Raw genomic sequence first — 55,181 nt, 5'->3', positions numbered from 1 at the left:
TGCTGCTCTACAGCGACGGGGTGGTCGAGCGCCGGCGACAGAGCCTCACCGCCGGCCTGGCCGGGTTGGCGGCGGCGGTGGCCGGGGCCGCCAGCGGTGACCCCCGGGCGCTGTGTGCGGTCGCCACCGGCGCGGTCCCCGGCGCCACCGAGGACGACGTGGCGGTGCTCGCGGTCGAGCACGCGCTCAAGCCGAGCCGGTCGGCGGGGATGGAGATGCCCGCCGAGCCGACCGCGCCCAGCCGGGTACGCCACTGGATGACCGCGCAGCTGGCCGAGTGGCAGGTGCCCGAGGCGGTGATCGGTGCGGCGGTGCTGTGCACCAGCGAGCTGACCACCAACGCGTTGCTGCACGCCGGCACCGCCGCCCGGGTGGAGATCGACCTCAGCCCGGAACGACTGCTGGTGTCGGTGGCCGACTCCGGCACCCGGGGCACGGTGACCCGCGCCCAGACCGACACGCTGAGCAGCCGGGGCCGGGGCCTCGGGCTGATCGAACAGCTCTCCGACGCCTGGGGCACCGACCCGACGGTACGGGGCTCGACGGTCTGGTTCGAGATCCTCCTGCCCACCGGCTGACCGGGATTGCCCACCAGCGGTCCGGTCGGTCCCCGGCTGCGGACCAAGCCCTCGCCGTCGGCTCGAACCCGTCTGCGATCCTGACCCCATGAAGCCCAACCTGCACCGGATCTCAGGAAGGCAGGACCACCTGGCGGCAGCGATCCTCAAGCGCGTACCAGGTCGTATGGATCAACAGTTCGTCGATTCCCTTGATCCGGCCGTTGCGCTGGCGCTGGGCCGGTACGGCGTCCGTTCCGCCACGCGGGCACTCCGGCAGCACGATCCCGACCTGCTACGCCGTTCCCTGCTCGCCACCGGGCTCGCCGGCTGTCTGGAGGACGACGACGCCCGGGACCTCATGGTGGGACTGGCCCTGCCCTGGTACGTGGCCCGGCAGCTCCACGTGCCGCCGGAGGCGATGTTCACCGACGTCGCCGACCGTCTTCCGGACGGCACGGTCGCCGAGGTGTTCCGGACCTTCGGCACCCGGACCGACATCACCCTGGAGGCATTCGGTTGGCAACTGGTCACCACACCCGACGGCCCCGACTTCTGTCCGGTGTGATGAACGCTGACCGCTTCGACACGCGGGAGTGGCCGTCGGGGTCGGCCATCGGCGGCCACTGATCGACCGCCCGTGCCGGGACAAGCCGGACACCCAGGCTTAGCCCGGCCGGTCACGGGGCACAGTCCCACCCCCGCCCACGCTCGTGGCCGGGGGTGAGAGGCGGTCGGGGTGGAACTGGTCGATGTCGAGTTCGCGCTGGTGGGCGTGGGTGCCCTGCTGGCCGGGGTGCTCCCCCGCCTGCTGGAGCGTCGTCCGCTGTCGATGCCGATAGCGTTCCTCGGCCTCGGGATGCTGGTCTTCGCCCTGCCGATCGGGCTGCCCGCGCCGGACCCGTTGCGGTACCCGCAGGTCGCCACCCACCTGACCGAGATCGGCGTGATCGTGGCGTTGATGGGTGCCGGCCTCAAGATCGACAGACCGTTGAGCTGGCGGAAATGGTCGTCCACCTGGCGGTTGCTGGCGATCGCGATGCCGCTGTGCATCGCGGCGGTGGCGCTGCTCGGCTGGTGGTGGGCGGGACTGGTGCCGGCCGCCGCGTTGCTGCTGGGCGCGGCCCTCGCCCCCACCGATCCGGTGCTCGCCTCGGACGTCCAGGTGGGCGAACCCACTGACGCCGAGGACTCCGAGGACGAGGTGCGCTTCGCGCTGACCTCCGAGGCCGGCCTCAACGACGGCCTGGCCTTCCCGTTCGTCTACGCGGCCATCGCGATCGCCACCGCCGGGCTGGCCCCGTCGGGCTGGTTCGCCGAGTGGTTCACCGTCGACGTGCTCTACAAGCTGGCCGTCGGGATCGGCGGCGGCCTGCTGATCGGCTGGCTGCTCGGCAAGCTGTTCTTCCGCGCCCCGAGCGAGCTGCGGCTGGCCCGGCACGCCGAGGGCTTCCTCGCGCTGGCCGCCACCTTCCTGGCGTACGGGCTGGTGGAGGTGGTCGGCGGGTACGGCTTCCTGGCCGTGTTCGTCGCCGCGCGGGCGATCCGGGCGGCCGAGCGGACCCACGAGTTCCACGCCGTGCTGCACGACTTCGCCGAGCAGACCGAACGGCTGCTGACCGTCCTGCTGCTGCTCCTGTTCGGTGGCGCGGTGATCACCGGTCTGCTCGCCCCGCTCACCTGGCAGGCGGCGACGGTCGGGCTGGCGCTGGTGTTCGTCATCCGGCCGCTGTTCGGGTGGCTGTCGCTGCGCGGCGCACCGGGTCGCCCCGCGGAGCACTGGGTGATCGCGTCGTTCGGCATCCGCGGCGTCGGCTCGTTCTACTACCTGGCGTACGCCACCACCAAGGCGGACTTCGCCCAGGCGGACCTGATCTGGGCGACGGTCGGCCTGGTGGTGGTCGTCTCGGTGGTGGTGCACGGGATCGCCGCGACCCCGGTGATGCAGTTGCTGGACCGGGCCGGTGAACGCACCGCCGACCCGTCGGAGCGGGGTCGGCGCGACGAACCGGCCCTGGACGCCGCCCGGAGCTGACCGGGCACCGGACCGGGCCGGCCGCACGGTCAGGTGAGCCGGCGGGCCAGTTCCCGGCCCAGGTCCCGGCCGGAGCGCCAGGCGCTCTGCACCCGGGGCCTGCCGAAGGCGTCCCCGGCCAACCCGACCAGGTCGTCGTCGAGGAAGAACGTCCCGTCATGGTCCGGCTCGACCGGCCGGGCGTACGTCCACCGGTGCACGTGGGTCAGCTCGGCCGGGTCCGGCAGGCCGAGCAGGTCGCGGACGGCCTCCTCGATCGCCGGGCCGGCACCCCCGGGCTGGGCCAGGTGCCCGGCGGCGAACTCCGGCGTGGTGTGGGCGACCAGCACCGGGGCGGCGTCGCCGCGCCGGTCGCCGTCGTCGCAGACCAGGGCGAGCACCGGGTGGTCGTTGACGAACGCGCCCCGGAAGTCGGCCCACCGCCGGCCGGGGAAGCGCAGCACCGCCGCGAGCACCGGCGACCACCGCTGCCGTACGGCGGCCCGGGTGGCCCCGCTCAGCGCCGGGTCGAGCAGCAGGGCGGCCTGCGGACCCGGGGTGCACAGCGCCACGGCGGCGGCGGGCTCCCCGTCCACCAGCGGGCCCGGCGCGACGCCCGACACGAGCCGGTCGACGGTCACCGGCAACTCCCGGGCCAGCTCCTCGACCAGGGAACGCAGGCCACGCGGGGCGGCCCAGCGGACCGGTCCGGGCACCTCCCGCCGGCCGTCCGGGCCGTACGCGACGAAGGTGTCGGTCCACTCCCGTACCAGCCCGGCGGCCTGCCAGCGCCGGACGACCTCGACGAAGTCCGGGTCGTCGGCGGTGAGGTACGCCGCCCCCAGGTCGGCGGGGCGGCCGTCGAAGCGTCGGCTGGCCATCCGGCCCCCGGCCACCCGACCGCGTTCCCGGACCTGTACCGGCACACCTGCCCGCGCCAGTTCCCCGGCGCACGCCACCCCGGCGATGCCGGCACCCACCACGATCACATCCGTGTCCACCGGATGATCGTAGGCACCGCGACCGGCATGACCTGGCGGCCGGCGGGGTATTGGCACGGCTGTTCGAGGAGAGGTGAACGTGATGACCGACAACGACCAGCTGCCCGACCCGCGTGGGGCGATCAAGGATCCGGACGAGTGGGTGACCGGGGACGAGCCGCCGACCGCCGCCCAGGAGTCGTACCTGCACACCCTCGCCCGGGAGGCGGGCGAGGAGGTGCCGGACGACCTGACCAAGGCAGAGGCGTCCCGGCGGATCGACGAGTTGCAGGAGGAGACCGGCCGGGGCCGGTGACCTCAGCGGGGTGGCAGGCGGTGCAGCACGACCCGGTCGAGCTGTCCCGCCGCCACCTCGGCGGTCAGGTACGTGGCGTACGGCTGGGCCCGCCGGTCGGTGGGTGAGCCCGGGTTGAGCAGCCGCAGGCCGCCCGGTGCGACGCTGTCCCACGGGATGTGCGAGTGGCCGAAGACGAGCAGGTCGCGGTCGGGGAACCGGGCCGCGCAGCGCTGTTCCCGGCCGGTCTTCGGACCCGTCTCGTGCACCACCGCCACCCGCAGGCCGGCCAGCTCCACCTCGGCCACCTCGGGCAGCCGGGCCCGCAGGTCGGGGCCGTCGTTGTTGCCGTACACGCCGACCAGCCGACGGGCCCGGTCGGCCAGCCGGTCGAGCAGCCCCACCTCGACCCAGTCACCGGCGTGCAGCACCACGTCGGCGGCGTCCACCGCCGCCCACACCTCGTCCGGCAGGTCCCGGGCGCGTCGGGGCAGGTGGGTGTCGGCGATCATGAGCAGCCGCATCAGGCGGGCCTTCCGGGCGGGGGCCGGGCGCGGCCGGCCGGCTCAGGCGCCCTGGCCCTGATTCTGCATCAGGCCGCCGTCCATGAAGTACGTCGACCCGGTCACGTAGTCGGCGTCGTCGCTGGCCAGGAAGACGGCCAGTTTGGCGATCTCGGCCGGTTCGGCGGCCCGCTTCCACGGGATGCTCTGCACCTGCTCTTCCAGGTACTTCGGGTCGTCGATGGCCTCCTGGTTGAACGGGGTGAGCACCATCCCGGGTCCGATGTTGTTGACGTTCATCCGCATCGGGGCGACCTCCAGGGCGAGGCTCTTGGCCAGTTCGAGCATGCCGCCCTTGCTGGAGTCGTAGTCCGCCCCGCCGGCCCGGGCGACCTCCTGGTGGATCGAGGTGATGTTGATGATCTTCCCGCCGCCGCCCTGGTCGCGGCGGTGCCGGACGAACCGCCGGCAGCAGAAGAACATCCCGTACAGGTTGGTGCGGATGCACCGGTCCCAGGTCGCGGTGTCCAGGTCGGCCACGCCGATGCCGGAGGCGTCCACCCCGGCGTCGTTCATCAGCACGTCCACCGTGCCGAACGCCGCCAGCGCCTCGTCGAACATCGCCTCGACCTGATGCTCGACGCTGATGTCGCCCTGCACCACCACCGCCCGTCGGCCGGCCTTCTCGATCTCGGCCCGGGTGTGGTCCGCGCCGGCGTGATCGTGCAGGTAGTGCACCACCACGTCCGCACCCTCCCGGCCGAACTCGATCGCGGTGGCCTGCCCGATGCCCGAGTCCGAGCCGGTGATCAGGGCGGTGCGGCCGGTCAGTCGTCCACTCATCAGCGTGTTCCCTCCGTCGGTCCCGTGCCGGTCGGCACGGCTCAGGTCGACGTCGCCACGACGTCGGTGCCGGTCGTCACGAAATGCGGCCGGTCGGTGGCGAGGTCGCGCCGTCGTTCGGCGATGTCGGTGAGCAGGCCGGCCGCGTTGATCAGGCCGATGTGCGAGAACGCCTGCGGGAAGTTGCCCACCTGTTCGCCGGTGGCCTGGTCGATCTGCTCGGCGTAGAGGCCGAGGTCGTTGACCCGGCCGGCGAGTTGCTCGAACAGCCGGGTGGCCCGCTCCTGCTCGCCGGCCAGGGCCAGGCAGCTGGCCAGCCAGAACGAGCAGATCACGAAACCGGCCGGGTCACCGTCCCAGCGGCGCAGCAGCCCGTCGCGGGACAGCCGCCGCTCCACCACGTCGATGGTGGAGCGCATCCTCGGGTCGGCGGCGGGCAGGAACCCGACGAGCGGCATGAGCAGCACCGAGGCGTCCAACCGGTCGGAGTCGAAGGCCCCGGTGTACGCGCCCAGCCGGTCGTTCCACCCCCGCCGCAGCACCGCCGCGCGGACCTCGTCGCGGGCCCCCGCCCACCGCCGGATGTCGGCCGGGTCGCCGAGCCGGGGGCCGAACCGCACCGCCCGGTCCAACGCCGTCCAGCACTGCACCTTCGACGACACGTAGTGCCGTTCGGCGTCGCGGGCCTCCCACATGCCGGAGTCCGGCAGACGCCAGCTGTGGACCGCCTGGTCGGCCAGCGCCCGCAGCAGGTGCCGCACGTCCGGCGACATCGGGTCCAGGTAGTGCCGCATCAGCCAGGCGGCGTCGAGGATCTCGCCGAGCACGTCGTTCTGCCGCTGGGTCCAGGCGTCGTTGCCGACCAGCACCGGTCGGCTGTCGGCGTAGCCGCGCAGGTGGTCGAGGGCGTGTTCGGTGAGGTCCCGCTCGCCCTCGACGCCGTACATGATCGGCACCCGGCCGTCGTCGATGCGGCCCATCGCCCGCGCCACCCAGGAGAACTGCCGGTCGGCCTCGTCCGGGCAGGCCGAGCGCCACAGCGCCTGGAGGGTGAGGCTGAAGTCGCGGACCCAGACGTAGCGGTAGTCGTAGTTGCGGTCACCACCCACCTGTTCGGGCAGCGAGGTGGTGGCCGCCGCGACGATCGCGCCACTGGGCTGGTAGGTCATGCCCTGCACCACCATCGCGCCGAGTCGTACCTGGTCGCGGTAGAGACCCTGGTAGTCGTGCAGGTCGGCCCAGGAGCGCCAGCCGGTCACCGCGTCGGCCACCACCCGGTCGGCGGCGGGCAGCGCCGGTTCGCCGCCGTCGTAGGTCGGGGCGTACCCGAGGGTGAGCCGCAGGGTGTCCCCGGCCCGGACGGTCGCCCGGCCGACGGCATCGCCGTGCCGGCAGGCCAACGGTACGTCGGAGCGCAGGCTGAGCCGGCACGCGCCGGCCCGCGCGTCGATCACCCCGGCGGCGTGGGTCAGGTACGCGGTGACCCGGCCGTACTCGAACCGGGGAGCGAACTCGACGCGTACCGGCACCTCGCCGGAGAGCCCCTCGACCAGCCGGGCGAGGACCCGGGGCGAGCGCAGGCCGATGTCGTGCCCGCGCGCCTCCGGTTCCAGGGCCAGCGCGTCGGTGACCGCCACCGAGCCGGTGCCGGTGTGGAAGACGGTACGCAGCACCAGCGAATCGTCCAGATAGGAGCGGGACACCCGGACGTCGTCGCCCTCCGGGGTGATCGACCAGTGCCCGGCCCGGTCGTCGAGGAGCCGGCCGAAGACCGACGGGCTGTCGAACCGGGCCGGGCACCACCAGTTGACCGAGCCGTGCCGGTCCACCAGCGCGGCGCTGCGCCCGTCGGCGAGGAACCCGTGCTCGCTGATCCGTCCGCTGTCCACGGGGCGGGTTACCCGGGCTCCTCGGCGCGCATTCCTCGACCACACCGTCTTCTGTCCGCCCGTGACCCTCGCTCCGGCGGCCCCAGCCTCCCGGCGTCATCCAGGTCGGGCCCGGATTACCGGACCTGCCGGCGTTACCTCGACGGGCCCACGGGAACGCCGGTCGTTGACGAAGGAGGAGGCCATGACCAGAGCAGCGAACCCGACCGCCACCTGGCGACCCGGGATGCCGGGCGGCGACAACCTCCCGTCCGGTCCGGCCGGCCGGCCGGCGACCCCGCCGGGGGACGGACACGGCCCGCAGGGCGGCCCGCCCACGGTGACGATCGGCGCGTACCCGGACTACCCGTCCGCGCAGCGCGTGGTGGACTACCTGGCCGACAACCGGTTCCCGGTGGAGCACACCGCGATCGTCGGGACCAACCTCACCCTGGTGGAGACGGTGCTCGGCCGGCTCACCACGGGACGCGCCGCCCTGCTGGGTGCCGGCACCGGCGCGTGGTTCGGGTTGTTCATCGGCCTGTTGTTCGGCATCTTCACGGTCGGCAACTGGCTCGCGGTGATCCTGGTCGGCCTGGTGATCGGCGCGATCTGGGGTGCCGTGTTCGGCGCGGTGGCGCACGCCATGTCCGGCGGCCAGCGCGACTTCACCTCGGCCAGTTCGCTACGCGCCGGCCAGTACGCGGTGACCGTCGACGCCGCCCTGGCCGACCAGGCGCGGCAGATGCTCGGCCGGATGCACCTGACCCCGACCGGGGCCACCGCCCGCTGACCCGTCCGACCCCGCCGCCGTCCCGACGCGCCCAGCGTCGGGGCGGCGGTCGCGTCGTCGGCCCCTCACCGGGGCGGGCGGCCCGGCCATGACACGCCGGGAGCACCCGTCACCCGGGCAGCGAGGAATGCCCCGGCCGACGGGGGCACTGGGATTTCTGGCTAGCGGGACGCCCTCGCGAAGTCCACGAACCCCCGCCACGCACCCGGCGCGAACGCCAGCGTCCCACCCGCACGGTCCTTCGTGTCCCGCACCAGGACGACGCCGGGCAGGTTGTCGGCGACCTCGACGCAATTCCCGCCGTTGCTGCCGCTCCTCGTGCTCTTACGCCACCGCGCGCCGGTCATGTCCATGTCGCTGCCACTCTCCTGATGAGATCGAGAGATTGCGTCCGGGGTAGGGCCTCGCCGACTATGCGAGCCCAGCTACGTTCAAGGCTAGCGATTTCTGCCGCGTCGTCGGTGATGTGCGCCCTGGCCGGACCGTCCTGATGCGCCAGCCGCGCACCGTCCGGCAGCTCGGCCAGCACGAACGGACCGCCCATGCCCAGATAGATCGGCGTGTCGAGCGGCACGACGTGCACCTGCATGCACGGCAGTTCGGCGCAGGCCGCGATGTGCTCACACTGCTCGCGCATCAGCTTGCCGTCGCGTCCTGCGCGCCGCCGGAGGGCCGCTTCATCGATCACCGCGACGACGAGCGGAGGCTCTGGCCGGTGGAGGATCGCCTGCCGCTGCATCCGCGCCGTCACCAGCTCGTCCACCTCCTCGGGGGTGGGGGTCGCCAGCGCCAGCGTCGCCCGCGCGTACGCCTCCGTTTGCAGGAGCCCCGGCACCCACGCCAGTTCGAACCCCCGCAGCACCACCGCCTCGCGCTCGATGTCCGCCCAGCGGCGAAACCAGACCGGCTCGTGGCGCTTCAGCGCGTCCGGCCAGAGGTCCAGGACGTCGCGGCCCAGGACCGCCGCGACCTTGGCGCGATGCCGGGTCTGCGGGATGCTCCCGTGGCGTGCCCACCTGGCTGCGGTTTTCGGGTCGACCCCGACCTGAGCTGCCAGGCTCTCGGCGGTCTCCCCGGTCTGCGCCATGGCCTCTTTGACTGCCAGATTCATCCCGCTCCCTCCCATGTTGCGGCCGAACGTTCCGAACGTCTGCCTGCATATTGCTACGCGGTGTGTTTGCTCCACAACCCTCGGCAAGGTGGAGTCCAGAGCGGCGCCGCCGGTCGGAGGGGAGATCCGCCGGCCGCGTCTGCTGCGGGGGCCGTCTCCTGTGGAGGGGCAGGAGGCGGCCCCCGTTCCATCCACCGCTACGAAGGGGGAGCACCGTGCCGGACACGCCGGAGCCCGACAGCCCACCGCCGCCCGAGCCGCGCCGCAAGCCTGACGACGACCCGCCACCGGCACGCCCGTCGGTGCCCGGCCCGATCGGGCCGTTCGTCCCACCGTGGCGGGGCCCCGGCCGGCTGGCGAACGCCGTCCCCTGCCACCGCCGGGCTCACTGCCACCGCCGGGCCCCTCGGCTGGAACGGGAGCCAGCCCGGTGACCCCGCACCCGATCCGCCCCGGTGACGTGCTCCACCTGACGCGCGCCGCGAGCGTGCAGTTCATCCGTCCGATCACGGTACGGGTCATCCGGGTGCTCACCGACCGGCACACGTACGACGGTTGGTTGTGGATCGACGCCTACGAGCTGGACGCAGCCGGCGACGCGGTCCGGCGGCGGACCCTGTTCCTGATGCCGGCCGGAGCGACGCGCCCGGAGCCCGGCCCCCGTCGACCGGCTCCGCGCAGGCCGATCCCGGGAAGGGCCGTGGTGGCGTGACCGAGCTGCTTCCCGGCCGGCACACGCCGCTGCCACCCACCTGGCTCTGCCGGATCGACGCCCACCCGTGGCCCTGCGGGGAAGCGAAACTCGCGCTCCTCGCGGCGTACGCCGACGACCGGCCGGGCCTGCTGACCCTGCTGTCGACGCTCAGGGAGGAAGCCGAAGACCAGCTCACGCAGCTCGACGGCGGCAGAACCGTGGACGCGACCGACCGATTCCTGACCTGGGCATGCCAGGCCGGCCGCTGACCTCACCTCTCGCCGAGCGACGGGGCGGGTGGGGCGGGGCGGGTAGGGCGGGGACGTGGCAGGGTCAGCGGTCGCGGCGGGGATAGACCAGTTCACCGGCCCGGATCGGGGTGGCGAGCCGGTTCTCCGGGGGTGCCAGCGGGCAGGCCCAGGTGTCGTCGTAGGCGCAGCTGGGGTTGTAGAGGTAGTTGGCGTCGAGGCGTACCCGGTGACCGGGGAGCACGGTGAGTCCCCGCCCGAAGGTCCCCTTGACCGTGTCGGTGAGGTACCGGCCACCGCCGTACGTCTCCCGGCCGCTGGTGCCGTCGCGGACCGGCACGAACAGTCCCCCGCCGTACGCCTCGATCCACCACAGGGTCAGCGGCCCCCACGGCGTCTCCGCGACCGCCACCCGCCGGTAGCTCACCACGCCGTCCGGGCCGCCGGTGTCGATGGTCTCGGTGCCGGAGGCGGGGCGTAGCGGGGCCTCGACCACCGCCCCCGGGTCCGGCGGGAACCAGCCGAGCCCGGGGAAACCGGCCCGGTCGGCGGCCGGCAGCGGGCTGGCCGGGTGACTGCGGAACAACTCGTCCCGGGCGGCCCGGAAGCCGGCCAGATCGGTGTCGGACAGGTAGAGCGCAGCGGTGCGTTCCCGCCAGTCGAGCACATCGAGGTCGTCCACCCGTCGACCCTAACCAGCCCCCGAACCGCCGCCCCCGGTGATCAAGAGGTTCGCGTCAGTATCGGGCTGAACGATGACGCAAACTTCTTGATCACCGGGGACAGCGGCGCCCACGGGGCGGTGATCAAGAAGTTTGGGCCGGAAATCGGCCTCAACGTGACGCAAACCTCTTGATCACGGGACGCTCCACCGGGACAACGCGCCGAGCGGCGGTGATCAAGAGGTTTGGGTCAGCATTCGGCTCAATGGTGACGCAAAGCTCTTGATCACCCGGGACAGGGCAGGGCCGGGGCGGGGCGGGGCGGGGGCGACGGGTGAGCGGGAGCGGAGCGGGTCAGGTGTCGGTGGCGAGGCGGGCGTGCAGGTGCTCGTCGTGGCGGTGGCCGTCGCCGTAGCGGTGCGATTCGCGCAGTGTGCCCTCCCAGCGGTAGCCGGCGCGGGTGGCGACCCGGCAGGAGGCGGGGTTGTCGACCGCGTGGCACAGCTCGATCCGGTGCAGGTCGAGGTGGGTGAAGGCCCAGTCGGTGAGCGCCCGCAGCGCGCCGGAGGCGACCCCCCGTCCGCGCGCCGGCCCGGCGGTCCAGTAGCCGACGGCGGCGTTGCCGTGCCGGATCTGGTGGACGGAGACCGCACCGAGCAGCGTCCCGTCGGCTGCGTCGGTGACCGCGACGGAGACATGGCTGTCGTCGCTGCGGTCGGCCCGCCTGGTGATCCACGCGGCGGCGGTCGCCAGGTCGGTCACCCCCTGCCCGTTCCACCTGACGATGTCGGGGTCGACCAGGGCGGCCAGCACGGCCGGCGCGTCCGCCGCCCGCCAGGGGCGCAGCACCAGGCCGGGTGCGGTGATCTGTACGGGTTCCACCGGAGCAGTCTGTCAGCTCGCCACCCACCGGGTCCTTTCAAATCCTGAACTTCCTCCCGTCAAGGAGGACTGTCTCGCTGCTCACACGGGCATCAGTGAGCTTGTTTAAATTTGAAAGAGTGCTACTGTTCGAGCCATGACGGAGAGCCTGGACAGCGAGCGGATGGCTTGCTGGCGTGCCTACATCGAGGCCAGCCAGCGGCTGTTCACCCAGCTGGAGGACGATCTGCGCGCCGACGGTGGGCTGAGCTTCGCCGACTACCACGTGCTGGTCCTGCTCTCCGAGGCACCCGGCCAACGGCTACGGATGGGCGAGCTGGCCGCCCGGTTGGTCTTCTCCCCCAGCCGGCTCACCTACCAGATCTCCACCATGCAGCGGCGGGGTCTGGTCGCCCGGCAGTCCTGCCCCGGGGACCGTCGGGGCAGCGAGGCGGTGCTCACCGCCGCCGGGCTGCTCGCCCTGCGTGAGGCCGCGCCGGGGCACCTCGCCTCGGTCCGGCGGCACCTGATGGACGACCTCGACGACGCCGAGGTCGCCACCCTGACCCGGGTCTTCGACCGGCTCGGCCGGCGGCTGCGCGCCGACCGGGACGCGTCGTCCACCCACCGCGACACCTGAGGAGCCCGTGATGCCCGCGATCACCGTCGACGACGTCCTCGTCCTGCCCCGCCTGCCCCGGCTCGACGAGACCACCAGCTACCGGCCGGTCCGCCGGCTGACCACCGCCCCCAGCGGCTACGAGGGTGAGGGTTTCCCGGTCCGCCGCGCCTTCGCCGGGGTGCCGATGTCGGATCTCGACCCGTTCATCCACCTCGACCAGATGGGCGAGGTGGACTACGCGCCGGGCGAGCCGAAGGGCACCCCGTGGCACCCGCACCGGGGCTTCGAGACCGTCACCTACATGATCGACGGGATCATGGACCACCAGGACTCGCAGGGCGGCGGCGGCACCATCACCGACGGCGACACCCAGTGGATGACCGCCGGCAGCGGCCTGCTGCACATCGAGGCCCCGCCGGAGCACCTGGTGGCCAGCGGCGGTCTCTTCCACGGCCTCCAGCTCTGGGTCAACCTGCCCCGGGTGGCCAAGATGATGCCGCCGCGCTACCAGGACATCCGTGGCCGGGAGTCGGCGCTGCTGACCACGCCGGACGGCGGCGCGCTGATCCGGATCATCGCCGGTGAGATCGCCGGGCACCGGGGGCCGGGGGCGACCCACACCCCGATCACCATCGCGCACGTCACGCTAGAGCCCGGCGCGGAGCTGGACCTGCCCTGGCGGGCCGACTTCAACGCGCTGGTCTACGCGCTCTCCGGTCGCGGCACGATCGGCACCGACCGGCGGCCGTTCCAGGGCGGCCAGCTGGCCGTGCACGGTGCGGGCGACGCGCTGCGGGTGACCGCCGCCGGCAAACAGGACGGCAACACCCCGGCCCTGGACCTCTACATCATGGGCGGAAAGCCCATCCGGGAGCCGGTGGCGCACTACGGGCCGTTCGTGATGAACACCCGCGCCGAGCTGATGCAGGCCTTCGAGGACTTCCAGGCGGGCAAGCTGGGCGTGGTTCCCGCCCAGCGGCTGCCGCACACCGGCGGCCAGGGCGACCGCCCCTGAGACCGACCTGCGACGGGCGTCCCGGTGTCACCCCGGGACGCCCGGGGCGGGACCGCGTCGGTCAGGACACCGCGAAGATCCCGGCCACCCCCAGGATCACCATCAGCAGCACCGCCAGGATCGCGCCGCCTTCGCTCTCGACCGCATCCGTACGGTCCTCGGTCGCGGGGTTCGTCGTCTCGGCGGGCATGGGCCTGGCCTCCTCGGCGTGCACGGCTTCGTGGGGTGCGGTAGGCCACCGTCCGGGCGGGTTCCGGCAGACCCGGAGTGCGTACCGACGGTGGGGGTCCTACCGTGAGGACGTCGTCGACCTCGGGAGGTTGGAACGTGGCGATCGAGGACTGGTTCCTGACCGCTGAGGAACGCGCCAACCCGGTCTCCGGGATACCCGTCTGGACGTCCGGAAACCTCGCCGAGCCGTTGATTCACGGCTCGGCGTACTTCGACCGCCTGGTCACCGAGGTCGAGGCGCTCGGTGCGGGCGACCAGCTCTTCTTCACCGACTGGCGGGGCGACCCGGACGAGCGGATGCGCCCGGACGGCCCGACGGTGGCCCAGCTCTTCGCCCGGGCCGCCCAGCGGGGCGTGCTGGTCAAGGGGCTGCTCTGGCGCTCCCACCTCGACTCGTTGTCCTACAGCGAGGCGGAGAACCGCGACCTGAGCGAGACGGTCAACGCCGCCGGTGGTGAGGTGCTGCTCGACCAGCGCGTCCGGCGGGGCGGGTCGCACCACCAGAAGCTGGTGGTGCTGCGCCACCGCGACGCCCCGCAGCGGGACGTCGCCTTCGCCGGCGGGATCGACCTGTGCCACAGCCGCCGCGACGACGCCGACCACCACGGCGACCCGCAGGCCCTCGCCATGTCACCGAAGTACGGCCCACATCCGCCGTGGCACGACGTGCAGCTGGCCGTCCGGGGCCCGGTGGTCGCCGCGCTGGACACCACGTTCCGGGAGCGGTGGACCGACCCGATGCCGTTGGACTCGGAGAACCCGCTGGCCTACCTGCGGGACCGGCTGCGCGGCTCCGACCTGAGCCCCGATCCGCTGCCCGACCCGCCGGCCGACCCGCCGCCCTGCGGCCCGCACCACATCCAGGTGCTGCGCACCTATCCGGCGGTGCGTCCCCGCTACGCGTTCGCCCCGGACGGCGAGCGGACGGTGGCCCGGGGCTACACCAAGGCGGTACGCCGGGCCCGCCGGTTGATCTACCTGGAGGACCAGTACCTCTGGTCGACCGAGGTGGCCGAGCTGTTCGCCGAGGCGCTGCGGGACAATCCCGACCTGCACCTGGTCGCGGTGGTCCCCCGCTACCCGGACGTCGACGGTGCGCTGGCGCTGCCGCCCAACACGGTGGGCCGGGAGCAGGCGCTGTCGCTGTGCGCGCGGGCCGCGCCGGACCGGGTGCACGTCTTCGACGTGGAGAACCGGGCGGGCGACCCGGTCTACGTGCACGCCAAGATCTGCGTGGTCGACGACGTGTGGGCCAGCGTGGGCAGTGACAACTTCAACAGGCGGTCCTGGACGCACGACAGCGAGCTGTCCTGCGCGGTGCTCGACGAGACCCGCGACGAGCGGGCCCCGGTCGACCCGGCGGGTCGGGGTGACGGGGCCCGGGTGTTCGCCCGGGACCTGCGGCTGCGGTTGTGGCGTGAGCACCTGGACCGCGACCCGGACGGTGCCGACGACGCCGACCTGCTGGACCCGGCCAGCGCGGTCGCGGCGATCACCGCCTCGGCGGACGCCCTGCAGCGGTGGCACGACTCCGGCCGCTCGGGCCCCCGGCCGCCGGGCCGGCTGCGTCCGCACCGGCCGGAGCGGCTGCCCTGGTACACCCGGCTGTGGGCGCTACCGGCGTACCGGCTGTTCTACGACCCCGACGGCAGGCCGCTGCACGCCCGCCGCAAGGGCACCTGGTAGCTCCCGCCGGTCGGGGCCGACGTGGGCGGGGTTGGGGTAGCGGGTCAGCCCGCCCGGATGGGCGAACGAGGTGCGCGGGGCGTAGCAGCCGTTGGCGATGAGCAGGGGGTTCTCCGGGCGCAGCGCGTAGCTCGGGTGCCGGGGGTCGAGGAACTCCACCGACTCGATCTCGAACGGGCTGACCGGTTCGGAGACGTAGGGGTAGACCCCGCTGAACAGCTCGCCGTCGCGCCGGGTGAAGTAGCGGTGGTGGCCGGCGCGCAGCTCATGGCCGGTGTGGCCGATCCGGGCCCGGGTCCGGATCAGCGGGACACCGCCGACCTCGGTGTCGGCGACCAGCACGTCACCGCGTACCCGCAGGGTGGTGCGGCCCAGGACGGCCGGCGCGCCCCGGGCGACGGCGTAGTCCCGGACCCGGGGGCTGGAGGTGACGTAGTGGGTCCACCAGCCGCCGGGGGTAACCCTGTCGGGCGCGTCGACCCCGGCGAGGGCCACCCCCAGGTAGGTCAGCGAGTGGGCGCCGAGGCCGGAGGTCTGGGCGGCGTCCTCGACGACGTACTGGTTCATGAAGACCTGCCGGTCGGGCCGGGGGCACAGGCCGGGTGGGACCAGGGCGGCGACCGCGTCCGGGTCGGCCGGCGACCAGCTGAAGCGCAACGTACGGCTGTCGACGACGAGCTGCGGGTCCGCGGGGTCGAGCACGTGGTCCTCCGTACGGCGATGGTCTCAAGCGACGCTACGGGCGGCCCCGTCGGCGGGACAAGGACGGATAGCCGACACCGTTACCGCGGCGTCGGGTTCCGGGGGGGCCGACCGGTTCGACAGGTGCCCGCGATCACAGTCGACGCGAACCATGTCCGATAGTGCAGTTTTGTCGTCGAAAATCACTTAAGTACATCAGCCTTTCGGCTAGATTTCCGTTCACCGATCAGGCTATGGTGGCTTCCGAACGGCCCATCTGAAGCTAAACCGAAGCGTCACGTCTTTTTGATCGCGGACGAGGTGCAGGGAGGACCACCAATGACCGCGCCAACCATGAGCAAGCCGGCGGCGACACCGTCCACCACCGAGAAGCTGGACCCGCGTGCGCTCACCGACAGCGCCGCCGACCTGCTGAACGCGATGGCCGCGCTGCCCGCCGGCCACCCGTCCCGGGCGGCGCTGCGCGACCGGGCGATCGAGGCCTGGCTTCCGCTGGCCAACCACCTGGCCCACCGCTACAGCGGCCGGGGCGAGCCCACCGACGACCTGGCCCAGACCGCCGCGGTCGGCCTGATCAAGGCGATCGACAAGTTCGACCCGTCGCGCGGTGTCGACTTCGCCGGCTACGCCATCCCGACCATCATCGGCGAGCTCAAGCGCCACTTCCGCGACCGCACCTGGGACATCCGGGTCCCCCGGCGGCTCCAGGAGCTGCGGCTGGCCATCTCCGACGCCAACAGCTCGCTGTTGCAGACCCTCGGCCGCTCGCCGACGGTCGCCGACATCGCCGCCCACCTCAAGCTCACCGAGGAAGAGGTCCTGGAGGGCCTGGAGGGTGCCCGCGCCTACAACGCGGTGTCGCTGTCCACCCCGACCGGCGACGGCGACCGCGCCACCGAGCTGGGCGACATGCTCGGCGGCGAGGACAACGAGTTCGAGCTGGCCGAGCTGCGGGTCGCCCTCGGCCCGGCGTTGGCCACCCTCGACGAGCGCGAGCAGAAGATCCTCACCCTGCGCTTCTACGGCAACCTGACCCAGTCGCAGATCGCCGACCAGATCGGCGTCTCGCAGATGCACGTGTCGCGGCTGCTCGCCCGGGCCCTGACCAAGCTGCGCGGTCAGCTCGACGGCACCTACTGAGGGGATGGCGGCGGTCACCGGCCCGACGGGTCGGCGACGGCCACAGCCACGGGGCCCGGCCGGCGGTTCGCCGGCCGGGCCTTCCCGACTCCGGACGACCACCGGCCCCGACGCACTCGCGTCGGGGCCGGTGCCACGTCGGTCGGCGTTCACGCCGGTACGCGACGCTGACGTTGCCCGGGATGCCGGTCAGCCGACCGCCGGGTCCCGCCACATCGGATAGAACGGTGTGCCGTCCGGCAGCCGGAAGACCTCCCGCAGCCGGTAGCCGTGCCGGGCGTAGAGGTCCCGCCCGGCCTCGCTGCTGGCCTCCAGGTAGCCGGGCACCCCGTGGGCGTCCAGCCAGGCATGGTGGTGCCGCAGCAGCGCGGTGCCCAGTCCCCGCCCCTGCCGGCCCGGCCGGACGGCGAGCAGCGCCAGGTGGTGGTGGTCGGGGTGCGGGTGGTTCGCGGCGAACAGCTCGTCGAGGTGCCGGAACCGGGGGGTCCACTCCCCGCAGGCGGCGGCCAGCCGGTCGTCGTAGTCCTCCGGGGCCGGTGACTCGCCACCGACCTGCGGCAGCCAGACCGCCACCCCGTCCCGGTCCTCGGTGCCGAAGACCAGGCCGTGGCGCATCGCGTGGTCGACCAGGATCTCGAAGTTGTCGGCGAAGACGGCCTCCCGCTTCGCCTCGTCCGGCACCAGCCACCGGGTCGCCGGGAGCACCAGGAACGCCTCGGCGATCCGTTCGGCGACCCACCGGGTGTCGGCGGCGGCGAGCCGTCCGACGGCCGGCGCGGTCACCGCCGGGCCTCCACCGGCACCGGGCCGTCCACCGGCGGGGCGAACAGTGAGGTCGCCGCGCTCTCCGCGCCGCGCCCGATCCGGGCGTAGACGTCGGGACGGTTGGCGCGCAGCACCAGACCCCACAGCAGGCCGATCAGCGCGGCCACCGGGTAGACCCCGGGGATGATCCAGCGCAACGGCGAATCCGGCGCGACACCGAGCAGGGTGGCGAAGTTCGCCACCGCCACCGCCACGACGGCGGCCAGCGCGACGGTGGCCAGGGCCGGGGCGATCGCCCGCTTCCACAGCGACTCCGCGGTGTCGGAGCGGGCGAAGTAGACGATGACGGCGACGCTGGTGGTGGCGATCAGCAACAGCACGCCGAAACCGCCACCGGTGCCGGCGTAGTAGAACAGCTGCACCACCGGGTCCCAGCCGTTCACCGCGTACAGCACGATCACCAGCAGGCCGAGCAGGCTCTGCGCCAGCGAGGCCATCCGGGGCGCGCCGGTGCGCGGCGAGGTCTGCCCGAAGGCGGCCGGCAGCACCCGTTCCCGGCCCAGCGCGAAGGCGTACCGGGCGGTGGTGTTGTGGAACGAGATCATCGCGGCCAGCACCGAGGTCATGAACAGCGCCTGGCCGATGGTGACGGCGGTGTCGCCGAGGTGCGCGGCGGCCAGGTTGAAGATCAACTCGATGCTCTGCTCACCGGCGGCGGCGGAGATGTTCTCCGGGCCGACGGCCACGGTCATCGACCAGGAGGAGAGCGCGTAGAGCCCGGCGATGATCGCCACCGAGAGGTAGGTGGCCAGCGGGACCGTCCGCCGGGGGTCCTTGCTCTCCTCGCTGAACACCACCGAGGACTCGAACCCGACGAAGCCGGTCATGGCGAGGACCAGCAGCGCGCCCGCCCCCGGCACCAGGAGGTTGGCCGGGGCGAGGGCGGCGAAGCTGGTCGAGCCGCCCGCCGGGTGGCTGAGCTGGCCCAGGTCGAACACGACGATCACCACGATCTCGGCGATCAGCAGCACCGCCAGGACCAGGCCGTTGACGTCCACCCGCAGCAGGCCGAGGAACGCGACCAGGGCCCAGGCGACCAGGGCCACCACGGACCAGTGCGGTTCGACGCCGAACAGGGTGCCGAGCACCGGGGCGGCGGCGGCGCCGATCGCGCCGTAGAGACCGACCTGGAGCGCGTTGTAGGCGATCAGCGCGACCCAGGCCGCGCCGACGCCGGCCGGGCGGCCGATGCCCCGGGCGACGTAGGCGTAGAACGCGCCGGCGTTCTCGACCCGGCGGGCCATCGCCACGTAGCCGACGGAGAAGAGCGCCAGGACGGCGCCCACGGTGAGGAAGGCCAGCGGCATGCCGGTGATGCCGGTGACCGCGTAGCCGGTGGTGACCACGCCGGCGACCACGGTCAGCGGCGCGGCGGCGGAGAGGACGAAGAAGATGACCGACGGCACGCCGAGGCGGCCACGGGCCAGGGCGTCACTGACGTTGCTGGGGCGGTCGACTGTCGGATGCGGGGGCATGGGGCTGCTCCGGAAGAGGGGAGGTGAGGGGGGAAGGGGGTGGCGCGGCGAGATCAGGGGATGCCGCGCAGCACCGCCGCGCCGACCGCGGCCTCGGTGTGCACGACGAGTTCCTTCAACGGGGGCGGCAGCGACCCGACGAGGGTGGACAGTCGGTGGTGGGCACGCGGCCCGGCGCTCCACAGCACCTCGCGGGTCAGCCCGGCGGCGGCCACCAGGCCGAGCAGCGTCGTGTCCGACACCAGCGGCTGTTCGGGCCGCTCCACCAGGGCCCGTAGCCGGGTCGCCGGCCAGGCGGCGGCGTTGAGGTCGATCGGCAGGTAGCTGACGGTGGTCCGCAGCAGGCGGCGGGTCTCCTGCCGGCGCAGCACCCCGGCCCGGGCCAGCCGCTCCCCCACCGAGGTGGTGGACGACTGGGCCAGGAAGGCGAGCCAGGTGCGCACCGCCTGGTGCTGCGACTCGCCGATCAGTTGGTCGAGCACGGTGTGGGCCAGCGCGTCGGTCGGGGGACGCCTGTCGATCACGGTGACCAGTCCACCGGAGACGGTGATCTGTCCGAACAGGATCAGCTCGGCCAGCAACCCGGCGGCCAGGCCGAGCCCGGTGGCGCTCGGGTGCAGTTTGGCCTTGCCGCGGCTGTCGTTGTGCGCAATCAGAAAGAACTCGTCGGCGACCAGCAAACGAGCCTCCCACGCATTGTCCACAGGTGATCCACGCCGGGTGACAGGATGCCCGCAGAGCTCCAGCTTTGCAACTCCCAGATTCGGTGGTTGCACTCCGTACTCATGCGACCTGCGGATCTTGTCGTGACAGACTCGGAGGGTGACCGTCAGCCCCACTGTTCGCCGCCGCCGCATCGCCCGTGAACTCCGCCAACTGCGGGAACGCGCGGGCATGACACTGGACGTCGCCGCCCGCCAACTCGACATGTCCAAGAGCAACCTGTCCCGGATCGAGAACGCCCAGATCGGCATCAAGCCCCGGGACGTCCGCGCCGCGTTGGCCCTCTACGAGGTGACCGGTGTCGATGCCGAGGCGCTGATCGAGATCGCCCGGGGCGCCCAGCAGCGCGGCTGGTGGCAGAACTACAGCGACGTGCTGCCCGAGTGGTTCGAGTTCTACGTCGGGCTGGAGGCCGAGGCGGAGAGCCTGCGCACCTACGAGGCGGAGTCCGTCCCCGGGCTGCTGCAGACCGAGGCGTACGCCCGGGAGATGTTCCGTCGTACGGCCGGCGAGGAGGGGCTGGAGCGCAAGGTGGCCGCCCGGCTGCGCCGCCAGGAGGTGCTGCACCGGGACTCGCCCGCAGTCGAGTTGTCGGTGGTCCTCAACGAGGCGGTGCTGCTGCGCCCGGTGGGCGGGCCGGCCGTCATGGCGGAGCAGTTGACCCACATGGCCCGGGTCGCCCGATCACCGAACGTGACATGTCACGTACTTCCGTTCGCGTCCGGTGGGCACCCCGCGATGAGCACTCCGTACGTGATCATCACGTTTGCCGACGCGGCCGACAATTCCGTGGTTTACCTGGACAATCTCACGCTGGGTCTGGCGCTGGAGGAAGCGGGACACGTACGCGGGTATACCCTTGTGCACGAGGAGCTGTGTCGGATGGCACTGGATCCGGCGGCGTCTCTGGCCCGCCTGGAGGAGGCTGCTCGTCACTTTGCGTGATCGCATTGCGGCACGCCCGGGGGGAACGGAAGGTACGGGAATGCAGGCGCTGCCTCTGTCCATGATGGACTGGCGGACCAGCAGTCGCAGCAGCGGCAACGGCAACTGCGTGGAGATCGCCTCCACCGACGACCGGATCGCGGTGCGCGACAGCAAGGACCGGTGCGGCCCCGCGCTGGTCTTCTCCGCCCACGCCTGGACAGCCTTCGTCGCCGGCATGGAGGCGGTACGCCGGGGCTGACCCCGGGCGTGCCACAGTGGCAGCCGTGCTCCGTGACGTACCCCTCGACCTGCCGGTCCGGCCGGCGCTGCCACCGCTGCTGCGGGCGCTGACCGGCACCGGCAGCGCGGTCCTGGTGGCCCCGCCCGGCACCGGCAAGACCACCCTGGCCCCGCTCGCGGTGGCCGACGGGGTGGCCGGGCGGGTGCTGGTCGCCCAGCCCCGCCGGGTGGCCGCCCGGGCGGCGGCCCGGCGGATGGCCGACCTGCTCGGTGAGCGGGTCGGCGACCGGGTCGGGTACGCCGTGCGCGGCGACCGGCGGGTCGGGCCGGCCACCCGGATCGAGGTGGTCACCACCGGCCTGCTGGTCCGCCGCCTGCTGCGCGACCCCGAGCTGCCCGGGGTCGACGCGGTGCTGCTCGACGAGGTGCACGAGCGGCAACTCGACGCCGATCTCGCGCTGGCCTTCACCGTGGAGGCCCGCGCGGCGCTGCGGCCCGAGCTGTGGCTGGTGGCGATGTCGGCGACCCCGCAGGCGGACCGGTTCGCCGCGCTGCTCGGCGGTGACACGCCGGCCCCGGTGGTGCGCGCCGAGGCGGCCCTGCACCCGGTCACCCGGGTCTTCACGCCACCGCCGCGCCCGGTCGCGCCACCGGGCGCGGGACGGGTCGATCCGCTGCTGCTCGACCATGTCGCCGCGACCGTCCGGCGGGCCCTGCACGAGCAGGACGGCGACCTGCTGGTCTTCCTGCCCGGGGCGGGCGAGATCGGGGCGGTGACCCGCCGGCTGACCGACCTGACCGACCGGGTGGCCGTCCTGCCGCTGCACGGGCGGCTGCCCGCCGCCGCGCAGGACGCCGCGCTGCGCCCCGCCGACCGGCGTCGGGTGGTGCTCGCCACCTCGGTCGCGGAGAGCAGCCTGACCGTGCCCGGGGTCCGGGTGGTGGTCGACGCCGGCCTGGCCCGGGTGGCCCGCACCGACCTCGCCCGGGGGCTGGGCGCGCTGGTCACCGTGCCGGTGTCCCGGGCCGCCGCGACGCAGCGGGCCGGCCGGGCCGGCCGGCAGGGCCCCGGGGTGGTCTACCGCTGCTGGTCGGAGGCGACCCACGGCCGGCTCGCCGCGCAACCCGGGCCGGAGATCGCCACCGCCGACCTGACCGGCTTCGCGCTGGACCTGGCCGCCTGGGGCAGCCCGGACGGCGGCGGCCTGGCGCTGCCCGATCCCCCGCCGCCCGCCGCGCTGACCGTGGCCCGGGAGACGTTGACCGCCCTCGGCGCGGTCGACGCCGACGGTCGGGTGACCGCCCGGGGACGGGCCATCGCCGCCACCGGCACCCACCCCCGGCTGGGCCGGGCCCTGCTCGACGGTGCCGTCCGGATCGGTCGGGACCGGGCCGCCGAGCTGGTCGCCCTGCTCGCCGAGGACGGCCTGGCCGGGCGGCACGACGACCTCACCGCCGCGTGGCGGCGGCTACGCGACGACACCGACCCCGGTGCCACCGCCCGCTGGCGCGCCGAGGTACGCCGGCTGCGCGCCGCCCTGTCCGACACCGAGCGGGGCGGTGGCGGCGGGTGGCTACCCGATGACCTGGCGGCCGGGCTGCTGGTGGGGCTGGCCCACCCGGAGCGGCTGGCCCGGCTACGTCGGGCCGGTGGGACGTCGTACCTGATGGCGGGTGGGACGGGGGCCGAGCTGGCCGCCGGATCGGCGCTGACCGGGACGGGCTGGCTGGCCGTCGCGGTGGCCGACCGCTCGCCGGGCGCGCCGACCGCCCGGGTCCGGCTGGCCGCCCCGCTCGACGAGGCGACCGCCCGGGAGGTCGGCGGGGCGTTGGTGAGCGAGGACCGCGAGGTCGGTTGGGTCGACGGCGACGTGCTGGCCCGTCAGGTGACCCGGCTCGGAGCGATCGAGCTGGTCAGTCGCCCGCTGGCCCGGCCGACGCCGGAGCTGCTGGCCGCCGCCCTGGCCGACGGCCTCCGCCAGGCGGGACTGGACCTGCTGACCTGGACCCCGGCGGCCCGGTCGTTGCGTCAGCGGCTGGCGTTCTGCCGGCAGGCGTTGGGCGGGCCGTGGCCGGAGGTCTCCGACGACGCGTTGCTCGCCGCCGCCGACCGGTGGCTCGGGCCGGAGCTGGCCACCGCCCGCCGCCGGGCCGACCTGGCCCGGATCGACGTGGCCGGGGCGCTGCGCCGGTTGCTGCCCTGGCCGCAGGCGGGCCGGCTGGACGAGCTGGCCCCGGAACGCATCGAGGTGCCCAGCGGCTCCCGGGTCCGGGTCGACTACGCCGATCCGGCCGCGCCGGTGCTGGCGGTGAAGCTCCAGGAGACGTTCGGCTGGCAGCAGGCGCCCCGGCTGGCCGACGGCCGGGTGCCGGTGCTGCTGCACCTGCTCTCCCCCGCGGGCCGGCCCGTCGCGGTCACCGCCGATCTGGCGTCGTTCTGGCGTACCGGCTATCCGCAGGTGCGCGGGGAACTGCGCGGGCGTTACCCGCGCCATCCCTGGCCGGAGGACCCGGTCACGGCCGCGCCGACCCGGCACACGGCGCACCGCCGCCGCTGAGCCGGCGCGGTGCGCCGCTCGGTGGTCACTCGTCGACGACGTCGGCGATGAGCACGGTGATGTTGTCGGGGCCGCCGGCCCGCAGGGCGAGATCGATCAGTCGGCGGGCGCAGTCCTGGCGGTCCGGGGTCTCCCGCAGCACCTCGGTCAGGGTGTCCGGGCGGACGACGTTGGAGAGGCCGTCGCTGCACAGCAGCCAGCGGTCGCCGGCCCGGGGCACCATCGTGGCGTACGACGGGGAGACCTGCTCGCCCTGCAACGCCTGGGTGACCACGGCGCGCCGGGGGTGGCTGGACGCCTCCTCGGGGCTGATCACGCCCTGGTCGACGAGCATCTGGACGAAGGTGTCGTCCCGGGTGACCTGTTTGAGGGTGCCCTCGCGGAACAGGTAGGCCCGGGAGTCGCCGACGTGGGCCAGCGCCAGGCAGCTGCCGGTGCGGGAGAACAGCAGGGCGGTCAGTGTGGTGCCCATGCCCTGCCGCTCGGGGTCCTCTTGGACGGCCTGGTTGATCCGCGCGGTGGCCAGCTCGATGCCGGTCTGCAACGCCGCCACCAGGGCGTCCTCGGGGGTCTCCACGTCCAGTGGGGCGACCGCGTCGATGGCGATCCGGCTGGCCAGGTCGCCGGCCGCCATCCCGCCCATGCCGTCGGCGACGGCGACGAGCCAGGCTCCGGAGTGCATGGCGTCCTGGTTTCCGCTGCGGATCAGCCCACGGTCGCTCGTCCCGACGGAACGAAGCTTCAGGGTCATGGGTGGCAGCCTGCCAGGCGGAGGGTGTTGTTGTCTCTAGGAGATCAGGACGACTGCGCGTGGCGCGGCGAATCTCACTGCCGTCGGCGTCGGTCCGGGCCGCCTCGACCAGCCCGAAGGTCATCCAGTCGAATCGATTGACAGGGACGAGACGCGCTGGAAACATCTGGCTGATAGCTGGGAGCGCTCCCAGCGACAGGCATCGACGGCACACCTCCATCACCACCCTTCCGCCCGGAAAGGAATCCCGTGATCCTGACCCGACGACGTCGGCGGCATCTCGCGGTACTGGCAGCGACGACCCTGGTCCTCACCGGCGTCGGCACCGGCGTGGCCCACGCCGAGGTCCCGCCGGACGCCCCCGAGCAGATCAGCAACGGCGACTTCAGCGAGGGCGTCGCGCCCTGGTTCTCCTACGGCACCGGCCCGCTCGACGTCGTCGACGGCCAGCTCTGCGTCACCGTCCCCGCCGGGCTGGTCAACCCGTGGGACGCCGGCATCGGCCACGACGGGGTCCGGCTCAACGCCGGCGCGGAGTACAAGCTCAGCTTCGACATCTCGGCCACCCCCGGCCTCTCCGTCAACGCCGTGCTCCAGCTCGGCAGCGCCCCCTACACGTCGTACGCGAGCGTTCCGGCCGTCGCCAATCCGACGACCAAGCGGGTCGAGCAGACCTTCACCGTCCCGGACGACAACCCCAACGCCCAGCTCATCTTCCAGGTCGGCGGAGCCGCCGCCGAGCAGCGGCTCTGCCTGGACAACGTCTCGCTGCGCGGTGGCGAGGCCGCCCCGCCGTACGTGCCGGACACCGGCCCCCGGGTGCGGGTCAACCAGGTCGGCTACCTGCCCGGCGGCCCGAAGAACGCCACCGTGGTGACCGAGTCGACCGAGGCACTGCCCTGGCAGCTCAAGTCGGCCGCCGGCACGGTCGTCGCCAGCGGCCAGAGCACCCCGCGCGGGATCGACGCCGCCTCCGGGCAGAACGTGCAGACCGTCGACTTCTCGTCCTTCCGTACGCCCGGCACCGGCTACACGCTGGTCGCCGACGGGGAGACCAGCCACCCGTTCGACATCTCCGGCGACCTCTACGACCGGCTGCGGGCCGACGCGATGCAGTTCTTCTACGCCCAGCGCAGCGGCATCGCCATCGACGGTGACCTGATCGGCGAGGAGTACGCCCGCCCGGCCGGCCACCTCGGGGTGGCCCCCAACCAGGGCGACACCCAGGTCCCCTGCCAGCCCGGCGTCTGCGACTACACGCTGGACGTGCGCGGCGGCTGGTACGACGCGGGCGACCACGGCAAGTACGTCGTCAACGGCGGTATCGCCGCCTACCAGCTGCTGAGCGCCTTCGAGCGGACCAAGACCGCGGAGACCGCCGCCGGTGGCGCCGCGCTGGGCGACTCGACGCTGCGGGTGCCCGAGCGCGGCAACGCGGTGCCGGACGTCCTCGACGAGGCCCGTTGGGAGATCGAGTTCCTGCTCCGGATGCAGGTGCCGGTCGGCAAGCCGCTGGCCGGGATGGTCCACCACAAGATCCACGACAAGGCGTGGACCGGTCTGCCGCTCGCCCCGCAGGACGACGCGCAGCCGCGTGAGCTGCACCCGCCGTCGACCGCCGCCACGCTGAACCTGGCCGCCGTCGCCGCGCAGTGCCAGCGCCTGTTCGCCCCGTACGACGCGACGTTCGCCGCCCGCTGCGGCACCGCCGCGACGAGCGCGTACGCCGCCGCCAAGGCGCACCCGGCCGTCTACGCCGACCCGGCCGACGGCATCGGCGGCGGGGCCTACGAGGACAACAACGTCACCGACGAGTTCTACTGGGCCGCCGTGGAGCTGTACCTGACCACCGGCAAGAAGGCGTACCTGGACGACCTGACCGCCTCGCCGCACCACACCGGCGACGTGTTCGCCACGGGCGGCGCGTTCAGCTGGCAGAGCGTGGCCGCGGTCGGCCGGCTCGACCTGGCCACCGTGCCCAACGGCCTGCCCGCCGCCGACAAGGCCCGGGTCCGCGCCTCGGTCACCGCCGCCGCCGACAACTACCTGACCACCCTGCACGCCCAGGCGTACGGCCTGCCGGTGCCGGGCGAGGCGGCCAGCTACGTCTGGGGCAGCAACAGCAACATCATCAACAACATGGTCGTGCTGGCCACCGCGTTCGACCTGACCCGGGAAGCGAAGTACCGGGACGGCGCGGTGCAGGCGAGCGACTACCTGCTCGGCCGCAACGCGCTGAACATGTCGTTCGTCACCGGCTGGGGCGAGCAGAACGCACGCAACCAGCACAGCCGGATCTTCGGCAACCAGCTCAACCCGGCCATGCCGAACCCGCCGGTCGGCTCGCTCGCCGGCGGCCCGAACGCCGCCCTGCAGGACCCGTTCGTCGCCCAGCTGCTCAAGGGCTGCGCGCCGATGTTCTGCTACGTCGACGACATCAACTCGTACTCGACCAACGAGGTGGCGATCAACTGGAACTCGGCGCTGGCCTGGCTCGCGTCGTTCCTCGCCGACCAGGGGGAGGCCAAGGCCGTGGCCCCGCGTACCTGCGCGGTCAGCTACCAGGTGCACGGCACCTGGCCGGACGGCTCCAACACCCAGGTCGTCCTGCGCAACACCGGTGACACCGCGATCGACGGCTGGACCCTGCGCTACGCCTACACCGGCGACCAGAAGGTCACCCAGGCGTGGTCGGCGAAGGTGACCCAGTCCGGGGCCACCGTGACGGCGAAGAACGAGTCGTACAACGCAAAGATCGCGCCGGGCGCCAGCATCACCTTCGGTCTGCTCGCCAGGACCGGCACGCTGGCCAACCCGGAACCGGATCTGATCACCGTCAACGGCGTCGCCTGCACGGTGTCCTGACCGGCACTCCTACCCTCGGACCCCGGGCTGCCACCCGGGGTCCGAGCGCGCCGGGCGGTCGTCCCCCGACCGCCCGGCGCCCCCGCCCGACCGCCCGGCACGCCCGGCCCAGCAGTGGAGACGAGTCCGATGCCCGAGCAGACCACGATCTCCGACGCCGAGCGTCGGCGCATCGTCCACGAGTTCGTCGACGAGACCGTCGGCGACGCCCACCCCGAGGTGGTGGCGATGGTCCGTGACCTCACCCACCGGGTCCGCGACACCGTCGAACTGGCCCGCGCCGCCGGCATCGCCCCCGAGTCGCCCCGCGCCGGCCACGTGGTGGCCGCGCTGGTCTGCGCGTACGGCGAGGTCTTCGACCGGGTCGACGACGCCGGCTACCGCAGCGCGCTGCTGGCCCGGCTGGAGGTCGCCAACGACCCACGCACCGAGCGGTACTTCCAGCTCCTCGCGGCGGTCAACGGCTGGACCGCGCCGCCCACCCTGACCCCGGTGCTGGACTGGTTCATCGCCGCGCTGCGCCACCATCCCGCGCCCTGACCGGCACCTCGCCGACCCGGTGACCGACGGCGGGTGGGCCGGTCAGCCGGCCTGTCGCGTCGACCGGGCCAGGCGCAGGAAGCCACGCCAGGCGTCAGGGGTGAAGGCCAGGATGCCGCCGGTGCGGTCCTTCGTGTCGCGGACGAGGACGACGCCGGGCAGGTTGCCCGCCACCTCGACGCAGTTGCCACCGTTGTTGCCGCTCCTGGTGCTCGTGTGCCACCGCGCGCCGCTCAGCTCCATGATGCCGCCGCTTTCCTGACGAGTTCCAGGGATCGCGCCCGGGGTAGGGCCTCCCCCACTATGCGCGCCCACCGGCGTTCCAGGACAGCGATATCGGCGCGCTGGTCGATGATCTGCGCGCGTACCTGCCCGTCGACGTGTGCCACCCGGGTGCCGTCGTCCAGCTCGGCGACGACGAAGGGGCCGCCGAGGCCGGCGTACATGCCCGTCTCGGCCGGGACCACGTGCACCTGTACGGTCGGCAGCTCGGCGCAGGCGGCGAGGTGGGCGCACTGCTCACGCATCAGCTCGGGCCGGCCCGGCACCGGGCGGTGCAGCACCGACTCGTCGATGACGGCGACCAGCAGCGGCGGGCGGTCGCGGTGCAGGATCGCCTGGCGGGTGAGGCGTGCCGTGATGAGCTGGTCGACCTCCTGCCCGGTCAGGGTCTCCCCGGCCAGGGTGGCCCGCGCGTACGCCTCGGTCTGGAGCAGGCCGGGCACCCAGGCCAGCTCGAAGCCGCGCAGCACGACGGCCTCGCGTTCGATGTCGGCCCACGGCCGGAACCACACCGGCTCGTGCCGCTTGTGCAGGTCGGGCCAGAGGTCCAGGACGTCCCGCTTGAGCAGCGCGGCGACCTCGGCACGATGCCGGGTCTGGGGAATCCGCCCCTGACTGGCCCAGCGCGCGGCGGTCTTCGGGTCGACCCCGATGCGGGCGGCGAGGCTCTCGGCCGTCTCACCCGCCTCGGCCATCGCCTCTTTGACTGCCAGATTCATCCTGACCCTCCCGGACATCCTGGATATCCGGAGTCATCTTGCTACGCCGTGTGATCATGTCGCAACCCTTCGGCACCGGGAGATCGAGCGGCGTCACCGACGGGCCGGACCCCGGTCGGCGACGCCCACCGGGGCCGCTCCCGCCCAGCGGCGGGAACGACCCTCCACCATGGACCGACGGGGGGCTCAGGAGCCGGCGGGGGCACCCACGGCGACCGGCGCGGGGGCACCGTCGCCACGCCAGACGTAGCTGACCCCGGCCGGCGCGGTGAGCGAGCCGGCGAACAACGCGTTGACCCGGGACGCCTCGGCGGCGCTCGGCGTGGCGTTGCGGCACGACACCGGCGCGCTGCTGCCCGACATCAGGTCGGTGCACAGGCCGGTCCGGTTGTCCGGCAGGCCGAGGATGTGACCGATCTCGTGGGTGGCGATCCGGGTCCGGTCGTACCCCTGGTCGACGGCCTGGGTGCCCATCCAGACCCGGCCGTTGCCCAGGCTGGTGGTCTGCGCCCGGGGCCAGCCGGTGTCGACGTAGATGGTGATGTTGCCGGGGGTGCGGGCGACCAGCCGGACGTTGGCCACCGAGCTGTTCCAGATCGTCGCGGCCTGGTCGAAGTTGGTGCGGAACTCCCCGGCCCGGCTCGCGTCGTAGTAGACCGTCCGCGCGGCGGCGGACGCCGTGCCGCCGCCCGCCGCGACCACGCCGGTCGCCGTGAGCACCAGCGCCAGCAGGGTCCCGGCGGTACGCGAGAACTGTCGTCGGCGCATCGTCCGACCTCCCATCGATAGAAGTTCACCGATGTTATGCGGTCGGTCGGAACCCGGTCGAATAGCGGTTACGTCATACCGCCACCACCGGACGGCTCAGCCGATCTCCTCGTCGACGAAGCACCAGCGCCAGGACTCCCCCGGCTGGATGGACCGCATCACCGGGTGCCCGCTGGACTCGAAGTGCTTCGTCGCGTGCTGGTACGGCGACGAGTCGCAGCACCCCACCTGCCCACACTCCACACACGACCGCAGGTGCACCCAGTCGTCGTTGCCGACGGCCACGCACTCCGGGCAGGCGTCGGTGACGCTCGGCTCGGCGGTTCCCGCCCCGGTCAGGTGCGCACAGCTCATCAGTCACTCTCCCGTCGCAACAACGACTCCTCCAGGTCCAGGTCGCGGTACGCCCGCACCAGCACCTCCTCGGGAATCCGTCCCTCGTCCCGGGCGGCCCGGAAGACCTCCCGCTCGGCGTCGATCATCTCCTGCCGCAGCCGACCGTACGCCTGCGACGGCGTCTCCCGGTCGCTGCCGCCGAGCCGCTCCCAGGCCAGGTTGGTGCGGCTCTGCACCAGCCCGCGCAACCGCTCCACCACGGCCGGCGGCGCGCCCTCGGCCAGTTCGTCCAGCTTCTCCCGGGCCGCCCGGCCGGCCTGCTGCTGCACCGTCGCGGCGGAGAGCGCGTCGGCCACCGGGTCGTCCGGGGGCAGCTTCAACCGGCGGGCCACCCACGGCAGGGTCGCCCCCTGCCCGACCAGCGTCGCCACGATCACCGCGAAGGCCAGCCAGATGAACAGCGCCCGCTGGTAGGGCTGCTCCCCGGCCAGGGTCAGCGGCAGACCCAGCGCGGCGGCCAGCGTCACCACCCCGCGCATCCCGGCCCAGCCGATGACGATCGGGAACTGCACCGGCGGGCCAGGGTCGCGCTGCCGGACCCGGGGCACCAGCCGGGCCAGGTAGGTGGCCGGGAAGACCCAGACGAAGCGGGCCAGGAAGACCGCCGCCAGCACCGCCGCGGTGATCCCCACCAGCCGGCCGGTCGGCTCGTCGAGATCCCGCAGCACCTCGGGCAGTTGCAGGCCGACCAGCAGGAAAACCAGCCCCTCCAACAGGAACTGCACCAGCCGCCAGAACGCGCCGGTCTGCAACCGGGACGCCGCCGACAGCAGCAGCGGCATCTTGTGGCCGATGCCCAACCCGGTCACCACCACCGCCACCACCCCGGAGGCGTGGATCTCCTCGGCCGCGAAGACCACCGCGAACGGCACGATCAGCGACAGCGCGTTGTCCAGCAGCGGGTCGGTGGTCCGCTTGTGCAGGTAGCCGAAGACCACCACGCCCAACAGCCCGACCAGCACCCCGCCACCGGTGGCGACCACCACCTCCTGCGCCACGTACCCGAAGCTGACCGAGCCGGCGCTGGCGGTGGCCGCGACGATCGCCACCCGCAGCAGCACCAGCGCGGTGGCGTCGTTGACCAGGCTCTCCCCCTCCAGGATGGTCACCACCCGGCGGGGCAGACCCACCCGTCGGGCAACCGCGGTCGCCGCGATCGCGTCCGGCGGCGCCACCACCGCGCCCAGCGCCACACAGATCGCGTACGGCAGCTCGGGCAGGAACAGGTGCACCACCGTGCCCACCACGAACGCGGTGAAGATCACCAGCCCCACCGCGAGCAGCAGGATCGGCCGCAGGTTGAGCCGGAACGCCGGCACCGAGGTCTCCAACGCCGCCACGTAGAGCAGCGGCGGCAGGATGCCCACCAGCACCAGGTCGGGATCGAGCCGCACGTGCGGGAAGCCCGGCAGGAAGGACAGCCCGAGGCCGAGCACCACCAGCAGGATCGGCGCGAGCAGACCCAGCTTGCGGGCCAGCGCGGCACCGAAGGTCGCGATCGCCAGGAAGACCACGACCTCGAACAGAGCTTCCATGGAGTAGCAGCCTAGGCGTACGGAGGGGCCGGGGTGATCACCCGGTGGCGCGCAGCTTCGGCAGCACCTCCGCGCCGAACGTGTCGATGAAGGCGCGCTGCTCCTGCCCGACGTGGTGCAGGGCGATCTGGTCGAAGCCCAGCGACAGGTACTCCTCCAGCCAGCCGACGTGCCGGCCCAGGTCGGCCGACACGTTCACCACCTCGGCGACCTGCTCCATCGGCACCCGCTCGCTGACCGCGTCGAAGTGCTCGGCGGTGTCCAGGTCCCAGCAGACCGGCGGCGCGAAGACGTTGCTGCGCCACTGCTCGTACGCGATCGCCTCCGCCTCGGCCTGCTCCGGTGCCCAGCTCACGTGCACCTGCAGGTGCAGCGGCCCCCGCCCGCCCGCGTCCCGGTAGGCGTCGATCATCTCGCGCAGGTGCGCGGTCGGCGCGTTCACCGTGATCAGGCCGTCCGCCCACTCGGCGCACCACCGGGCGGTGGCCACGCTGACCGCCGCCCCGATCAGCGCCGGCGGTTCCTCCGGCCGGGTCCACAGCCTCGCCCGGTCCACCCGGACCAGGCCGTCGTGGCTGACCTCCTCGCCGGCCAGCAGCGCCCGGATCACCTCCACGCACTCCCGCAACCGGGCGGTCCGCACGTCCTTGCGCGGCCAGCCGTCGCCGGTGATGTGCTCGTTGCTCGCCTCGCCGGTGCCCAGCGCCGCCCAGAACCGGCCCGGGTACATCGCGCCCAGGGTGCCGATCGCCTGCGCGATGATCGCCGGGTGGTAACGCTGGCCGGGGGCGTTGACCACCCCGAACGGCAGCCCGGTGGCCTGCAGCGCCGCCCCCAGCCAGGACCAGGCGAACCCGGACTGGCCCTGCCGGGTGCTCCACGGCGAGAAGTGGTCCGACGACATCGCGGCGTCGAAGCCGGCGCGTTCGGCGTGCACCACCGCCTCCAGCAGGCGGCTCGGATGGATCTGCTCGTGGGAGGCGTGGAAGCCGAACACCGTCATGGCGTCCTTCCGTACCCATGACGGTGTCCGGTTAAAGCTCGCCCGCGCCGGTCACCCGGCGCGCGGTCACTCGGCGTGCGCGCCGGCCCCGGCGGTGGCCGCGCCCTCCCCCACCCAGACGGTCTTGGTGTTGCAGAACTCCCGCATCCCCAGCGCCGACAGCTCCCGGCCGTAGCCGGAGTTCTTCACCCCGCCGAACGGCAGTTCCGGGTACGAGGTGGTCATGCCGTTGACGAACACGTTGCCGGCGTCCAGGTCGGTGGCGAACCGCTCCTGCTCGGCCGGGTCGGTGGTCCAGGCGTTCGCGCCCAACCCGAACGGCGTGCCGTTGGCCACCGCGACCGCCTCGCCGTACGACGACACCCGGTAGAGCCCGGCGACCGGGCCGAAGACCTCCTCGGCCCACATCCGCATCTGCGGGTTCAGGTCGGTCACCACGGTCGGGGGGTAGAACCAGCCGTCGCCGGTCGGCTTCTCGCCGCCGCAGAGCACCGTCGCGCCGTGCGCCACCGCGTCCTGCACCTGGGCGTCGATCTCGTCCCGGCCACTCTCGCTGGCCAGCGGGCCGACGTCGGTGTCGGCGTCCATCGGGTCGCCGACCCGCAACGCGGCCATGTTCGCGGCGAACTTCCCGGCGAACGCGTCGAAGACGTCGGTGTGCACGATGAACCGCTTGGCGGCGATGCAGGACTGGCCGTTGTTCTGGCAGCGGGCGGTGGTGGCCACCTCGGCGGCCCGGTCCAGGTCGGCCGAGGGCATCACCACGAACGGGTCGCTGCCACCCAGCTCCAGCACCGTCTTCTTCAACTCCCGGCCGGCGATCTGGGCGATGGAGCGGCCCGCGCCCTCGCTGCCGGTCAGCGTCGCCGCCCGGACCCGGGGGTCGCTGAGGATCCGGTCGACGGCGTCCGAGCCGACCAGCAGGGTGGTGAACGCGCCCTCGGGGAACCCGGCCCGGCGGAACACGTCCTCCAGGTAGAGCGCGGTCTGCGGCACGTTGGAGGCGTGCTTGAGCAGGCCGGTGTTCCCGGCCATCAGGGCCGGCGCGGCGAACCGCATCACCTGCCAGAGCGGGAAGTTCCACGGCATCACCGCCAGCACCGCCCCGATCGGCTGGTAGCGGACGAAGGCCCGCTTCGCCTGCACCGCGGCGGCGTCGGCGGGCTCGTCGGCGAGCATCCGCTCCGCGTTCGCCGCGTAGAACCGGCAGGCGGTCGCGCACTTGGTGACCTCGGCCTTCGCCGCGGCGTAGGTCTTGCCCATCTCGGTGGTCATCAGCCGGGCGGTCTCGTCGCGTTCGGCGTCGAGCAGGTCCGCGGCGGCGTTCATCCACTGCGCCCGCTGGGCGAGCGTGGTCCGGTGCAGGTCCCGGAACGCCAGGTCGGCCCGTTCGATGGCGGCGTCGATCTGCTCGGTCGACATCGGCTCGTACGACTTGAGCACCTGACCGGTGGCGGGGTTGGTGGTGGCGATGGGCATCTCGTACTCCTGTCACTCGAAGAGTGAGTGCCGCGCGCCCGGCTGCTCACGGCGGCGGGCGACACGGCGGCGCTGGATGACGACCAGGTCGACGACCGCCACGACGGCGAACAGCGCGCAGAGCACGCCCAGCCAGCCCAACCCGGCCCAGAACGCCACGACCGCGAGGACGGTCATGGTGACCAGGCCGAACAGGGCCAGCGCCAGGCGCAGGTTCAACGCGCTGTAGGCGTGGCCGACCGTGCCACGGGCGCGCCGGGGCTGCGATCTCGTCATCGTCTCGGCCTACCCCGGCACGGACGCCGCTAACCGGTCCCGACGCCCGGATCACCCCACGTCGACGCCGCCCACCGCGCCGGTGTCGGGCGGTTGACCTGCCCGGATAGCCCCACTCCGAGATGTTCTTACCAGATTCGTGTTTCGAGCTGTTGAATCTGCCCGGAAGTCGACACGAGCGGACCTTCCCACCCGGTACGGCCCGTAGAGTGACCGGGCTGTCGCTCTGCGCCGTCTGACCGGGGGAAGACGCATGCCTCGACGCTGGGTCGCCGCCGTGGCCTGCCTGTTGGCGCTGACCGCGCTCGCCTGTGAGGAGGGCGGCGGGGCCTCCCCGCGCCCGACGAAGAGCGGATCGACACCGACCGGGCTGCCCACCACGATGGCCGCCCTCGGCGACTCGATCACCACCGGCTTCGGCTCCTGCCTGGTGCTCACCTCGTGCCAGCGCAACTCCTGGTCCACCGGCGACGGCATCCGGGTGGAGAGTCACTACCGGCGGCTGCTCGACGCCGACGCGCCGATCCGCAACCGGGCCCGCAACCACGCCGTGCCGGGGGCCCGCGCCGAGGCCCTCGCCGGGCAGGCCGACGCCGCCGTCAAGGACAAGGTCGACTACGTCACCGTGCTGATCGGCGCGAACGACGCCTGCCGCGACGACATCGACCAGATGACCGCGACCGCCACCTTCCGCAGCCAGGTCGACAAGGCGCTACGGGTGCTACGCGAGGGCCGCCCGAAGGCCCGGGTCCTGGTGGCCAGCATCCCCGACCTGAACCGGCTCTGGGAGGTCGGGCGCACCGAGTCCCGCGCGGTGCGGATCTGGAAGACCGGGATCTGCCCCGCCCTGCTGGCCAATCCCACCTCGGACGCCAAGGCCGACCGGGATCGCCGGGCCCGCTTCGCCGACCGGATCGACGCGTACAACAGCCAGCTCAAGGCGGCCTGCCGGGCGTACGGGTCGCGGTGCCGCTACGACGGCGGCGCGGTGCACCGGGTGCGGTTCAGCCTGGACGAGGTCAACGGGTTGGACTGGTTCCACCCCAACGTCGCCGGGCAGAACCGGCTCGCCGACGCGACGTTCTCGGCGGCCGGCTGGCGGCTCTGAGCCACCCCGGCACCGACCCGCTCGGGGCCGGGGTCGCGCGGGCCGCGCCCGGCGGTGGGCCGGGCACGGCGTGGCAGCTCCTCCGGTCAGGGGCGACGCGGGTGGGGTAGTCCGCCCCGGTGTTCCCGGTAGAGCGCCTGGGCGCGTTCGGCGAGATCCTTGGTGGCCGAGGAGTTGGCCCAGGTGCCGAGGATGATCGCGGCACCCGGGACGACCTTGGCGAAGACCCGCTTGGCCGCCCGCACCCCGGCCATCCGGGCCAGCCGAACGCCGAGTTGCAGCATCACCCGCCCGAGCGGGTTCTGGGCGGCGTGACCGAACAGCGCGCCCGCCCGCTCCCGACCGGCCGCGACGCCGAGCGCCAACCGGGCCGTCTCGGCCGCCTTGTGCACCTTCTGCAGGACGAGCAGGTCGGTGGCCCGGTCCGGGTGCACCGGGTCCGCGCCGTACGCGGCGGCGACATGCAGCACCAGTCGGGCCTGGGTCCAGGCCAGCACGCCGACGTCGATGACCGCGCCGGGCAGCCCCGCCGCACCCGAGACCGCGCCGGAGAGGCGGGCCCGGTTGACGAAACGCCTGATGGCCTGCTCGGCCAACTGGTCGGCGGTGGCGTCGGGGCGTTCCGCCCGGGTGCGGGCGACCCACTGCGCCGCCTCCGGGCCGAGCCGGCGGACCGCCTCCAGGGCCAGGTGCTCCGGGGCGTACTGCGGGTCGTCCCGCATCCGGTCCCAGAGCCGGGCCGGCGGCGCCTCCGGGGCGTCGCCCGGATCACCTGCCGGCACCGCCGGAACCGGAGCCGCCGCCCCCGCCGCCGGGACCGTGGCGGTCGGCGACCCGACGGCCGGTGTCGCGGGAACGGCCGGGCCGGTGGTGTCCGCCGGTACCGGCGGCGTGGGGACGGTCGGTTCGTCGTCGACGGGGACGGCTTCGGTCACAGGTGCTCCCGGGCTGGAATCGGTTCGCGGACGGTCAGCGGCGACGGCCCGACAGCTTGCCGGCCGCCTGCTTGAGCCGTGCCTGGTTCTCCGGCTTGGCCAGCTCGCGCCGACCCCGGTCGACCAGCTGCTGCCCCTTGGGGGAGCGCAGGAAGGCGCTGATCCGCTGCATCAGTGCTGACATGTCGTCCTCCGATCGGGTGTCCTGCGTCATGTGTACCCGATCCGAGCAACCGCCAACCGTCCACTGTGTCCGGTCGAGGGTAGCCATCCGGCGACGCCGACGCGAACCGGCCCGGCCCGGCCCGCGGTGCGGGCCGGGCCGGCGGCTCAGACCAGGAGGGCGGTGACCACCTCGGTGGCCCGCCACTCGTGCTGGGCGTAGAGGTCCGGGTAGGCGGAGATCTGCACGGCCTGCGCGGCGACGGTGAGCGGGAGGTCCGCCCAGCCGGGGATCTCCAGCAGCGCGGTGAGGAACGCCCGGGTGGCGAACGCCGGGTCCATCAGCTGGCCGACCTCGCCCCAGCCGCTGCTCGGGCGCTGCTGGAACAGCCCGACCGAGTCGTGGTCCCAACCGATCGCCTGGTGCGGGTAGTTCTGCGACTCGGGCAGCACCCCGCTGGCGTAGTTGTAGAGGTTGCTCTCCTGCATGGCGGTGGCCACCGCGATGACCAGGGCCCGGCGCGGCACGCCCATCGCCCGGCCGGCCTTGACGATTTCCTTGGCGTTGTCCATCTGGGCCTGGTCGAGGCCGGCCACCGGAACGATCCGCTTGGGTCGGGGCTTCGGCTTCGGCCGGGGCTTGGGCTTGGTGGTCCTGGTCGCGCTCGGGGTCGGGCTGGGGGTGGCGGCGGGCGGGCTGGCGGCGGGCGGGCTGCTGGGCACGACCGTGACCGGGGTACGGACCTCGGCGCGGGAGGCGGCCTGCTGCTGGGCGCGCTCGGCGAGGGCGGCCTCGGTGCCGGTCCGGTCGTCGGCCCGCTCGTCCGGCAGTGCCTGGACGCCGGCGACGGCGGTGAGGCCGAGGCAGCAGAGCACCCCGGCGGCGAGCAGCGCCGGCCGGCGGCGGCGAAGGTTAACGAGCCCGCCGAGGCGGGTACGGAGGGAGTCGGGTTCACGGAGAACGCCGACCTGAACGGACGAGGGGGTGTCGTCCGAACGGCCAGTCATGCCCCGAGGGGCCCCCTGGTCGTCGATGGTGTCGTCGTCACGCATCCGCCGAGGCTAGGCATGCCCTTTCCCGCCCACCCACCAGCAGGAAGTGGCCCTCGCCACACTTTCCGGCGGGCCGCCGGGACGCCCACCCCGGACGCAGACCCAGGGCGACATACCACCCGCAACGGGCATTGCGGTCAACAACCGCGCCCGCCGTCGTCGGAGTGGATCGACCACCCAGACCACCGTGGCCGGCTGCATGATCCACCATGTCACCCTTTCGGGTGACACGCCGGAACCGTCCGACCGAGCCACTCCGGCCCGTCCGGCGAATTGGTGGCTTCCTCCTGGTTTGATAGCCGGATCGGTCACGACGCGCCCAGTGATGGAATGGATGACGCCGACGCGTACGTTCCCCGAACCGGGTGCCGTCCGTGCGCGGTCGCCCGTAGGCGCATTTCCTCAGGAGGTCCGACCGGTGCTCGACCCACACGAGCTGTACCAGCTCACCGACGATCTGCCCGACCTCGGTCAGCCGGTGCTGATCCAGGCGCTCACCGGCTTCGTCGACGCCGGCAACGCCACCCGGCTGGCCCGCGAGCAGCTCCTCACCTCACTGGACGCCCGGACGATCGCCACCTTCGACGTCGACCAGCTCTTCGACTACCGGTCCCGCCGCCCGGTGATGACCTTCGTCGAGGACCACTGGGAGGACTACGACGCCCCGGAGCTGGCCCTGCACCTGCTGCGCGACGACGACGAAACCCCGTTCCTCCTGCTCACCGGCCCCGAGCCGGACCTGCAGTGGGAGCGGTTCGTGGCGGCGGTCGGCGCGGTGGTCGCCCGGCTCGACGTCCGGCTCACCGTCGGGCTCAACTCGATCCCGATGGCCGTCCCGCACACCCGGCCCACCGGGGTCACCGCGCACGCCACCCGCCGTGAGCTGATCGCCGGCTACGAACCGTGGTTGCAGCGGGTGCAGGTCCCGGGCAGCGTCGGGCACCTGCTGGAGTACCGGCTCGGCGAGACCGGCCGGGACGCCCTCGGGTTCTCCGCGCACGTGCCGCACTACGTCGCCCAGACGGAGTACCCGGCCGCCGCCGAGGTGCTGCTCGCCTCGGTGTCCCGCAGCACCGGTCTGCTGCTGCCCAACGAGAGCCTGCGCTCCGCCGCCGAGGCGGTCCGGGTGGAGATCGACCGGCAGGTCGCCCAGACCGACGAGGCCGCCGCGCTGGTCACCGCCCTGGAGGAGCAGTACGACGCGTTCGCCCGGGGCCGGGGTGAGAAGAACCTGCTCGCCGCCGAGACCGGGCCGCTGCCCACCGCCGACGAGCTGGGTGCCGAGCTGGAGCGTTTCCTCGCCGAGCAGACCCGACCCGGGGAGACCCCGGGCGCCTGACCCACGGCCGGGCGGTGTCGCCGCCGCCCGGCCCGCCCACCCGCCCCCGCGCGCCGGAACCGGCCCGACGGCGGGCCGGCCCGGCGGGCCGGGCCGCGATGCGGCAGGCTGGGCCCATGCGCCTGGCGACCTGGAACGTGAACTCGGTGAAGGCCCGCCTGCCCCGCCTGCTGGACTGGCTGGCCGGCACCGCCCCCGACGTGGTCTGCCTCCAGGAGACCAAGTGCCCCGACGGGGCCTTCCCCGTCACCGAGGTCGGCGAGCTGGGCTACGAGGTGGCCAGCCACAGCGACGGCCGGTGGAACGGGGTCGCCGTCCTGTCCCGGGTCGGCCTGACCGACGTCGCCGTCGGGTTACCCGACGAGCCGGGCTTCCCCCGGCCCGAGGCCCGCGCCATCGCCGCCACCTGCGCCGGGGTCCGGATCTGGTCGGTGTACGTGCCGAACGGCCGCGCCACCGACGACCCGCACTACGCGTACAAGCTGGCCTGGCTGGCGGCGCTGCGGGACGCGGTGACGCCGGCGGTGGCCGCCGGTGGCCCCGTCGCCGTCTGCGGGGACTTCAACGTCGCCCCGACCGACGCCGACGTCTGGGACCCGGCGCTCTTCGCCACCTCGACCCACGTCACCCCCGCCGAACGGGCCGCCCTGGCCGCCCTGCGCGACCTCGGCCTCAGCGACGTGGTGCCCACCCCGATGAAGGGCCCGCACCCGTACACCTACTGGGACTACCGGGCCGGCATGTTCCACCAGAACAAGGGCATGCGGATCGACCTGGTGTACGCCTCCGCGCCGCTGGCCCGCGCGGTCCGCTCCGCGTACGTCGACCGGGAGGCCCGCAAGGGCAAGGGCCCCTCCGACCACGCCCCGGTCGTGATCGACGCCGACCTGCCCGGCACGGAGCCGACCCACCCGGCCGGGGCCCGGTAACGCGCCACACCCAGCCGGTCAGCCCCGCTGCTCTGCTGCCGCATCGGCGGGCTGCTGCTGCGCCGCATCGGCCCAGAGCGCCTCGAAGTGCTCGACGTACCTGCTGAACGGCCCGTCGCTCTCCCGCTGTCGCAGGTGGAACGTGACGGAGTCCTGGCCCAGCGCGCCGCCGATGTGGGTGGCCACGATCGCGTCGTCGTCGAACACCCAGACCGACATCGCGACGTGCCGGTCGGACAGCCGCACGGCCAGCGGGGTGGGCGACTTGCCGATCTCGGCACGTGTCATGGCGATCCGGGTCCCGAGGTCGAGGGGGGTCGCCTCGACCCGGTCCCGACCGGCGGTGACCGGGCTCGCCGGGTCACCGAGCAGGAAACGTACGTCCGCTCCGGCCTGCGCCTTCGCCCCCAGGGTCCCGGCGGCGTTCGGCACGTCCAGCCAGACGAAGTAGCTCGTGTAGCCGCCGAACCAGAGGCGGGACCGCGCTCCCTCGATCAACTCCCGGAGCAGCGACCGGGGCAGGTCGGAACGGCGGGCATAGACGCCCACCAACTCCCGGTCCGCACCCAACTTGACAGCGCGACGCACAGCATCAGGCCACAGCACGTCTACATCCTTACCCAGAACACCTGCCACCCGCACCCGCGAACGTGGATGCGGCAGGCGACCCCGGCCGACCCACCGCTGCACGGTCTTGGCATCGACGTCGCACTTCTCCGCGAGCTGGCCGACCGTGAGCCCGGCGGCGGTCAGCGCGTCCGTAGAGATTCGTTCTTCGGGTTCTCCTGGCCGAGTTGTCGGTGGAGGCTACCGAACACCTGACGCAGCTCGACTGTGGTCGTCAGGTCGACCTGACCGACCGTTTCCTGGCCTGGCTCCACCCACCCACCCACCGACTGATCGTTTCGCCGGGACGGGCCGGCGGCAGGTGGATCGTGGAGAGTTGTGGCGGGCGGGGCGACGACAACTCTCCACGATCCGTTCACCGGACGCGGCACACCAGCCGGGGACCGGCCCGGTGGCGCGGGGCTAGGGTGGGGAGATGGCAGTCGTGAAGATCAACGCGATCGACGTCCCGCCCGGTGCCGGCGAGGAACTGGAGAAGCGGTTCGCCGCCCGGGCCGGCGCGGTGGAGAACTCCCCCGGTTTCCTCGGCTTCGAACTGCTGCGCCCGGTGGCCGGCGAGAGCCGCTACTTCGTGTACACCCGGTGGGAGACCGAGGAGGCGTACCAGGAGTGGGCGGCCGGGCCGTCGCGGGCCGCGCACGCCGGTGGTGGGGGCGGCGAGCAGCAGCGGCCGGTCGCCTCCGGCGCGACGCTGCTGGAGTTCGAGGTGGTCCAGCAGGTGACCGGCAAGGGCTGACCGGCGGCCCCGGCGGTCAGAGCCAGGGCAGGACGGGCGCGGTGGTGGGGGCGGCGAGCCGGGCGAGCCAGCCGGCGATCCCGGCGGCGCCCTGCATGAACCCGGGCTCCGGCGGCAGTTCCGCCGGGGTCCGGGTGTGTTCGGTGTTGGACCAGGCGACCCCCGTCGGGGTGGTCACGGTCCGGGCGAGCACGTCCCCGGCGAGCCGGTGCGCCCAGTCGAGCAGGGCGGGGTCGGCGGTGGACCGGTAGCGGTCGAGCAGCAACTGCCCGACGCCGGCCGTGCCGCAGCACCGGGCGAGGTTGTCCCAGTAGCCCGGGTACCTCCGCTGCGGCAGGCCGCTGTCGCGCAGCGCCCGCAGGCATCCGTCCACGGCCCGCTGCCAGCGGGGCTGCGGGTCGACGGTGTCCAGCAGGGTGAACAGCCGCACCGTACCGGTGGGCCCGTGGCACCAGCCGAAGTTGACAGCCGGGCGGTCCGGGCGGGGCGGGACCAGCAGTGGCAGCGCCCAGCCGTCCGGGTGGTGGCCCATGGCCAGCAGGCCGTCGGCGGCCCGGACGGCGGTGTCGAGCAGGTCGTCGCGGCGCAGGGTGACACCGGCGACGGCGAGGGCGTAGGCGACCCCGGCGGTGCCGTGGGAGAAGCCCGGCATCAGCCGCTCGTCGCCGGCCCGCATCCGCCAGTGCGGCCCGTCCGGGTGTTCCTCGGCGAGCCCGACCAGCCCGTCGGCGAGGAGGTGAGCCGCCTGCGTCACCACCGGAGCGGTGTCGTCGTGGGCGTCGAGGAGGGCCAGCAGGATGCCCGCGTCGCCGGAGATGACGTCGGAGCACCGGCCCGGGTCCACCGGGCGGTCGCGCAGCCGTTCGGCGACGCGTGCCGTCACCGACGCGGCGACGTCGAGGGCGACCGGGTCGGCAGCGACCCGACCCCAGGCGCGCAGGGCGACGGCGGCTCCGGCCCAACCGCCGAACATTCCGTCGTCGGGCAGCGTCGGGGCGTCCGGCTCGTGCCGGGCGAGGTGCACCAACCGGTCCCGGGCACCGGCCGCGACCCGGTCGAGAGCCGACCCGGTCCCGCTGTCCGGCCCGGCCCCGCTGCCCGACCCGGTGACGGGCGGCGCGGTCCCGGTGGGCAGCCCGCCCGCCGGGGAGGCGGCGGCGGTGGCCTCGGCGCAGCCGAGCAGCACCCCGGCGGTGCCGGCGTACAGGTCGTCGAAGGGTTCGCCCGCCTCCCGCCAGAGCGGGCCGCCGTCGGCGGGCACCGCCACCGACTCGATCCAGGTGAAAGCCTGCCGCACCACGTCCGCCGTCACCGCGCGATCCTGCCATCCGCCGGCGGGCGGCGTCGCCGCAATAACGCTCCGGCTGCTCAGGGTGACCGGGTCGCCGCCAGCGAGGCGAACGCGATGACGTTGTCGGCGTATCCGGTGCGTCCGCCGATCCACTGGCCGCCGCAGGTGATCAACCGCAGGGCGGGTGCGCCGTCGCGGCCGTAGACCCGGTCGGCGGGCAGGGCCGACTTGTCGAAGAACTCCACCGAGTCGACCCGGAACACCACCACCCGTCGGTCCTCCCGGGTCACCTCGATCGTGTCGCCGGGGGCGAGTTTGCGCAGGTCGTAGAAGACCGAGGGGCCGTCTTTCGAGTCCACGTGGCCGACGATGATCGCCCGGCCGGGCTCGCCGGGGGTCGGGCCCCGGTCGTACCAGCCGGTCTCGTTGTGCCGGTCGAGCGGCGGCACGTCGATCGACCCGTCGCGGGCCTGACCGACCGGGGCCACCGGGGCGGCCACCTTGATGGTGGGCACGGTGAGCCGGACCGGTCGGCTGGCCGGCAGGCTGCCCGGCGCGGGACTCCGCCGGGCGTCGGCGGCCGGACGTTGCGAGGGCGTGCCCGTCCGGTCCAGCGGCCCGACCGAGCGCCCCAGCCCGGCACCGGTGGCGAAGACCCCGAGCAGCACCAGTACCACCGCCAGCGGCACCGACCACGGGCCGCGCGTCGGGGACCGGCCGCCGTCCGGGGCGGCCGGGGCCGGGGCGCTGCTGGACGGGGACCGGCCGGAGCCGGTCGGGCCGCCGCTGGACGGGACCGGGGCACGGAACGGCGGCGACATCGGATCGTCGGGCGGCCGGGGCGCAGTGCTGCGGGTCGGAGTGCCGTGCCGCGCGGTCGCGGTCGCGGCGGCGGACGGCGGCGGACCGGGCGGTGGGGGGATCAGGCCGCCCCAGCGTGGGCGGGCACCGCCGGGCAGCGGGCCGCCGGAGGGGGAAGGGTGCGACCGCGTACCACCGGGGGGCGGGCTGCCCGGGGGCGGGAGCGGGCCGTTGCGCGGACCCGGGGAGGCGGGCGGCACGTCACTTCCCGGTGACGCCACGCGGCCGGCGGGCCGCCACGATACCGACGACGGCCCCGGCGATGGTCAACGCCAGCCCGCCGGGCACGAGCAGCCCGCCGGGCAGCCCGCCGGCACCGGCCGCGCCGCCGAAGCCGGTGTGCGGCCCGGGGCTGGGCTTGACCTTCTTGACCACCTGGAGCGCCGTCGAGGCGGTCGCCCCGTCGGGGCATTCCAGCTTGACCCGGTAGTTGCCCGGGCGGACGCGCTCCTTGACCATCGGCGCGGCGGTGAGCAGCCCGCGCTGCGGCTGCACCTGGACCCGGCCGAAGGCGTCGGACACGACGGTCGCCGGGATCGAGTTGTCGTGGCAGCTCGCCCGGATGCCGACCAGGTAACCCGGCTCGACGGTCCCCGGGGTCACCTCGACGAAGAGCACGCCTGGCGGCGGCTGCGGCTCACCACCGCCGTCGGGCGGGGGCTGACCCGGCCCCGGGGCCGCGGCGACAGCCTGCGGAGCGGCGGAAAGCCGGGCTACGGAAAACGGCGAGGTGGAAAGCGGGGCCATGGAAAGCGGGGCGGCGGAGACCGGAACGGCGGAAGGCGGGGCGGCGGGTGCCGGGGCGGTGTGCCACAGCGCGGGGACGAGGGCACCGGCGGCGACCGCGAGCGCGGTGCGGTACAGCGGAACCGACACGTCTCCCCCTTCCGGCGCCCCGGGGCAGCGCCGGACCGACCCGGACGCCGACCTGCCGTACGGGATGAATCGTCTCACCCTCCGACCGACGGCACATCCGATACGGCGGAACCGTCGCGTAGGCTCGGGTCGCTGTGACCTCCATCGACCAGAACCCCGCCGTCCCGGTGGCCCGGCCGGGCACCGGGACGATCCGCACCTTCCACCCCCGACGGGGCCGGATGACCAGCCGGCAGACCGACGCGCTGGCCCGGCTGCGGCCGGCGTACGGGATCGAGATCGCCGACCTCGACGGGCCGGTCGATCCGGCCGGGTTCTTCGGTCGGGGCGCGCCGGTGGTGCTGGAGATCGGCTCCGGGATGGGTGACGCCACCGCGGCGATGGCCGCCGCCGACCCGGACCGGGACTACCTGGCGGTCGAGGTGCACACCCCGGGCATCGCCAACCTGCTCGACCTGGTGCAGCGGCACGGCCTGGGCAACGTCCGGGTCGCCCAGGGTGACGCGTTGGAGCTGCTCCGGGCCATGCCCGAGCGCTGCCTGGACGCGGTGCACGTGTTCTTCCCGGACCCGTGGCCCAAGTCGCGGCACCACAAGCGGCGGATCATCCAGCCGGAGCACGTGGCGTTGCTGCGGTCCCGGCTGGCCGGCGGCGGGACGCTGCACTGCGCCACCGACTGGGCCGAGTACGCCGGGTCGATGCGCTCGACGCTGACCGCCGACCCGGAGCTGGTCGACGTGCACGGCGGGTACGCTCCCCGGCCCGCCCACCGCCCGGTGACCAAGTTCGAGCGGCGGGCCCTGACCGCCGGGCGGCCCGTCTTCGATCTGGTGCACCGCCGCCGCTGAGCCCGCTGCGCGGCCCGTCCGGCGGTGTCCGACCGGTAGTGATGCCGTTACCTCGACCCGCAAGCGGTTCGGCGCGCGGGTGGCCCGGTTGGCGGGCGGGGTGGTGGTGCGGGCACGATGGGGGCGCTATGACGCTGACTGCCGCGCTGCCTCGAAGCGCCGACCCCGACACCCTCTTCGACGCGTTCGCCGGCTGGGCGTCCGAGCGTGGGCTGGACCTCTACCCGCACCAGGAGGAGGCGGTCATCGAGATCGTCTCCGGCGCGAACGTGATCATGAATACGCCCACCGGTTCGGGCAAGAGCCTGGTCGCGATCGCGGCGCACTTCACCGCCCTGGCCGACGACCGGACGAGCTTCTACACCGCGCCGATCAAGGCCCTGGTGTCGGAGAAGTTCTTCGCGCTGTGCGAGGTGTTCGGCGCGGAGAACGTCGGCATGCTGACCGGCGACGCCAGCGTCAACGCCGACGCCCCGATCATCTGCTGCACCGCCGAGATCCTGGCCAACCTGGCGCTGCGCGAGGGCGCGCGGGCCGACGTCGGCCAGGTGATCATGGACGAGTTCCACTTCTATGCCGAGCCGGACCGGGGCTGGGCCTGGCAGGTGCCGATCATCGAGCTGCCGCAGGCGCAGTTCGTGCTGATGTCGGCCACCCTGGGGGACACCACCCGGTTCGTCGACGACCTGACCCGGCGTACCGGCCGGTCGACCGCCGTCGTCCGGTCGGCCGAGCGGCCGGTCCCGCTGATCTTCTCGTACGCGATGACGCCGCTGCACGAGACCCTCGAGGAGCTGCTGGAGACCAAGCAGGCCCCGGTGTACGTGGTGCACTTCACCCAGGCCGCCGCGCTGGAACGCGCCCAGGCGCTGATGAGCGTCAACGTCTGCACCCGGGCCGAGAAGGACATGATCGCCGCCGCGATCGGCAACTTCCGGTTCACCTCCGGCTTCGGCAAGACGCTGTCCCGACTGGTGCGGCACGGCATCGGCGTGCACCACGCCGGGATGCTGCCCAAGTACCGCCGGCTCGTGGAGACGCTGGCCCAGGCCGGGCTGCTGAAAGTCATCTGCGGCACCGACACGTTGGGCGTGGGCATCAACGTGCCGATCCGCACGGTGCTGTTCACCGGTCTGAGCAAGTACGACGGGGTGCGCACCCGGCTACTCAAGGCCCGCGAGTTCCACCAGATCGCCGGTCGGGCCGGGCGGGCCGGCTTCGACACCCTCGGCCGGGTCGTGGTGCAGGCCCCCGAGCACGTGATCGACAACGAGAAGGCCCTGGCCAAGGCCGGTGACGACCCGAAGAAGCGGCGCAAGGTGGTGAAGAAGAAGCCACCGGAAGGCTCGGTCGGCTGGGGCGAGCCGACGTTCCAGCGCCTGGTCGAGGCCGAGCCGGAGCCGCTCACCTCCAGCTTCCAGGTCAGCCACTCGATGCTGCTCAACGTGATCGGCCGGCCGGGTGACGCGTTCGCCTCGATGCGGCACCTGCTCACCGACAACCACGAGGACGCCGCCGCCCAGCGCCGGCACATCCGCCGGGCGATCGCCATCTACCGGGCGCTGCGGGCCGGCGGGGTGGTCGAGCAGCTCGACGAGCCCGACGAGACGGGCCGCCGGGTCCGGCTCACCGTCGACCTCCAGCTCGACTTCGCGCTCAACCAGCCGCTGTCGCCGCTGGCCCTGGCCGCCATCGAACTGCTCGACGCCGAATCCCCGTCGTACGCCCTGGACGTGTTGAGCGTGATCGAGTCGATCCTCGACGACCCGCGCCAGGTGCTCTCCGCGCAGCAGTTCAAGGCGCGCGGCGAGGCGGTCGCCGCGATGAAGGCCGACGGCATCGAGTACGAGGCCCGCATGGAGCTGCTCGACGAGGTGACCTGGCCGAAGCCGCTGGCGGAGCTGCTGCACGCCGCGTACGAGATGTACCGGCAGGGGCACCCGTGGGTCGCCGACCACCAGCTCTCCCCCAAGTCCGTGGTCCGGGACATGTACGAACGCGCGATGACCTTCGGCGAGTACGTGCAGTTCTACGGGCTGACCCGGTCCGAGGGGCTGGTGCTGCGCTATCTCGCCGACGCGTACAAGACGCTGCGGCAGACCGTGCCCGAGGACGCCAAGACCGAGGAGCTGGTCGACCTCATCGAGTGGCTGGGCGAGCTGGTCCGGCAGGTCGACTCCAGCCTGATCGACGAGTGGGAGCGGCTGCGCAACCCGTCCGACGTCGCCGACGCCGCCCAGGCGCACGCGTCGCTGGAGGAGCGGGTGCCGGCGGTCACCCGCAACGCCCGTGCCTTCCGGGTGCTGGTGCGCAACGCGTTGTTCCGCCGGGTCGAGCTGGCCGCCCTGCGCCGCTGGTGGGACCTGGGCGAGCTGGACGGGGCGTCCGGGTGGGACGCCGACGCCTGGGCGGAGGCGCTGGAGCCGTACTTCGCGGCGTACGACGGGATCGGGGTGGGGCCGGACGCGCGTGGCCCGGCGCTGCTCATGATCGAGCAGGGCCGGGAGAAGTGGACCGTCCGGCAGATCCTGGACGACCCGGAGGGCGACCACGACTGGGGGATCAGCGCCGAGGTCGACCTGGTCGCCTCGGACGAGGTGGGGGCCGCCGTGGTCCGGGTGACGGACGTGGGGCAGCTCTGAGTTCTTCTCCGCAGGGGCCGTCCGGTGCGTCCGTGTCCGGGCATCGGTGGCCGCCCGGGGCGTTGCGGTGAGGCGGGAGTCGGGAGTTCACCGAGCGCGCTTCGCGCGGGCGACTGTCCGGCGGGCGTCGAGCCAGGCGACTACGGCTGTCCGTATCCGAGGCGAGGAGACGGCTTCGCCTCGCCGTCTCGCGCTGAGTTGGTCGATCAGCCAGGTCGGGGCGTGCGCCTGTTCGATGGCCTGCGTCTTGGTGAGGAGTTCGCCCTTGTCGAGTGCGTGGCGACCCCTGGCCATGGAGGTGAGGCCGAGTTCAGCGATGATGGGGTCCACCCAGATCCACGGACGTCGAGCGGCCCAGGCCCAGTAGCCGGTGAGCTCGGCGCGGGCCGCCGCCCGGATGTCCTCGGCTGAGACTGCGGGGAAGACCTCGCGCGGCGGGCGTCCGAAGACCTCGTATCCGTGTCGCGCCAGTTCTGCTCTGGTGACCCGGGAAAGAACGCGGTGAACGAGTTGGCCGTGCGTCCAGGTCGGATGCTGCTCCTCGATATCGGAGATGGTCGCGGTGTCGACGTATACGCAGCCCAGGCTGAAGCCCGCGCCGCTCCCGCTGTCGAGTCGACGGTGGATCACTGATAGTGCTGCCTGCCGACCGGTGTCGACAGGGCCGTCGACAAGCGCGACCAGATCAAGGTCGCTGATGCGTGGGACGTAGTCACCGGTGGCCAACGACCCTGCCACCAGGAGATCGCTGACCCAACCGAGTTCCTTCAGTTCGTAGCCAAGGTCTCGAACGGCAGCAGGTGACGTCGCCATGGTGGCGAGTGTAGGAAACGCCAGGTGCGTCGACGGCCGGCATGGTCACTCCGATGGCGCGGGCGTGGTCCGGTCCGGCCGACGTTGGCCAGTGCGCCGGAACATGGAGGATCGACGGCTTCCACCCCTGGGAGATGTCACCCCCGTCGATTAGAATGTATGTACTAATCGAGTTCCTGAGCTGGGAGGACGCTCGTGACCGCGCCCGTCAACGCCCCCCTCACGCCGTACGCCACCCTCCTCGGTTTCACCCGGTACGTCGACCGCACCGGGCCCACCAAGGCAAGCTTCGTCGGCGGGCTGCGCAAGCAGCGGGCCAGCCGGCACGGCTTCAACCCGCACGGCCAGTTCGTCAAGGCACTCAAGGCCGACATCGCCTTCCACACCGGCGGCACCCACCTGGCCGGGGTGGCCGATCTGGTCAAGCCGCGCTGGCGTCCGCTCTACCAGGCGCTGACGCCCGGCGCGACGGCGTGGCTGGCGTCGCTCGGCGAGCCGGCCGGCGTCGACCTGGCGCAGACCCGCGACGCCCTCGCGATGCTCGGCGACCTGCCCGTCAAGATCAATCCCCACTTCGGCGTCCGGTACGCCGACGGCCACGCCGAAGCGGTGCGGCTGCACTTCGACGAAACCCCGCCGAGCGAGGAGGCGGCCCTGGCCACCCTGCACCTGATGGCCCGACACATGGACGCGGTGCTGCCGCACGCCGAGCCGGTCCTGGTGGACGTGCGGCGCGGGGTGGCACACCGGACGCCCGAGCATGTCAAGCCGGCACAGGTCGAGCAGTGGCTCGCCGGCGAGGCGGCCGCCTTCCGCGCCATCTGGTCCACCGCCGCCTGACCACACTCCCGGAACATTCGTTTATGCATTGACCTGCATAGTTTTCTGAGACAGATCGGACGGCACCGCCGCCGTCCGATCTGTCTGTCGTTGCAGACTTTCCCAAATACCGCTCCGATCACCTTGAGCGCCGGCCCCGAACGTAGAGTGTTGCGGAAATAACGTTGGTCTACCTCGATGCGTAATGGCGCAGAAAAGCACCTGGTCGATCGGAGGTGGAATTTCCGATGAGTCACGTCCGGTTCCGCTACTTCGCCGGGGCAGAATCGATCCCCCCTGATTTCGTCCACCGAATACGCACCGACCTGGCCCGGTCGATGCCCCGCCACCAGGTCGCCGACTACCTGGCCACCAAACAGCACATCCTGCGGGAGAGCCACCACCTCGTCGCCGCCGAGACGGCCCACGGGTGCGTCGGGCTCATCGCCGCCACCGAACGCGACCCCGACGACCAGCCCTTCACCTACATCGAAACCCTGCTGGTCGCCGAGGACCACCACGGGGGAACCGTCGCCTTCGGTCTGGTCTCCCGACTGTTCCGCGAAATCACCCGCCGGCTCGGCGACTTTCCGGAACTGGTGGCGATGAAGACCTACACGCCGAAGGCGTACGCGGTGATGCACCGGTTCACCGTGCACGACGACATCCGCTGCTATCCGTCCCTCGACGGCTCCGACCCCGACGAGGTACGCCGGCTGGCCGCCCGACTGGCCGCCCGACTGTCACCGGAATGCCGGTTCGATCCCCGTACCGGGGTGGTCGTGCACGGCGGCGGCAGCGTCGGCAGTGACTTCTGGCGGTACCAGCCACGCTCCGGAAACCGGCGCGTCGACGCATTCTTCGCCGCCGAGGTCGGAGAGTTCGACCGGGTGCTGTGCCTGGTGCACGCCCCGACACCGGCCGCCCGCGCGGCACTGGCCGCGGCACTGGGCATCACCCCCGATCCGGCACCCCGACAGGAGATCGCGTGAACGACGTAACCATGTCCGGCAGTGCGGCACGGGACTGGCTGGCCGGAAAGGGCTACCCGTTCACCGACACCGTCGAATTCCACCGCTCGGCCGGCGAGTTCGACGGGGGCGGGCAGTTCGGCGTCGAGATCCCGGCGGTGAACTCGATGCGCGACCTCGAAATCATGGTCAAACTGCTCAACGAGCACGGGGTCCGGGTCACCCGGTTCAACGAGACGCTGGGGTCGTTTCTGCTCTCGGACGCCGAACTGACCGACATGTTCGCCCTGTGCCGGGAGAACGACCACGGCATCGTGGTCAGCCTGGGCCCGCGCCCCGAGTACGACACGAAGAGCGCCTTCTACCGCACCGGCTTCGGCCTGGAGATGGGGCGGCAGATCAACAACAGCGACGGCATCCGTGCCTGCGTCGCCGAGGCGCTACGGCTCGCGGCGCTCGGCTGCCGGGGCATCACCGTCTACGACATCGGCGTGTTGCGGGTGCTCGCGGAGTTGCGGTCGGACGGGCTGCTCCCGGCCGACCTGGTCTTCAAGACCTCCAGCCACTGCATGCCGACGAACCCGTTCCTGGCGCGGATCTTCGCCGAGAACGGTGCCGACAGCATCACCCTGGCGCACGACCTGGGCCTGCCGATGATCCAGGAGATCCGGCGGCTCAACCCCGAACTGCCGATGGACGTGCCCACCGACGTCTACCGCACCAAGGGCGGCTTCATCCGGTTCTACGAACTGGCCGAGATCGTCCAGATCGCCGCACCGGTGATGCTCAAGATGGGCGCGAGCGTGCAGGAACATCCGTACGACCCGCCGAGTGAGGCACGGACCGTCGAACGGGTCCGCCGCGTCGCCCGCGGCCTGGAAATGCTCGACCGCCACCTTCCCGACAAGACCGCCATCTCCCGCCGCAGCCGGCAGTACGCGATTCCGGCCGCGGCATCCGACTGACGACAGGGGCCGGCAAGCGCATGACGAAGAACGAGCACGCCGAGTTCAAGCAGGAGGTCGACGAACTGCTGCGACAGATGGTGCAGCAGTTCTACCGCGAGGTCGAGGGCGCGGACCACCTCTTCCGGGCCAGGGACATCAACATGGCCTACTACCAGCGGCACGTCATCGAGATCATCCTCCGGCTGCGGATGAAGCGGTGGATCGACGCGCTGACGATCCACTACTTCACCAAGCACAACCCGGTGCTGGCCAAGAAGTGGTGTGCGTACACCGAGGACGAGATGCTGCACGACTCGATGTTCGCCAAGGACCTGGAACGGGTCGGGGTGAGCCGGGAGGAGATCTACTCGACCGAGCCGATGTTCTCCACCAAACTGCTCCAGGGCTACTTCTACTACGGCCTCGAACACGAGGGCCGGCCGCTGGCCTCGCTGTCCAGTTCGTACTTCATCGAGAACGTTTCGCTGATGACCCAACCGGACTGGATCGAGAACGTCGAGCAGGTGCTCGGCGCGGGCATGGCCAAGGGTCAGCAGGCGCACGTCAACCACGACCTGGAGGACGACCACACCGATTTCGTGTGGGACGTGCTCATGACGTTCGTGCACACCGACGACGACCGGCGTCGGGTGGTGGAACACATCACCAACGTGTACCGGCTGTTCTGCGCCTTCTACACCGAGCTGTACCACCGCACCGTACTCAAACAGGACGGTGCATTCGCGGTGGTGAAAGCGCTGACCCACCCCTGACGGCGGGGGAATCGCGGGCGGACGCGGGTCACCTCGGGGCGTCGATCGCGGTGTTAGGGTCGGGCCCACCGTCCGTCGGACGGGCGGTCATGTCACCTCCGGTGGCACGACCGCCCGTCGACCTCCGTCGCCGAGGAGAATGATCGCGATGGCCGTCACCGGCATCCGTCGTGCCGTCGTTTCCGTGCAGAGCCGGGAATGCAGCCCCGAACTGTTGGAACGGTTGAGCGGATCGACGTTGTTTCCCGAACGGCCGGTCGGGGCGGCGATCGTCGCGGTGGTCTGCCGTGGCGGCGGTTCGCTGCTCTACGTCACCGCCCCCCGCATGATCGACGCCGACCGCCAGGTGGACTACTTCCTCGGGCTGCTGCCGCAGGAGCCGGTCGACGGGCGGGATCCCCGCCGGGACCGGGTGGTGGTCGGCAGCCTCGACGACTCCTCGCCCCGCTGGCTGAGCGACAAGCTGCTCGACCCGACCAACCCGGCGGCCACCCGGCTGCGCGAGCGGGTGGCCGACTTCGTCGCCGCCGCCCGGCAGGCGGGTGACGAGGTCGCGCTGAGCTACTTCGAGCCGTCCCGCCCCCTACAGGACTACGCCGCCGCCCTCGGCGTCCCCGGGGACCAGGCCGACGCCGGGTACATCCCGCTCGGCACCAAGAGCGCCGGCCGGGAGATGTTCCGGGCGCTCGGCATCGAGGTGCCGGCGGGCACCCCCGAGTGCCACGACGTCGACACGCTCGCCGAGGCGGTCGCCGACCTCGTGCTGGCCGGGCGACGCCGGCTGGTGCTGAAGCTGAGCAGCACCGCGTACGGCGCGGGGATGGGCAACGCCACCGTCGACCTGACCGACGTCACCGGCACCGACCGGGCCGAGGTGGTCGCCGCCGTGGCCAAGCGGCTGCCCGGCAGCCGCCTCGTCGACGGCAGGCTGGGCTGGGCGGAGTTCGCCGACCTGATCCCCCACGCCGGCATCGTCGCCGAGGAGTTCGTCGAGGCCGACGAGCTGCGCAGCCCCAGCTTCCAAGGCCGGGTGACCCCGACCGGCGACGTCGAGTGCGTCTCCACCCACGACCAGGTGCTCGGTGGGGTGGGGCTGACCTACGTCGGCAGTTCGTTCCCGGCCGACGCCGCCTACCGCGACACGGTGGTGGAGTACGGCCTGCGCGTCGGCCGGTACCTCGTGGCGCAGGGCGTCACCACTGGCGACTACGGCGTCGACTTCCTCGCCGCCCGTCGGGGCGCGACGGTGCGGGTGCTCGGCTGCGAGCTGAACCTGCGCGCGACGGGCACCAAGCACGGTTTCGTGATGGCCAGCCACCTGCTCGACACCGTGCCGGACGCCGACGGCAGGCTGTTCACCGACACCCCCGACGGCCGCGCGGAGCGGGTCTATCAGGCGTCCGACTCGATCACCGACCCGTCGTTGGTGGGGCTGGCCCCGGCCCGGCTGATCGACGCCGTCGAGCGGTCACCGCTGCGCTACGACCACACCCGGCGCACCGGCACGGTGCTGCACATGCTCAGCGCTCTGCCCGACCACGGCAAGTTCGGCGCGGTCTGCATCGGCCGGGACGCGGCCGAGGCGGCGGAGCTGATGGACCGCACCCGCGCCCTCGCCCTGGACGTGGCGGCAGAGGACGGCTGACCGCACCCGGCCGGGCCGGTCGTCACGACGGGGGCTCAGTCCTCCGAGGCGGGGCGGCTCGCCGGGACCGTCGGCATCGGCCACTGCCCGGTCCGGACGATGGCGGAGGCGTCGAGCCGCTGCTCGGCCCAGATGTAGGTGTCCGGCAGCAGGTCGGCCACCGGCACCTTGCGCAGGGCGTCCAGCGGTCCGACGATGACCTGGATGCCCGGGTGGTAGTCGAGCAGCACCTGCCGGCACCGCCCGCACGGCGGGATCACGCCGCGTCCCCGGTCACCCACCGCGACGATGGTCTCCAGTTCCCCCACGCCCTGGGTGGCGGCGGCGCCGATGGCCACCAGCTCCGCGCAGGGGCCGCCGGTGAAGTGGAACAGGTTCACCCCGGTGAAGACCCGGCCGTCGGTGGTCCGGGCCGCCGCCGCGACCGTGTGGTTCTCGCTGCGGCAGCGCAGCTTGGCGACCGCCGTGGCGGCCTGGACCAGCGCGCGGTCGGTGTCCAGCATCGTCGTCGTCATCCGGCAGCCCCCGTGGTCGCGTCGTCGGCGATCAGCGTAGCCCGGCGGCGGCCCGTTTCCCGGGCAGCGCACCGGGGGACGTGACCGGTCGCGCACCGCACCGCGCGCCCGCCCCCACCCGGCCCGTGACCTGCGCCGGGACAGCCGGGGGTAGCCGACCCACCAGCGGCCGTGGGACTCCGGGGCGTAACCCGGGGGCGGTCCGGTGGTCGGCTGCCTATCCTTGGCGACGACATGCAGAATCCAACCGCCGCCGGCCCCGCCGCGCCCGCCGCCACCGTGTCCGCCCGTGAGCTGCACCGCCGGCTCACTGCGCTGATGTTCCGCGACCAGCGTCGCCTCCAGCGGCGGCTGGACGGGGTGCGCAAGCTGCGCGACCCGCAGCGGCGCGACGAGGCGCTGGCCGAGATCGCCGGGGAGGTGTCCCGGGCGGAGGGCCGGCTGGCCACCCGGCGGGCCGCCGTGCCGACGATCACGTACCCCGCGCAGTTGCCGGTCAGCGAGCGGCGCGACGACATCGCCGCCGCCATCCGCGACCACCAGGTGGTGATCGTGGCCGGTGAGACCGGCTCCGGTAAGACCACCCAGCTACCCAAGATCTGCCTGGAGCTGGGGCGGGGGATCACCGGGCTGATCGGGCACACCCAGCCCCGCCGGCTGGCCGCCCGGACGGTCGCCGACCGGATCGCCGAGGAACTCGGCACCGAACTGGGCGATGTGGTCGGCTACAAGGTCCGCTTCACCGACCAGGTGAGCGACCGCAGCCTGGTCAAGCTGATGACCGACGGCATCCTGCTGGCCGAGTTGCAGACCGACCGGATGCTGCGCCAGTACGACACCCTGATCATCGACGAGGCGCACGAACGCAGCCTCAACATCGACTTCATCCTGGGCTACCTGCGCCAGCTGCTCCCCCGCCGTCCCGACCTCAAGGTGGTCATCACCTCGGCGACCATCGAGACCGCCCGGTTCGCCGAGCACTTCGCCGACGCCGACGGCAAGCCCGCGCCGGTCGTCGAGGTGTCCGGGCGGACGTACCCGGTGGAGGTGCGCTACCGGCCGCTGGTCGAGGTGGCCGAGGGCGACGAGGACGGGGGCGACGAC

General features: G+C 73.0%; 58 protein-coding genes and 1 pseudogene (2 of these 59 cut by a window edge). 28 read left to right on the top strand and 31 right to left on the bottom strand.

All coding sequences use genetic code 11. The features are described 5' to 3' along the window. The 3 genes from JQN84_RS26530 to JQN84_RS26520 all read left to right on the top strand — a co-directional run. On the top strand, positions 1-578 hold the 3' portion of the coding sequence (locus tag JQN84_RS26530; RefSeq protein WP_204961286.1) for an ATP-binding SpoIIE family protein phosphatase. It extends 1,543 nt beyond the left edge of the window; the window shows 578 of its 2,121 coding nt (coding positions 1,544-2,121); its start codon lies beyond the left edge, outside the window; its stop codon occupies positions 576-578. Between the two features lie 166 nt (positions 579-744). Beyond that, positions 745-1,125 carry a hypothetical protein gene (locus JQN84_RS26525; RefSeq protein WP_204961285.1) on the top strand — a complete coding sequence of 127 codons (381 nt, stop codon included), beginning with the start codon at positions 745-747 and terminating at the stop codon, positions 1,123-1,125. Positions 1,126-1,296: 171 nt separating this feature from the next. Next, entirely contained in the window at positions 1,297-2,592 is a 1,296-nt protein-coding gene (locus JQN84_RS26520) for a cation:proton antiporter (RefSeq protein ID WP_204961284.1), read from the top strand. Positions 2,593-2,621: 29 nt separating this feature from the next. On the opposite strand, the gene JQN84_RS26515 is transcribed toward JQN84_RS26520, so the two are convergent. Continuing rightward, complete coding sequence (locus JQN84_RS26515) at positions 2,622-3,560, bottom strand: NAD(P)/FAD-dependent oxidoreductase (RefSeq protein WP_204961452.1); 939 nt, start codon at positions 3,558-3,560, stop codon at positions 2,622-2,624. Positions 3,561-3,654: 94 nt separating this feature from the next. Here JQN84_RS26515 and JQN84_RS26510 point away from each other — a divergent pair, with 94 nt between their 5' ends. After that, a complete protein-coding gene (locus JQN84_RS26510) occupies positions 3,655-3,867 on the top strand; it encodes a DUF3072 domain-containing protein (RefSeq protein WP_088644100.1) in 213 nt (70 codons plus the stop codon). A 2-nt stretch (positions 3,868-3,869) separates the two neighbouring features. Here the strand turns inward: JQN84_RS26510 and JQN84_RS26505 are convergent, their stop codons facing one another. The 3 genes from JQN84_RS26505 to JQN84_RS26495 are packed head-to-tail and all read right to left on the bottom strand — an operon-like array spanning position 3,870 to position 7,081. Next, the gene (locus JQN84_RS26505; RefSeq protein ID WP_204961283.1) at positions 3,870-4,370 is read right to left on the bottom strand and encodes a metallophosphoesterase family protein; all 501 of its coding nucleotides are present in this window, start codon (positions 4,368-4,370) and stop codon (positions 3,870-3,872) included. Positions 4,371-4,412: 42 nt separating this feature from the next. Beyond that, the gene (locus JQN84_RS26500; protein ID WP_204961282.1) at positions 4,413-5,192 is read right to left on the bottom strand and encodes an SDR family oxidoreductase; all 780 of its coding nucleotides are present in this window, start codon (positions 5,190-5,192) and stop codon (positions 4,413-4,415) included. A 41-nt stretch (positions 5,193-5,233) separates the two neighbouring features. Continuing rightward, positions 5,234-7,081, bottom strand: coding sequence for a glycoside hydrolase family 15 protein (locus JQN84_RS26495; RefSeq protein WP_204961281.1), 1,848 nt, complete (start codon positions 7,079-7,081; stop codon positions 5,234-5,236). A gap of 184 nt (positions 7,082-7,265) precedes the next feature. Here JQN84_RS26495 and JQN84_RS26490 point away from each other — a divergent pair, with 184 nt between their 5' ends. After that, positions 7,266-7,853, top strand: a complete 588-nt coding sequence (locus JQN84_RS26490) for a YflT domain-containing protein (RefSeq protein WP_088644078.1) — start codon at positions 7,266-7,268, stop codon at positions 7,851-7,853. Between the two features lie 161 nt (positions 7,854-8,014). On the opposite strand, the gene JQN84_RS26485 is transcribed toward JQN84_RS26490, so the two are convergent. Then, complete coding sequence (locus JQN84_RS26485; protein WP_204961280.1) at positions 8,015-8,206, bottom strand: DUF397 domain-containing protein; 192 nt, start codon at positions 8,204-8,206, stop codon at positions 8,015-8,017. Further along, complete coding sequence (locus tag JQN84_RS26480; protein WP_204961279.1) at positions 8,197-8,964, bottom strand: DUF5753 domain-containing protein; 768 nt, start codon at positions 8,962-8,964, stop codon at positions 8,197-8,199. The genes JQN84_RS26485 and JQN84_RS26480 overlap by 10 nt, the downstream gene beginning before the upstream one ends. 430 nt (positions 8,965-9,394) lie before the next feature. On the opposite strand from JQN84_RS26480, the gene JQN84_RS26475 reads away from it, so the two are divergent. Next, positions 9,395-9,676, top strand: a complete 282-nt coding sequence (locus JQN84_RS26475; protein WP_281899052.1) for a hypothetical protein — start codon at positions 9,395-9,397, stop codon at positions 9,674-9,676. Then, positions 9,673-9,927 (top strand): flavin reductase, encoded by a 255-nt coding sequence (locus tag JQN84_RS26470; protein WP_281899054.1) that lies wholly within the window; start codon positions 9,673-9,675, stop codon positions 9,925-9,927. Before JQN84_RS26475 ends, JQN84_RS26470 begins: the two co-directional genes overlap by 4 nt. Positions 9,928-9,991: 64 nt before the next feature. On the opposite strand, the gene JQN84_RS26465 is transcribed toward JQN84_RS26470, so the two are convergent. Both JQN84_RS26465 and JQN84_RS26460 read right to left on the bottom strand, forming a co-directional pair. After that, a complete protein-coding gene (locus tag JQN84_RS26465; protein ID WP_204961278.1) occupies positions 9,992-10,588 on the bottom strand; it encodes a DUF1684 domain-containing protein in 597 nt (198 codons plus the stop codon). Between the two features lie 334 nt (positions 10,589-10,922). Beyond that, entirely contained in the window at positions 10,923-11,450 is a 528-nt protein-coding gene (locus JQN84_RS26460; RefSeq protein ID WP_204961277.1) for a GNAT family N-acetyltransferase, read from the bottom strand. A gap of 136 nt (positions 11,451-11,586) precedes the next feature. Here JQN84_RS26460 and JQN84_RS26455 point away from each other — a divergent pair, with 136 nt between their 5' ends. Both JQN84_RS26455 and JQN84_RS26450 read left to right on the top strand, forming a co-directional pair. Then, positions 11,587-12,069 carry a MarR family winged helix-turn-helix transcriptional regulator gene (locus JQN84_RS26455; protein WP_204961276.1) on the top strand — a complete coding sequence of 161 codons (483 nt, stop codon included), beginning with the start codon at positions 11,587-11,589 and terminating at the stop codon, positions 12,067-12,069. Positions 12,070-12,079: 10 nt separating this feature from the next. Beyond that, complete coding sequence (locus JQN84_RS26450; protein WP_204961275.1) at positions 12,080-13,066, top strand: pirin family protein; 987 nt, start codon at positions 12,080-12,082, stop codon at positions 13,064-13,066. Positions 13,067-13,127: 61 nt separating this feature from the next. On the opposite strand, the gene JQN84_RS31980 is transcribed toward JQN84_RS26450, so the two are convergent. Beyond that, the gene (locus JQN84_RS31980) at positions 13,128-13,256 is read right to left on the bottom strand and encodes a hypothetical protein (protein WP_255554078.1); all 129 of its coding nucleotides are present in this window, start codon (positions 13,254-13,256) and stop codon (positions 13,128-13,130) included. Between the two features lie 137 nt (positions 13,257-13,393). Between JQN84_RS31980 and JQN84_RS26445 the strand changes: the two genes are divergently transcribed. Next, positions 13,394-14,983 (top strand): phospholipase D family protein, encoded by a 1,590-nt coding sequence (locus JQN84_RS26445; RefSeq protein ID WP_204961274.1) that lies wholly within the window; start codon positions 13,394-13,396, stop codon positions 14,981-14,983. Here the strand turns inward: JQN84_RS26445 and JQN84_RS26440 are convergent. Next, entirely contained in the window at positions 14,912-15,685 is a 774-nt protein-coding gene (locus tag JQN84_RS26440) for a hypothetical protein (RefSeq protein WP_307821443.1), read from the bottom strand. The two genes, JQN84_RS26445 and JQN84_RS26440, sit on opposite strands and share 72 nt — an antisense overlap. A 318-nt stretch (positions 15,686-16,003) precedes the next feature. Here JQN84_RS26440 and JQN84_RS26435 point away from each other — a divergent pair, with 318 nt between their 5' ends. Then, positions 16,004-16,825, top strand: a complete 822-nt coding sequence (locus JQN84_RS26435) for a SigB/SigF/SigG family RNA polymerase sigma factor (RefSeq protein ID WP_088644086.1) — start codon at positions 16,004-16,006, stop codon at positions 16,823-16,825. 189 nt (positions 16,826-17,014) lie between these two features. On the opposite strand, the gene JQN84_RS26430 is transcribed toward JQN84_RS26435, so the two are convergent. From JQN84_RS26430 to JQN84_RS26420, 3 genes are read right to left on the bottom strand one after another with little or no spacing between them, the layout of a single operon-like run. After that, positions 17,015-17,608: a GNAT family N-acetyltransferase gene (locus JQN84_RS26430; RefSeq protein WP_204961273.1), complete on the bottom strand. Its 594-nt coding sequence runs from the start codon at positions 17,606-17,608 to the stop codon at positions 17,015-17,017. Further along, entirely contained in the window at positions 17,605-19,125 is a 1,521-nt protein-coding gene (locus JQN84_RS26425; protein ID WP_204961272.1) for an APC family permease, read from the bottom strand. The genes JQN84_RS26430 and JQN84_RS26425 overlap by 4 nt, the downstream gene beginning before the upstream one ends. Positions 19,126-19,178: 53 nt before the next feature. Then, complete coding sequence (locus JQN84_RS26420) at positions 19,179-19,805, bottom strand: GOLPH3/VPS74 family protein (protein WP_204961271.1); 627 nt, start codon at positions 19,803-19,805, stop codon at positions 19,179-19,181. A gap of 142 nt (positions 19,806-19,947) precedes the next feature. Here JQN84_RS26420 and JQN84_RS26415 point away from each other — a divergent pair, with 142 nt between their 5' ends. Genes JQN84_RS26415 through hrpB form a run of 3 tightly spaced genes read left to right on the top strand, consistent with a single transcriptional unit; the run spans position 19,948 to position 23,573 of the window. Beyond that, positions 19,948-20,793, top strand: a complete 846-nt coding sequence (locus tag JQN84_RS26415) for a helix-turn-helix domain-containing protein (protein WP_204961270.1) — start codon at positions 19,948-19,950, stop codon at positions 20,791-20,793. Positions 20,794-20,833: 40 nt separating this feature from the next. Beyond that, positions 20,834-21,034, top strand: coding sequence for a DUF397 domain-containing protein (locus tag JQN84_RS26410; RefSeq protein ID WP_204961269.1), 201 nt, complete (start codon positions 20,834-20,836; stop codon positions 21,032-21,034). A 25-nt stretch (positions 21,035-21,059) separates the two neighbouring features. After that, complete coding sequence (hrpB, locus tag JQN84_RS26405; RefSeq protein ID WP_204961268.1) at positions 21,060-23,573, top strand: ATP-dependent helicase HrpB; 2,514 nt, start codon at positions 21,060-21,062, stop codon at positions 23,571-23,573. 25 nt (positions 23,574-23,598) lie between these two features. Here hrpB and JQN84_RS26400 read toward each other — a convergent pair whose 3' ends face one another. Beyond that, positions 23,599-24,324, bottom strand: a complete 726-nt coding sequence (locus JQN84_RS26400) for a PP2C family protein-serine/threonine phosphatase (protein WP_204961267.1) — start codon at positions 24,322-24,324, stop codon at positions 23,599-23,601. Positions 24,325-24,579: 255 nt separating this feature from the next. Here JQN84_RS26400 and JQN84_RS26395 point away from each other — a divergent pair, with 255 nt between their 5' ends. Together JQN84_RS26395 and JQN84_RS26390 are read left to right on the top strand one after the other, a co-directional pair. Continuing rightward, positions 24,580-27,189, top strand: coding sequence for a glycoside hydrolase family 9 protein (locus JQN84_RS26395; protein WP_204961449.1), 2,610 nt, complete (start codon positions 24,580-24,582; stop codon positions 27,187-27,189). A gap of 129 nt (positions 27,190-27,318) precedes the next feature. Further along, complete coding sequence (locus tag JQN84_RS26390) at positions 27,319-27,729, top strand: hypothetical protein (RefSeq protein WP_204961266.1); 411 nt, start codon at positions 27,319-27,321, stop codon at positions 27,727-27,729. 42 nt (positions 27,730-27,771) lie between these two features. Here the strand turns inward: JQN84_RS26390 and JQN84_RS26385 are convergent, their stop codons facing one another. From JQN84_RS26385 to JQN84_RS26350, 8 genes and pseudogenes are all read right to left on the bottom strand, one after another. Continuing rightward, on the bottom strand, positions 27,772-27,972 hold the full coding sequence (locus JQN84_RS26385; RefSeq protein WP_204961265.1) for a DUF397 domain-containing protein: 201 nt from the start codon (positions 27,970-27,972) through the stop codon (positions 27,772-27,774). Continuing rightward, a complete protein-coding gene (locus JQN84_RS26380) occupies positions 27,963-28,730 on the bottom strand; it encodes a Scr1 family TA system antitoxin-like transcriptional regulator (RefSeq protein ID WP_204961264.1) in 768 nt (255 codons plus the stop codon). Before JQN84_RS26380 ends, JQN84_RS26385 begins: the two co-directional genes overlap by 10 nt. A 204-nt stretch (positions 28,731-28,934) precedes the next feature. Next, positions 28,935-29,498: pseudogene (locus JQN84_RS26375) on the bottom strand (snapalysin family zinc-dependent metalloprotease); the annotation flags it as partial. A gap of 96 nt (positions 29,499-29,594) precedes the next feature. After that, positions 29,595-29,852, bottom strand: a complete 258-nt coding sequence (locus tag JQN84_RS26370; RefSeq protein WP_088646235.1) for a UBP-type zinc finger domain-containing protein — start codon at positions 29,850-29,852, stop codon at positions 29,595-29,597. Further along, positions 29,852-31,429, bottom strand: a complete 1,578-nt coding sequence (locus JQN84_RS26365) for a Na+/H+ antiporter (protein WP_204961262.1) — start codon at positions 31,427-31,429, stop codon at positions 29,852-29,854. The genes JQN84_RS26370 and JQN84_RS26365 overlap by 1 nt, the downstream gene beginning before the upstream one ends. Positions 31,430-31,466: 37 nt before the next feature. Next, positions 31,467-32,432 (bottom strand): TIGR03885 family FMN-dependent LLM class oxidoreductase, encoded by a 966-nt coding sequence (locus JQN84_RS26360; RefSeq protein ID WP_204961261.1) that lies wholly within the window; start codon positions 32,430-32,432, stop codon positions 31,467-31,469. 66 nt (positions 32,433-32,498) lie between these two features. Beyond that, the gene (locus JQN84_RS26355; protein WP_204961260.1) at positions 32,499-33,911 is read right to left on the bottom strand and encodes an NADP-dependent succinic semialdehyde dehydrogenase; all 1,413 of its coding nucleotides are present in this window, start codon (positions 33,909-33,911) and stop codon (positions 32,499-32,501) included. A 12-nt stretch (positions 33,912-33,923) separates the two neighbouring features. After that, positions 33,924-34,187 carry a DUF6343 family protein gene (locus JQN84_RS26350; RefSeq protein WP_204961259.1) on the bottom strand — a complete coding sequence of 88 codons (264 nt, stop codon included), beginning with the start codon at positions 34,185-34,187 and terminating at the stop codon, positions 33,924-33,926. 253 nt (positions 34,188-34,440) lie between these two features. Here JQN84_RS26350 and JQN84_RS26345 point away from each other — a divergent pair, with 253 nt between their 5' ends. Next, positions 34,441-35,295 (top strand): GDSL-type esterase/lipase family protein, encoded by an 855-nt coding sequence (locus JQN84_RS26345; protein ID WP_204961258.1) that lies wholly within the window; start codon positions 34,441-34,443, stop codon positions 35,293-35,295. Between the two features lie 86 nt (positions 35,296-35,381). On the opposite strand, the gene JQN84_RS26340 is transcribed toward JQN84_RS26345, so the two are convergent. The 3 genes from JQN84_RS26340 to JQN84_RS26330 form a co-directional block, all read right to left on the bottom strand. Beyond that, positions 35,382-36,077 carry an EcsC family protein gene (locus JQN84_RS26340; RefSeq protein WP_240762946.1) on the bottom strand — a complete coding sequence of 232 codons (696 nt, stop codon included), beginning with the start codon at positions 36,075-36,077 and terminating at the stop codon, positions 35,382-35,384. Positions 36,078-36,264: 187 nt separating this feature from the next. Beyond that, positions 36,265-36,414 carry a hypothetical protein gene (locus JQN84_RS26335; RefSeq protein WP_168222413.1) on the bottom strand — a complete coding sequence of 50 codons (150 nt, stop codon included), beginning with the start codon at positions 36,412-36,414 and terminating at the stop codon, positions 36,265-36,267. Between the two features lie 146 nt (positions 36,415-36,560). Continuing rightward, complete coding sequence (locus JQN84_RS26330) at positions 36,561-37,445, bottom strand: peptidase M23 (RefSeq protein ID WP_204961257.1); 885 nt, start codon at positions 37,443-37,445, stop codon at positions 36,561-36,563. Between the two features lie 418 nt (positions 37,446-37,863). Here JQN84_RS26330 and JQN84_RS26325 point away from each other — a divergent pair, with 418 nt between their 5' ends. Continuing rightward, the gene (locus tag JQN84_RS26325) at positions 37,864-38,784 is read left to right on the top strand and encodes a proteasome assembly chaperone family protein (protein WP_204961256.1); all 921 of its coding nucleotides are present in this window, start codon (positions 37,864-37,866) and stop codon (positions 38,782-38,784) included. Positions 38,785-38,900: 116 nt separating this feature from the next. Continuing rightward, positions 38,901-39,713, top strand: coding sequence for an exodeoxyribonuclease III (locus tag JQN84_RS26320; RefSeq protein WP_204961255.1), 813 nt, complete (start codon positions 38,901-38,903; stop codon positions 39,711-39,713). Positions 39,714-39,731: 18 nt separating this feature from the next. On the opposite strand, the gene JQN84_RS26315 is transcribed toward JQN84_RS26320, so the two are convergent. Further along, the gene (locus JQN84_RS26315; protein ID WP_307821442.1) at positions 39,732-40,301 is read right to left on the bottom strand and encodes an XRE family transcriptional regulator; all 570 of its coding nucleotides are present in this window, start codon (positions 40,299-40,301) and stop codon (positions 39,732-39,734) included. 454 nt (positions 40,302-40,755) lie between these two features. Here JQN84_RS26315 and JQN84_RS26310 point away from each other — a divergent pair, with 454 nt between their 5' ends. Next, positions 40,756-41,076: an antibiotic biosynthesis monooxygenase family protein gene (locus JQN84_RS26310; RefSeq protein WP_204961253.1), complete on the top strand. Its 321-nt coding sequence runs from the start codon at positions 40,756-40,758 to the stop codon at positions 41,074-41,076. 16 nt (positions 41,077-41,092) lie between these two features. On the opposite strand, the gene JQN84_RS26305 is transcribed toward JQN84_RS26310, so the two are convergent. The 3 genes from JQN84_RS26305 to JQN84_RS26295 all read right to left on the bottom strand — a co-directional run bounded on the left by JQN84_RS26305 (position 41,093) and on the right by JQN84_RS26295 (position 44,104). Then, complete coding sequence (locus JQN84_RS26305; protein WP_204961252.1) at positions 41,093-42,388, bottom strand: lanthionine synthetase LanC family protein; 1,296 nt, start codon at positions 42,386-42,388, stop codon at positions 41,093-41,095. Positions 42,389-42,444: 56 nt separating this feature from the next. Next, a complete protein-coding gene (locus JQN84_RS26300; RefSeq protein WP_204961251.1) occupies positions 42,445-43,188 on the bottom strand; it encodes a class F sortase in 744 nt (247 codons plus the stop codon). 241 nt (positions 43,189-43,429) lie between these two features. Beyond that, a complete protein-coding gene (locus tag JQN84_RS26295; RefSeq protein WP_307821441.1) occupies positions 43,430-44,104 on the bottom strand; it encodes a hypothetical protein in 675 nt (224 codons plus the stop codon). Positions 44,105-44,325: 221 nt separating this feature from the next. On the opposite strand from JQN84_RS26295, the gene trmB reads away from it, so the two are divergent. Together trmB and JQN84_RS26285 are read left to right on the top strand one after the other, a co-directional pair. Then, positions 44,326-44,952, top strand: coding sequence for a tRNA (guanosine(46)-N7)-methyltransferase TrmB (trmB, locus tag JQN84_RS26290; RefSeq protein ID WP_239486251.1), 627 nt, complete (start codon positions 44,326-44,328; stop codon positions 44,950-44,952). A 128-nt stretch (positions 44,953-45,080) separates the two neighbouring features. Beyond that, positions 45,081-47,594: a DEAD/DEAH box helicase gene (locus tag JQN84_RS26285; protein WP_204961249.1), complete on the top strand. Its 2,514-nt coding sequence runs from the start codon at positions 45,081-45,083 to the stop codon at positions 47,592-47,594. Positions 47,595-47,681: 87 nt separating this feature from the next. Here JQN84_RS26285 and JQN84_RS26280 read toward each other — a convergent pair whose 3' ends face one another. Next, a complete protein-coding gene (locus JQN84_RS26280) occupies positions 47,682-48,407 on the bottom strand; it encodes a nucleotidyltransferase domain-containing protein (RefSeq protein ID WP_204961248.1) in 726 nt (241 codons plus the stop codon). A gap of 195 nt (positions 48,408-48,602) precedes the next feature. Between JQN84_RS26280 and JQN84_RS26275 the strand changes: the two genes are divergently transcribed. From JQN84_RS26275 to JQN84_RS26255, 5 genes are all read left to right on the top strand, one after another. Beyond that, a complete protein-coding gene (locus JQN84_RS26275) occupies positions 48,603-49,247 on the top strand; it encodes a hypothetical protein (protein WP_204961247.1) in 645 nt (214 codons plus the stop codon). A 227-nt stretch (positions 49,248-49,474) separates the two neighbouring features. Beyond that, the gene (locus tag JQN84_RS26270) at positions 49,475-50,218 is read left to right on the top strand and encodes a GNAT family N-acetyltransferase (RefSeq protein WP_204961246.1); all 744 of its coding nucleotides are present in this window, start codon (positions 49,475-49,477) and stop codon (positions 50,216-50,218) included. After that, positions 50,215-51,162: a U32 family peptidase gene (locus JQN84_RS26265; RefSeq protein ID WP_204961245.1), complete on the top strand. Its 948-nt coding sequence runs from the start codon at positions 50,215-50,217 to the stop codon at positions 51,160-51,162. The genes JQN84_RS26270 and JQN84_RS26265 overlap by 4 nt, the downstream gene beginning before the upstream one ends. Positions 51,163-51,182: 20 nt before the next feature. Further along, positions 51,183-51,917 carry an iron-containing redox enzyme family protein gene (locus JQN84_RS26260; RefSeq protein ID WP_204961244.1) on the top strand — a complete coding sequence of 245 codons (735 nt, stop codon included), beginning with the start codon at positions 51,183-51,185 and terminating at the stop codon, positions 51,915-51,917. A 148-nt stretch (positions 51,918-52,065) separates the two neighbouring features. Next, positions 52,066-53,562, top strand: coding sequence for a peptide ligase PGM1-related protein (locus JQN84_RS26255; protein WP_204961243.1), 1,497 nt, complete (start codon positions 52,066-52,068; stop codon positions 53,560-53,562). Between the two features lie 35 nt (positions 53,563-53,597). Here the strand turns inward: JQN84_RS26255 and JQN84_RS26250 are convergent, their stop codons facing one another. Continuing rightward, positions 53,598-54,077, bottom strand: coding sequence for a cytidine deaminase family protein (locus JQN84_RS26250; RefSeq protein ID WP_204927927.1), 480 nt, complete (start codon positions 54,075-54,077; stop codon positions 53,598-53,600). A 234-nt stretch (positions 54,078-54,311) separates the two neighbouring features. Here JQN84_RS26250 and hrpA point away from each other — a divergent pair, with 234 nt between their 5' ends. Further along, a protein-coding gene (gene hrpA / locus JQN84_RS26245; RefSeq protein ID WP_204961242.1) for an ATP-dependent RNA helicase HrpA crosses the window boundary here: on the top strand, positions 54,312-55,181 show its beginning. It continues 3,186 nt past the right edge of the window; only the first 870 of its 4,056 coding nucleotides appear in the window; the start codon lies at positions 54,312-54,314; the stop codon falls past the right edge of the window.

It is taken from the genome of Micromonospora humidisoli (assembly GCF_016900955.1).
Lineage (GTDB): Bacteria > Actinomycetota > Actinomycetes > Mycobacteriales > Micromonosporaceae > Micromonospora > Micromonospora wenchangensis.
The sequence above is the reverse complement of the archived record's forward strand: the minus strand, read 5'-3'. Positions and strand labels throughout refer to the sequence as shown.

Bases quoted from the DNA above. Each gene is read 5' to 3' on its own strand.
- JQN84_RS26525 (WP_204961285.1), top strand. From the start codon at position 745: ATGGATCAACAGTTCGTCGATTCCCTTGATCCGGCCGTTGCGCTGGCG.
- JQN84_RS26510 (WP_088644100.1), top strand. From the start codon at position 3,655: ATGACCGACAACGACCAGCTGCCCGACCCGCGTGGGGCGATCAAGGAT.
- JQN84_RS26505 (WP_204961283.1), bottom strand. From the start codon at position 4,370: ATGCGGCTGCTCATGATCGCCGACACCCACCTGCCCCGACGCGCCCGG.
- JQN84_RS26500 (WP_204961282.1), bottom strand. From the start codon at position 5,192: ATGAGTGGACGACTGACCGGCCGCACCGCCCTGATCACCGGCTCGGAC.
- JQN84_RS26490 (WP_088644078.1), top strand. From the start codon at position 7,266: ATGACCAGAGCAGCGAACCCGACCGCCACCTGGCGACCCGGGATGCCG.
- JQN84_RS26485 (WP_204961280.1), bottom strand. From the start codon at position 8,206: ATGGACATGACCGGCGCGCGGTGGCGTAAGAGCACGAGGAGCGGCAGC.
- JQN84_RS26480 (WP_204961279.1), bottom strand. From the start codon at position 8,964: ATGAATCTGGCAGTCAAAGAGGCCATGGCGCAGACCGGGGAGACCGCC.
- JQN84_RS26455 (WP_204961276.1), top strand. From the start codon at position 11,587: ATGACGGAGAGCCTGGACAGCGAGCGGATGGCTTGCTGGCGTGCCTAC.
- JQN84_RS26450 (WP_204961275.1), top strand. From the start codon at position 12,080: ATGCCCGCGATCACCGTCGACGACGTCCTCGTCCTGCCCCGCCTGCCC.
- JQN84_RS31980 (WP_255554078.1), bottom strand. From the start codon at position 13,256: ATGCCCGCCGAGACGACGAACCCCGCGACCGAGGACCGTACGGATGCG.
- JQN84_RS26435 (WP_088644086.1), top strand. From the start codon at position 16,004: ATGACCGCGCCAACCATGAGCAAGCCGGCGGCGACACCGTCCACCACC.
- JQN84_RS26425 (WP_204961272.1), bottom strand. From the start codon at position 19,125: ATGCCCCCGCATCCGACAGTCGACCGCCCCAGCAACGTCAGTGACGCC.
- JQN84_RS26410 (WP_204961269.1), top strand. From the start codon at position 20,834: ATGCAGGCGCTGCCTCTGTCCATGATGGACTGGCGGACCAGCAGTCGC.
- JQN84_RS26400 (WP_204961267.1), bottom strand. From the start codon at position 24,324: ATGACCCTGAAGCTTCGTTCCGTCGGGACGAGCGACCGTGGGCTGATC.
- JQN84_RS26390 (WP_204961266.1), top strand. From the start codon at position 27,319: ATGCCCGAGCAGACCACGATCTCCGACGCCGAGCGTCGGCGCATCGTC.
- JQN84_RS26385 (WP_204961265.1), bottom strand. From the start codon at position 27,972: ATGGAGCTGAGCGGCGCGCGGTGGCACACGAGCACCAGGAGCGGCAAC.
- JQN84_RS26380 (WP_204961264.1), bottom strand. From the start codon at position 28,730: ATGAATCTGGCAGTCAAAGAGGCGATGGCCGAGGCGGGTGAGACGGCC.
- JQN84_RS26370 (WP_088646235.1), bottom strand. From the start codon at position 29,852: ATGAGCTGTGCGCACCTGACCGGGGCGGGAACCGCCGAGCCGAGCGTC.
- JQN84_RS26365 (WP_204961262.1), bottom strand. From the start codon at position 31,429: ATGGAAGCTCTGTTCGAGGTCGTGGTCTTCCTGGCGATCGCGACCTTC.
- JQN84_RS26360 (WP_204961261.1), bottom strand. From the start codon at position 32,432: ATGACGGTGTTCGGCTTCCACGCCTCCCACGAGCAGATCCATCCGAGC.
- JQN84_RS26355 (WP_204961260.1), bottom strand. From the start codon at position 33,911: ATGCCCATCGCCACCACCAACCCCGCCACCGGTCAGGTGCTCAAGTCG.
- JQN84_RS26350 (WP_204961259.1), bottom strand. From the start codon at position 34,187: ATGACGAGATCGCAGCCCCGGCGCGCCCGTGGCACGGTCGGCCACGCC.
- JQN84_RS26345 (WP_204961258.1), top strand. From the start codon at position 34,441: ATGCCTCGACGCTGGGTCGCCGCCGTGGCCTGCCTGTTGGCGCTGACC.
- JQN84_RS26335 (WP_168222413.1), bottom strand. From the start codon at position 36,414: ATGTCAGCACTGATGCAGCGGATCAGCGCCTTCCTGCGCTCCCCCAAG.
- JQN84_RS26330 (WP_204961257.1), bottom strand. From the start codon at position 37,445: ATGCGTGACGACGACACCATCGACGACCAGGGGGCCCCTCGGGGCATG.
- JQN84_RS26320 (WP_204961255.1), top strand. From the start codon at position 38,901: ATGCGCCTGGCGACCTGGAACGTGAACTCGGTGAAGGCCCGCCTGCCC.
- JQN84_RS26310 (WP_204961253.1), top strand. From the start codon at position 40,756: ATGGCAGTCGTGAAGATCAACGCGATCGACGTCCCGCCCGGTGCCGGC.
- JQN84_RS26300 (WP_204961251.1), bottom strand. From the start codon at position 43,188: ATGTCGCCGCCGTTCCGTGCCCCGGTCCCGTCCAGCGGCGGCCCGACC.
- trmB (WP_239486251.1), top strand. From the start codon at position 44,326: ATGACCAGCCGGCAGACCGACGCGCTGGCCCGGCTGCGGCCGGCGTAC.
- JQN84_RS26285 (WP_204961249.1), top strand. From the start codon at position 45,081: ATGACGCTGACTGCCGCGCTGCCTCGAAGCGCCGACCCCGACACCCTC.
- JQN84_RS26280 (WP_204961248.1), bottom strand. From the start codon at position 48,407: ATGGCGACGTCACCTGCTGCCGTTCGAGACCTTGGCTACGAACTGAAG.
- JQN84_RS26270 (WP_204961246.1), top strand. From the start codon at position 49,475: ATGAGTCACGTCCGGTTCCGCTACTTCGCCGGGGCAGAATCGATCCCC.
- JQN84_RS26260 (WP_204961244.1), top strand. From the start codon at position 51,183: ATGACGAAGAACGAGCACGCCGAGTTCAAGCAGGAGGTCGACGAACTG.
- JQN84_RS26255 (WP_204961243.1), top strand. From the start codon at position 52,066: ATGGCCGTCACCGGCATCCGTCGTGCCGTCGTTTCCGTGCAGAGCCGG.
- JQN84_RS26250 (WP_204927927.1), bottom strand. From the start codon at position 54,077: ATGACGACGACGATGCTGGACACCGACCGCGCGCTGGTCCAGGCCGCC.